The following is a 52297-nucleotide window of genomic DNA, read 5'->3' as shown; positions in this document are numbered from 1 at the left end:
GGCGGATCGTGATTTCGTCACCCGCGAGGAATTCGACGCCGTGCGCGCCATGGCCCAGAAGGCCCGCGAGGAGAACGAGGCGCTCAAGGCCCGGCTGGATGCGCTCGAAGCGCAGAAATAAACCTCGCTCCACAGCTACCGGGCCCTTGCCCGGCGCTCGCATGGGCGCCCCTCTCGGGCGCCTTTTTCTTTGGCCGAAGCGCGCCTGATCGCGCTTCGCGGCGCACCTGAATTTTGTGCGCGGATCGAATGCATCCACAACTTATTGCGGTTATCCCCAAGTTTTGGCTTTACAGACGCGCCCCTCCACCTGCACCATATCTAGTAAGGGGGAGCTGCTGACCCCGCTCTTCCTTGTAACGACACCCAGCGTCTTGTGGGCTGCCACCCACATTAGGCGAACAAAGAAGAGGCCGGGCAATGTCACTATCCGAGCATTATTCTGAAGCAGAAGATCTGCACCCGATCGACATCGTCGAGACGCTTGCAGAGCATCACGCATGGGAGTTCGATCGCGTCGCCGATGACCAGATCGCCATGGCGGTGGAGGGGCAATGGCGCACCTATTCCATCACTCTGGCGTGGTCCGATTACGACGAAACGCTGCGCATGATCTGCACCTTCGAGATGGAGCCGCCGGAGGATCGCGTCCCCGCGCTCTACGAGGCGCTCAACCACACCAACGATCAGTGCTGGGCCGGGGCCTTCACCTACTGGCACGAGCAGCGCCTCATGGTCTACCGCTACGGCCTCGTCATGGCCGGCGGGCAACTTCCGATGAGCGAACAGATCGGCACGCTCATCTCCACGGCCGTGCGCGCCTCGGAACGTTTCTACCCTGCGTTCCAGCTCGTGGCATGGGCCAACCAGACCCCCGAAGAGGCGATGCAAGTCGCCATTGCGGAGGCCTACGGACGCGCCTAACCTGCCGCCCGAACCGATACAGAGGAAACGGGTAGGGCAATGGATCTGGGCACGATAAACGCACGCGGGCTGGTGCTTCTGGGCTGCGGCAAGATGGGATCGGCGATGCTGGCCGGATGGCTGGACCGGGGCGTGGCGCCCGGCGCCGTCTGGGTGATGGATCCACGCCCGTCCGATTGGGTCCGGGGCCTTGTCGAGCGGGGGCTGAACCTCAACGCGCCGCTTCCTTCCAACCCGGCCATCGTGCTGATCGCGGTGAAACCGCAGATGATGGGCGACGCGCTGCCGAGCCTTCAGGCCATCGACTCCCCTGAAACCGTCTTTCTCTCCGTCGCCGCCGGAACCCCGATCCGCACCTTCGAGGCCGCGCTGGGCGGCACGCGGCGCATCATCCGCGCCATGCCCAACACGCCGGCCGCCGTGGGGCGCGGGATCACCGCCATCATCGGCAACGCCCACACCGAGGCCGGCGATCTGGCACTGGCCGAAGCGCTGCTTTCGGCGGTGGGGCAGGTGGTGCGGCTGGAGGATGAAGGCCAGATGGATGCCGTCACCGCCGTCTCCGGTTCCGGCCCGGCCTACGTGTTCCACCTGATCGAAGCACTGGCCGCCGCCGGCGAGGCACAGGGGCTTTCGTCCGAGCTTGCGATGGCGCTCGCCAAGGCCACCGTGGGCGGCGCCGGGCAACTGGCCGAGGCCGCGGCCGAAAGCCCCACCCAGCTGCGCATCAACGTCACCAGCCCCGCCGGCACCACCGAGGCCGCGCTGAAGGTGCTGATGGACGAGAGCCGCGGCTTCCCGGCGCTTCTGAAAGAGGCCGTCGCCGCGGCGGCGGATCGCTCGCGGGAGCTGGGCCAATGAGCGATGCGATCAGCTTCGAGGATTTCCTGAAAGTGGACGTGCGCGTCGGCACCGTGGTGCAGGCCGAACCCTACCCCGAGGCGCGCAAGCCCGCGATCAAGCTCTGGGTGGATTTCGGTGGCGATCTGGGGGTGAAGAAAAGCTCCGCGCAGATCACCCGCCACTATGAACCGGAGGAGCTGATCGGCAAGCAGGTGATGGCGGTGGTCAACTTCCCGCCGCGCCAGATCGGCAAGTTCATGAGCGAGATCCTGGTTCTCGGCGTGCCGGATGAAGACGGTGAAGTGGTGTTGCTCACGCCCGACAAGCCGGTGCCGCAGGGCGGGAGGCTGTTTTGAAGTCGAGCCTGTTCGTCACCCGCCCTCTGCCTGAACCCGTACTCGAAGCGGCCCGTGCCGCCTACAAGGTGACGGTGCGCGAGAGCAACGCACCGATGACGCCGGCGGATTGCGCCGAGGCACTGCGCGGCCATGATGCGATCCTGCCCACCCTGCGCGATCAATTCACCGCCGAAGCCTTCGCGGGTGAAGGCCTGCGCTGCCGCCTGCTGGCCAATTTCGGCGTCGGCTACAACCACATCGACGTGGAAGCGGCACGCGCGGCCGGCGTGGCCGTGACGAACACGCCCGGTGCCGTGACCGACGCCACCGCTGACATCGCCCTCACCCTGATCCTGATGACGGCCCGCCGCGCCGGCGAAGGCGAGCGGATGCTGCGCGCGGGCCGGTGGGAGGGCTGGCACCCCACCCAGCTGCTGGGCCGCCACGTGACGGGCAGCCGCCTAGGCGTGATCGGCATGGGCCGCATCGGCAAGGCCATCGCGAAACGCTGCCATTTCGGCTTCGACATGGAGGTGGTGTTCTACAACCGCTCCGAGGTCCGCGATCCGGGGATGCCCGCGCACCAGCTCGGCAGCATCGAAGAGGTCATGGGTGTGTCGGACGTGGTGGTGGTGGCGGTGCCCGCCACGCCGCAGACCCATCACCTGATCGATGCCGGGGCCTTCGCGGCGATGAAGCCCACGGGGCTGTTCATCAACATCGCGCGGGGCGACATCGTGGACGAGGCCGCGCTGATCGCCGCGCTTCAATCGGGCCGGATCGCGGGCGCGGGGCTGGATGTCTACGAGTTCGAGCCGGATGTGCCCGAGGCACTGCGTGCGATGGAGAACGTCACGCTGCTGCCGCACCTCGGCACCGCGGCGCTGAACGTGCGCACCGAGATGGGGCTGATGGCGGTGGAGAACCTTCTGGCCCATGCACGCGGGGAAGAGCTTCCGAACCGGGTGGGCTGAGACTTGGTGCGCCGTCGGGTGCCGCCGCTCGGGCATGTCCTTGCAGGCCGCCTAAGCTTGGCTCCGATCGCCCATCGCCTCGCGCCAGTGGCGGCGGCAGAGCGAGACGTAGCTTTCGTTGCCACCGATCTGCACCTGTGCACCTTCCTTCAGCACCTTGCCGTCGGGCCCCATGCGCACCACCATCGTGGCCTTCTTGCCGCAATGGCAGATGGTGCGCACCTCGCGCATTTCGTCGGCCAGTGCCAGAAGCGACGCCGAACCGGGGAACAGCTCGCCCCGGAAATCCACGCGCAGGCCGTAGCACATGACGGGCAGGCCCAGATCGTCCACCACCCGCGCCAGTTGCCAGACCTGCTCCGGCGTCAGGAACTGCGCCTCGTCCACGAAGGCGCAGGCGCAGGGGCCATCGGCGAGCCGCCTGCCGATCATGGTGAAGAGGTCGTCTTCGGTGTCGAAAGTGTCGGCGGATTTGCCGATGCCGATGCGCGAGGCGATCCGTGCCGGGCCGGCGCGATCGTCGATGCGCGCCGTCAGCAGGTAGGTCTCCATGCCGCGTTCGGTGTAGTTGTGGGCGGCTTGCAGCAGCAAGGTGGACTTGCCGGCGTTCATCGTCGAGTAGTGGAAGTAGAGCTTGGCCATGGGCGCAGTTACGCGAAAGCCCGCCGGCGGCGCAAGATGGCCGTGGCGGCGCGCGGCCCGGCCGTGGCGCAAAGAGCGCGGATGGTGCGAAAGGCAGGCTGCCGGAAAACGGGAAAACGCAAGCGTGCAGCGCGAAACCTGCCACGGGCCATCGGCGGACCGGCTTTCGCCTGGGGATGATGATCCGCATCCGGCAAGACGCAACGAGCCTCGCACTGCACAAACCGAGAGGGCTCAGGTCCCGGCCGGGCCAGGGGATCTGCACAATTCCACGTCGGCCCCTTGCAAATAGCCGACGATGGGGACGTCGGTACTCACTAAAATCCCGTAACATCGGGACAATTAGAAGAATGACAAATTGTGCTTCTGTCATTAATGGGAAATTATAGGGGGAGTTCCCCCTGCCGGGGCAGAAGGCGGCCGCAGGACGGCAGGGTGCAGAAAGGGCAAAGATGGCGGATACCGGGGCATACCTGAAGAAACACACCGAGGCGCTGGTGAAGGAGGTGGGCATCGAGGCGGCCTGCAAGATCACCGGCAAGTCCAAGGCGACGCTCGGCCGCTACTACTCGGATTCCGAGGAGCACAAGGATCGCTTCATGCCCATCGATGCGGTGGCCGCCCTCGAGAAGGAGGCCGCCTATCCGCATGTGACGACGGCGCTGGCAGAGTTGCGCGGGATCACGCTGTCCTACAACAACGAGCAGCGCAACGCGCCGGGGGGCGTGAACTCCGACGTGATCGCGCTTTCCCACCGCTTCGCGATGCTGATGGCCGAATGCAACCAGGCCATCGAAGACAACGTCATCACCATCAACGAGGCCAAGCGGCTGATCCGCGAAACCGTGGCGCTCCAGCGCGTTCTGCTGGACATGAAGCTCCACCTCGAGGAAGAAGCCACCTGAGGCGATGGCGGCCGGCACGCCGGAAAGGGCTTCATGATGGACGATCTGCCCCATATCGATCCCGCGCGCTTCACCCCGATCGAGCCTGAGCGCCTCGTGGCGCCGGGCGATCCGATGCACCCGCCGCGCATCCTGCTGCTCTACGGTTCCCTGCGCGAGGTGAGCTATTCGCGCAAGGCCGCCGAGGAGGCCGCGCGCCTGCTGCGGGCCTTCGGTTGCGAGACGCGCATGTTCGATCCGCGGGGCCTGCCGCTGCCCGATGCGGAAGGGCCTGAGAACGAGAAGGTCGCCGAACTGCGCGAGCTGGCCGTCTGGTCCGAAGGGATGGTCTGGTCCTCGCCGGAGCGCCACGGCGCGATGACCGGGATCATGAAGACGCAGATCGACTGGCTCCCGCTGAGCGCCGGCGCCGTGCGTCCGACTCAAGGAAAGACGCTGGCGCTCATGCAGGTCTCGGGCGGCTCGCAGAGTTTCAACGCCGTGAACCAGATGCGCATTCTCGGGCGCTGGATGCGGATGGTGACGATCCCCAACCAATCCTCGATCCCGCGCGCGTGGAACGAGTTCGAAGGCGACCGGATGAAATTCTCCCCGCTCTACCTGCGCGTGGTGGACGTGATGGAGGAGCTGGTGAAGTTCACCTACATGACACGCGGCCGCTCCGCCTACCTGACGGATCGCTACTCCGAGCGCATCGAGACGGCCGCCGAGGTGCAGGCGCGCGGCGGCGCTTGAAGAGACAGGCGATTGACGCAGGGCCGGAATGCTGGAAGAAGGCGGGCCGAGTTTTCCCGCCACCCATGAGCGAAAAGGCCCTCGTCATGTCCACAGCCAAACGCATCGTCCTTTCCAGCGATCACGCCGCCATCGAACTGCGCCAGGCCATCGCCCGGCATATCGAAGCGAAAGGCTTCACCGTGCAGGACATCGGCCCCACGACCCCGGAAAGCACGCATTACCCCAAACACGGCGAAGCCGCCGCGCGCGCCGTGGCTTCGGGCGAGGCCGATCTGGGCGTGATCCTCTGCGGCACGGGACAGGGCATCATGATGGCTGCGAACAAGGTGAAAGGCATCCGCTGCGGCGTGTGCAGCGATACGTTCTCGGCCAAGATGATCCGCGCCCACAACAACGCCAACATGCTGTCCATCGGCGCGCGCGTCGTGGGCGAGGGGCTGGCGCTTGAGATCGTGGACGCCTTCCTCGGCGCCGAATTCGAAGGCGGCCGTCACGGCACGCGCGTGGACATGATCACCGAGATCGAAGGCTGATCCAGAGCCAGAAGTGTCTTGTCGCCCAACAGGCACTGTTGGGCCGCGCCGTCCCGCCCCCACGGGGCGGCGCGATTGCGCCTCCCCTCGGGACGGCGCTACCGTTTGCAAGCTTTTCCAGCCGACGATGCCGGCGCTTCAGCCCTTGCGCTCCAGGATCACCGAACCCACCGAGTAGCCCGCGCCGAAGGAGCAGATCAGCCCCACGTCGCCGGGTTGCAGATCCTCGGAATACTTGGTGAAGGCGATGATGGAGCCCGCCGAGGAGGTGTTGGCGTAATCCTGCAGGATGTTGGGCTGCTCGCCCGGTTCCGGCTCGCGGCCCAGAACCTTCCTGCCGATGAAATCGTTCATCGTCTTGTTGGCCTGGTGCAGCCAGATCCGGCGCAGATCGCCCTGCGCCACGCCCTCGTCCGCCATGTGGCCCAGGATATGGGCCGACACCATCGGCAGCACTTCCTTGAACACCTTGCGGCCGTTCTGCATGAACTGCATGTCGCGACGATCCGCCATTCCGTCGGGGCGCGTGCGGCGCAGGAAGCCGTTGTTGTTGCGGATGTTGTTGGAAAACTCCGTGGCGCAGCGGGTGGAGCGGATGGTGAAATGCGGCCCCTTGGCGTCTTCCTCGCGTTCCAGCAGCACGGCGGTGCAGACGTCGCCGAAGATGAAATGGCAGTCCCGGTCGCGCCATTCGAGGTGGCCGGAGCAGATTTCCGGGTTCACCACGAGGGCGGAGCGGATCGAGCCGGCCCGGATCATGTCGGCGGCGGCCTGGATGCCGAAGGTGGCCGAGGAGCAGGCCACGTTCATGTCGAAGGCGAAGCCTTTGGTGCCCAGCAGGCTCTGGATCTCGATGGCGATGGCCGGGTAGGCGCGTTCATGGTTGGATGCGGCGCAGATCACCGCGTCCACCTCCTGGGCCTCGCGCCCCGCCTGGGCCAGCGCCTTGCGGCAGGCGTCCACGCCCATCTCGGCCATGATGCTCGGCTCGTCGTCGCTGCGCTGGCGCAGGGTCGGGTGCATGATCTCGGGGTCGAGAATGCCGGCCTTGTCCATCACGTAGCGCTGCTCGATGCCGGAGGCCTTGAAGATGAATTCCGAAGAGGAGGGTGCCTTGGGCTCCAGCGTGCCGGCGGCGATCTCCGCGGCGTGCTCCTTGTTGTAGCGCTCGGCGTAGGCGTTGAAGGTCTCCACCAGTTCGTCGTTGGTGATGACAAGCTCGGGCGTGAACAGCCCCGTGCCGGTGATCGCGGCGTGTACCATGGAAGCCTCTCTCTGCGTGGTGCAGGACAATCCACACCATGTGTCAGGCCGGGTCAAGCGCAAGGGGGCTGGGTGACCGAACGTAAATCGGCTGTTTCAAGGCTTTCGGAGGCGCTTTAGCCGCGCAGGGCTCCCTCCTGCGCGAGGAACCAGGCATAGGTCTCGCGCAGGCCCTCCTCCAGCCCGATCCGCGCGCGCCAGCCCATGGCGGCCAACCGGCTCACGTCCATCAGCTTGCGCGGGGTGCCGTCGGGCTTGGAGGTGTCGCAAGTGATCGCGCCTTCAAAGCCAACCACCTCGGCCACCATTCCCGCCAGTTCCCGGATCGAGACATCGGTGCCCGTGCCCACGTTGATGTGGGAGAGCATCGGCTCGGTGTTGGCGGCGTAGACCTCGGGCGCCAGATCCATGACGAAAAGCGAGGCTTCCGCCATGTCGTCCACGTGCAGGAACTCGCGGCGCGGGGTGCCCGTGCCCCAGATGACGACTTCCGAAAGCCCGTCCCGTTTTGCTTCGTGGAAGCGGCGGATCAGGGCGGGCATGACATGGGAATGCTCGGGGTGGAAGTTGTCGCCGGGGCCGTAGAGGTTGGTCGGCATCACCGAGCGGTAATCGGTGCCGTGCTGGCGGTTGTAGCTCTCGCACAGCTTGATGCCGGCGATCTTGGCGATGGCATAGGGCTCGTTGGTGGGCTCCAGCGGGCCGGTCAGCAGCGCGTCCTCCCGCATCGGCTGCTCCGCCATCTTCGGGTAGATGCAGGAGGAGCCGAGGAAGAGCAGCTTCTCCACCCCGGCGGCGAAGGCCCCCTGGATCACGTTGAGCTGGATCGAGAGGTTCTCGCCGATGAAATCCGCCGGGTAGCTGTTGTTGGCGAGGATGCCGCCCACCTTGGCGGCGGCCAGCACCACCGCATCGGGCTTTTCGGCTTTCAGGAAGGCATGGACGGCGGCCTGATCGCGCAGGTCGAGCCGTTCGCGCCCGGCGGTGATGACCTCGTGGGCTCCTGCCTGCTCCAATTGGCGCAGGATCGCCCCGCCCACCATGCCGCGATGGCCCGCAACGAAAATCCGCATCCCGGCCTCCTCAGTTCTCGATCGAGACGGGCAGATCCATCCCGTGCTCGCGCAGGAGCCTGTGGCGGCGCGCCGTCTTCAGATCCTCGGCCACCATCTCGGCACACATCTCCTGCGCGGTGATCTGCGGCTCCCAGCCCAGCTGGCGCTTGGCCTTGCTCGGATCGCCCAGCAGCGTTTCCACCTCGGCGGGGCGGAAATAGCGCGGATCGATGCGCAGGATCACGTCGCCCGGTTTCACCGCCGGGGCCATGTCGCCCTCGACCTGGACCACGGTCGCGATCTCGTCCACCCCGGTGCCGGAGAACTCCAGCGTGATCCCCAATGCCGCGGCCGTCCACTGCACGAACTCACGCACCGAATACTGCTTGCCGGTGGCGATCACGTAGTCTTCCGGGGTGTCCTGTTGCAGCATCATCCACTGCATCCGCACGTAATCCTTGGCGTGGCCCCAGTCGCGCAGGGCATCGATGTTGCCCATGTGCAGGCAGTCTTCCAGCCCTTGGGCGATATTGGCCATGCCGCGGGTGATCTTGCGGGTCACGAAGGTTTCGCCGCGGCGCGGGCTTTCATGATTGAAGAGGATGCCGTTGCAGGCATACATCCCGTAGGCCTCGCGGTAGTTCACGCAGATCCAGTAGGCATACATCTTGGCCACCGCGTAGGGCGAGCGCGGGTGGAAGGGGGTGGTTTCGGTCTGCGGGGTTTCCTGCACCAGCCCGTAGAGCTCCGAGGTGGAGGCCTGGTAGAAGCGGGTGGTCTTTTCAAGCCCGAGGAAGCGCACCGCCTCCAGGAGGCGCAGGGTGCCGATCGCGTCCACGTCGGCGGTGTATTCCGGGGCCTCGAAGCTCACCGCCACGTGGCTCTGGGCGCCGAGGTTGTAGATTTCGTCGGGCCGTGTTTCGCGAATGATGCGGGTGAGGTTGGAGGTGTCGGTCAGATCGCCGTAGTGCAGCCGCAGCTGCGGGTTGCTGACGTGGGGATCCTGGTAGATGTGATCGATCCGGTCGGTGTTGAACAGCGAAGCCCGGCGCTTGATGCCGTGGACTTCATAGCCCTTCTCCAGAAGGAATTCCGCCAGGTAGGATCCATCCTGCCCGGTGATGCCGGTGATCAATGCCGTTTTGCTCAATGCTCTGCCTCTGTGGTTACTCGTCAAACGCCGGTTCGGGCCGGCGGGGAAGGGGAGGGGTCATTCCGCCGCCGAGGCCACCCGGGCCGCGCGGTCGGCGTTGAACCTTGCCATGGCTTCTGAGAACTCCCGCCGCCAGGCCTCGAGCCTCGGCGCCCAGAGCGCGGCGGATTGCGCGTGCAACGCCTCGACCTCTTCGGGGCCGAGGGGGCGGGCCTCGAAGGGCGCGCGCAGTTCCTGCTGCTGCTCCGGCGTGGCCATCCAGAGCCGTTCTGGGAAGAGGTAGAACCGGTAGCGCGGATCCTTGCGGGGCATCATGTCGATGCCCGGGCGTTGCAGTGGGTGAAAAAGGCCCGAAAGCGGGTAGTGGATCGATGTCGCCTCCGACAGCCAGGCGGCCATCCATGAAAACGTGCTGATCGCGGGGATGATATGCTTGGCGCGGCGGATGGTCTCGAAATCATGCAGAACGCTGCCGCCTTCGAGCAGCAGCGCATCCGGGAAGGCGGCGCGCAGCATGTCGGAATACCAGTCGCTGCCCATCTGCCCGACGAAGACCGGGCGCTTGCCGCTGTCGCGGATCACCTGCTCGTAGAAGCCGAGCGGCAGCGGGCCGTAGTGCTGGTGGCGGCCGGGTTCCAGAATGTCCTCAAGCCGCACGTGGATCACGATGTCGTCGTCGCCGGTCTCGTAGGCCGCTACGTGGCTGGCGTCGAACAGGCTGTTGGCGAATTCCCGGCTGGGCAGCGCCGCCATGTTGCCGCAGACGCTCTTGATGAAGATTCTGTCCAGGTGGCCTGCCGCCATGGCTTCCTCGATGAAGACGGTGTCGTAGCGCTGCACGTCTATCTTCGGCACCAGATGGCGGCGGTTCATCGCTTCGGGGCCCTTGAGCCCCCATTCCGGGATGTCGAAACGGCAGACCAAGTAGTCAGGGAACTTGCGCTGCAACTCCATCGCAACGAGATATTGCAACATCCGGTTCGCCATACGCGAGCTGTGGCGAATGATGATCTCTTTCCGCACCTTCGCCATGCCTGAAACCTTCCCATTCTGAATTGCGTCTGCCGGGCACATAGTCATGGCTTTACGCGGCATGGGCAAGGTGCAAGGCGACAATCCCGCGACCTGCGCGCGGACTGTGGAAAAGACGTTACAAGCCGGGGCGCCCGCTCAGCCCCGCCCGTCGGGGCTCTGGATGTTCCAGGCGCGGAAGCTGCGGCGCAGGCTCGGGTCCGCGCTGCCGCGCAGGCCGTTTTCCATCATCCGGGTCAGGGCGCAGCGGGGCAGGAAGGTCGCCACCAGCCGGCACAGCAGCATGGCGACGAAAAGGGCGGTGGCGAAAAACAGGATCCAGTCGGGCATGGCGGCATCCGAAAGAAACGGGGTCACGATGGGTGCATCATGCGCATCCGATCTTGGCCGGAACATGGCATGAAGCGTTCGAATTTGGGTTATTCGACTGGATTCGTTGAAGGAATCGCGCCGGATTGCCGCTGCGTCACCCCGTCAGATCGAACCGCTTGATTTCATGGAAGAACCCGTCCTCCGCCTCGCCGAGCAGGGTCAGCTGCGCCACGATGAAGGGGATCGGCAGGAAGGGCGCCACGATCGGCGTGAGTGCCCTGCGGACGGCCTCCGCGACGTCTTTGGGCATCGGGGAGGTCAGGGTCAGGTGAAAACGGAACTCGTCCATCACGTAGGGATAGCCCCAGCGGGCCAGCAGCACATCCTGCGCCGGCGTGAGCCCGGCGCTGCGGCGGCGGGCCAGTTCCTCGGGCGTGGGCGGCGCGCGGAAGCCGTCGAACTCCGTGACCACGCGCGCGGCCAGATCCGAGAGCCCGGCCTTCTCGCCCTTGGGCACCAGTGCGACGAACCCGCCGATCCGCGCGAGTTCGAGCGCATCGATCCACACCGGCGCGGCGCTCTGCGCGAAGGTTTCGAGCGCCGCGATCAGGCTGTCCTCGTCCTGCCCGTCCGCCATCCGAAACGGAGGTTTCAGGGTGCCGTGAAAGCCGTATTTCCGCGGGCGCTCGGTGAGTTTTTCCACCGGCAGCGGCAGCCCCATCGCCGGCGGGTGCGCCACGCGGCGGCCGGCGGCGCTGTCCCAGCCCAGCCAGGTGGCGCCGAAACTGGCCAGCGGCCCCGTTTCGGGCGTGTAGTAGATCGCGTAGCGGCGAAATCGCATCACCGGTTCCTCCCACATTTCGTGCGCCCGTTGCGAAGCTTTCCTGCCGTCAATCCATGGCACAGCCGGCCCCGGCGTCCAAGTGCCTGCATCCCGCCCGTTTTGAAGGCAATGCGCCCACGATTCGTGCAGTTGCGGCTCTGCCGGTTGCCGCCCCGGCGCCCGTGCGAGGGCGCGCGCTTGATCCGGGGCAGTGGGAGGCACAGTTCAAGAACATCACGCCCGGGTCACGCCGGGATCACGGCGCGGGTGCAACAAGTGTTACATTCACGATGTTTGGTGAGTGGTGAAACGTGGGTGACGTGGTGATGTACATGGTGAGAATCCATCTGACGACGCTTCAGCGGCTGGCTGTCACGCTGGCCGGGTTGGCGCTTCTGACGGCGATGGCGGCGCAGACGACGCCGGGCGCGAATGCCCTGTCCTGCGGGTCTTTGACCCCAGCCGCCGAGAGTTGCCCGCCGCCCTTCGCGCGTTGAAAAGGCTGCCCGCCCGCAATCCGAAAGGGGCGGGTTTCGGCAATTGCCGGCCGGTGCGAAAAAGTTGCATCCAACCTCTTGCACCCGCCCGCTGCTTTGCGTAGAAGCCCCCCACGCGGCAAGGTTGCTCCGTTCGTCTATCGGTTAGGACGCCAGGTTTTCAACCTGGAAAGAGGGGTTCGATTCCCCTACGGAGTACCACCCGCGCTTTCCTTCCCGCCCCGATATGTTTTGTTGCGCAACCTGGCACACAGAGCGGCTTTGCGCTTCGTGCCGTGCGTCCTCAGAAGGCAATGGCCCAGAAAATCGGCAGCAGAAGCGCCGTGGCCAGTGCGTTGAGCCCCATGGCGAGGCCCGAGAAGGCGCCGGCGGCTTCGCTGTCCTGCAGCGCGCGGGCGGTGCCGATGCCGTGGCTCGCGGTGCCGAGGGCAAGCCCGCGCGCCTCGGGGGCGCGGATCTTCAGCAGATCCAGCAACAGCGGGCCGAACATCGCCCCGGTGATTCCCGTGGCCAGCACCAGGACAGCCGTGAGCGAAGGCACGCCGCCGATCTGTTCGGCGATGCCCATGGCCACCGGTGCCGTCACCGACTTCGGGGCGAGAGAGGCCAGCAGCGCTTCGTTCGCACCCAGCACATGGCCCAGCCCCACCGCCGCGACCACGGCGCTGGCGGAGCCGGCAAGCAGCGCGGCGGCGAGCGCGAGAGCCGAGCGGCGCACCAATGCGAACTGCCGGTAGAGTGGCACCGCAAGCGCCACGGTGGCGGGGCCGAGCAGGAAATGCACGAACTGCGCGCCCTCGAAATAGGTGGCGTAACTCGTGCCGGTCAGCAGCAGCACGGCGACGACGATCAGCACCCCGATCAGCACCGGGTTCAGCAGCGGCGTGCCGTTGAAACGGCGGCTCAGCACGTCTCCGGCCTGGAAGGCGATCAGGGTGAGAGTCAGGTGAAAGAGCGGCGTCGAACTGAGGTAGACCCAACTGTCCTGCAGGCCCGTCATGGCGCATCCTCCGCCCCGCCACCCCGCGCGAACAGGGCCATCAGCCCGCCGGTGGCGGCGATGGCGGCGAGGGTGGAGATGACTGTAATCAGACAGATGGATTGATCAGACCGGGATCATCTTGGATGTATCGGGACGGGGCGGGATAGATCACGGTTATCAAGGGTTTAAACGGTCTGGCCTGATGAGCGTGCGGCGCAGGACGGTTTGCACAATCGAGGCGGGTCGAGGGAGTTGAGACACATGGATTGCGCAATGGGCCGGGCGTTCAAGGGCGTTTAAAACAGCGTTTAAACCGGGGTCGAGGCGCGGTCACATGTTCACCAGTATACACCGCACCCGGCCGACGATGCGCAGCTCGTTGAGCTGGGGGCCGGTGACGAACTCGGGCGCGAAGCTGCCGCCATCGGAGATGATGACGATCGAGGTGGGCGCGCCACCTGGGCCAGGTGCCAAGGGCACGAGGCGCTTGATGTAAGCCTCGCCCTCGCGGCTGAAGGCATAGATGCCCTCGCGATCGACGCGGGCCTCGGCGGTGTTGACGAGTGCCAACGCGCCGTCCGGGACGGTGGGGGCCATGCTGTCGCCGCGCACCCGGACCAGTCCGGCCCGATCAGGATTGATGCGCTGGCGTCGCAGCCATGCCCTTGAAAAGGCGAGCCTTTCCTCAACATCCTCATGCGCGGGCACGAGGCCCGGACCGGCCGAGAGGTTGACCTCGTAGCGCGGGATCAGGGCGAAGTCCTGGTCGAACTCGGGCGTGACCGCGCCCGGTGGCGCGATGGGTTGAGGCGCGCCCGAGGGCGAGCCATGCCCGGTGGCCAGCCACTGCACGGAGACCCCGGCTGCATCAGCCAGCGACACCAATCTCTGGCGCGACGGATCAGACCCGCCCGCCACATACTTGTCGATAACCCGGCGGGACAGGCCGGACTTTTGTGCCAAGGCTGAAGCGCCCCCAACCATTTCGCACAATCGTTTTATCCGCGCCGCGAAGGCGGGATCGGCCTTATCGTTGTCGCTCATAACTGTAAGGCCCAGCTTAACAATTCCGCTCGATCCTTACGGTTCTCACAAGGCATTGTTTTTCCATTCATTTATAGATCTGCGCGTGATTCGGAACGAAAGTCCGGGACTTTTGAACCGTAAAGGGCACAAACGTGCTTGCCTCATTGGAATGTTCGTGCGAATGTATGTCCGTAAGGTCATTTTTTACACCGCGAGTTCTGCCCGCCCGGATGGCCGTCCGAAGGGGCAAGATGGAAGAGGAGCACAGGCACATGGCGAAGCCTGCACGGATTGCCCGCAAGGCGCGCGGGTGGCACCCCGAAGAGATCAAGGCCGCGATCCGTATGAAGGGATCGTCGATGGCCGAGCTCTCGCGCCAGCATGGCTACGGGGTCAGCGCAGTCCGCCAGGTGCTGCGCCGCCCGTGGCCCGCGATCGAGCGGCTGGTGGCCGATCACCTGGGCGTGGAGCCGCAGGAGATCTGGCCCGACCGCTACGGCGAAGACGGGTTGCCGAACCGTCTGCTGTTCGGGCGGGTGAAGTTTAACCCGGAACGCACACACTGTCAGCGTAAAAAAGCGGCGGGGGAATGAACATGGCCCCCGACAAGAAACAGCACCTGATCGCCGGGTCTGCCATCGCCGCGCTGAGCGCGCTTGGTGCGAGCTGGGCGGGGCTGGACGGCACCGCCGCCGTGGTGCTGGCCTTCGGGTCCGCCGCGCTGGCGGGGGCCGCCAAGGAGGGGATCGACGCGCTGGGATACGGCCGCGTCGAATGGATGGATTTCGTCTTCACCGCGATGGGCGCACTGCCGGTGGCCGCGCTCTGGCTGGCGCTGGGATGAGGTGCGACATGGGGACCCCGGATTTCAACAGCATGACGCGCACGGACCTGACCGTGTGGAAGATCGCGATCGACGCCGCCATCGCCGCCGCAAAAGCGGCGGGGGGGGGTGACGATTTCGACGTCGCGTTTCTGGCCGACGACGAGGGCGTGTCGGTCACCTTCACCATCCTCTTTCCGCCCTCTCAATCTTGAAAGGAAGACCGATGAACCGGATCAACAAGGGCCAGCTGGCCGAGACGATGGCGGAGAGCGCCGGGATCACCAAGGCCGAGGCCGGGCGCGCGATCGACGCCTTCGCCCGCGCCGTGCAGGAAGCGACGGACCAGGGCGGCAGCGTGGTGCTGCAGGGCTTTGGCACCTTCGCGCCGCGCCACCGTGCCGCGCGGATGGGGCGCAACCCCGCCACCGGCGAGGCAATCGAGATCGCGGCCAGCACCACGCTGGGCTTCAAGGCCGCCAAGCGCAAGGCGGGCGCGTGATGCTGACCGGCAAGCAGATCCCCGCAGCCGCCATCCGGCGCGTCTGGCTGGACGAGCGGCTGACCACCGCCCAGGCCGCCGCCGAGGTGGGCCTGACACGCGCCTCCAGTCCTTTGTTGCGTTCTTCCATTGTATCCCTCCATCCGGTTGTTGGCGCTTCCGATGGTAAGGGCCGCCTGGCCGAGCCCCAAGCGCAAAGCGCGCCGGGCCGGTCGGGCGGGGTTCTCCGCGCTCCGGCTGCCACCGTCGCAGCGTGTGAGCCGTCCAGCCCGCGCGCTTCCTCCTCCCTGCGCGCGGGCTGGGGCTGGCTGATCCGGGCCGCCCGGCGGCTGGACGATCACTGGATCGGGGATCTGATCGGGGCGCTTTGCCTGTTCGGCATGCTCTGGATCGGCCTTGTCGCCGCGATGGTGTTCGAATGATGGCCGCCAGCCCCTTCCTTGCGCAGATCGCGACCCCGCAGCCCGATGGGCGGCGTGGCGAAGGGGCTGGCACCCATGCGGCGCAGGGCGGGTATCCGCCCGCGTCGTGGCCGGTCGAGGAGACCGAGGTCGGCCTGCAATACGTTATCCCCGGCTGCGAGCGGCGCGAGAGCGCGCGCCCCGCCCGGCAATCTGTGGAGGGCGGTCATGGCTAAACGCCGGGCCTACCGGGGCGGCAATGATGACCGCCAGATGTCCTTTGACGATTATTTCGTGGTCCCGACCCCCGCCGATGTGCGGCCGGGATCGATCGCCGGTTTCGATCATGAACTGCGCCAGGCGCTGAGCCAGAGCCTGAAGGAGCAGCCGCTGTCGCGCTACGAGGTGGCCGCGAAGATGAGCGAGATGCTGGGCGACGACATTTCCAAGAACATGCTGGATGCCTACACGGCCGAGAGCCGCGAGACGCATCAGATTTCCGTGGTGCGGCTGGTCGCGATGATCCTGGCCACGCGCGATTATGACCTGCTGGCGCTGGTGGCCGAGAAGGTCGGCTGCCGCCTTCTGGTGGGCGAGGAGGCCGTTGCGGCCGAGGTGGGTTTCATCGACCAGGAGATCGAGGAGCTGCGCGCGCGCCGCGCCGAGCTCAAGCGCCTGCACCCGGTCCGGTTGCGGAGGCGCCGGGCATGATCGAGTGGCGCACCGCAGCTGATTGGTCATCCCAAGGGCTTCCAGACCTTCCGACATCTAAGGTCGGTTTGATTGATCGTGCTAAGCGCGAGGGCTGGAAAAGCCAAAAGCGCCAGGGGCGTGGCGGCGGCCTTGAATACCACTATTCCAGCCTGCCCGACCGGGCGCGCGCGGCCTATCTGCTGCGCCACCGCAAGCCTGCGGCAAGCGCGGCCCCGACCGAGATCCCGCAGGACGAGGCATGGGCGAGCTTCGATCAGCTGTCGCAGACCCTTAAAGACAAGGCCGCGTTCCGGCTCAAGGTTCTGACGGCGGTCGAGGCGCTGGTCGATGGCGGCGTGGGCCGGGTGTCGGCGGTCGAGATGGTCGCGGCCGATGCCGAGGTCAGCCCCGCCACCGTGCGCCGCTGGGTGCGGATGGTGAAGGGGGTCGAGCGGCGCAACTGGCTGCCCGCGCTGGCCCCGCGCCATGTCGGCAAGACCGACCGCGCCGAATGCGATCCGCGCGCCTGGGACTGGTACCTGGGCCAATACCTGACCCGGCGCGGCCCGAGCCATGCCGACACCTATCGCCGCCTCGAAGAGATCGCCGCGATCGAGGGCTGGGTGATCCCCAGTGCCAAGACCCTGGAGCGCCGCGTCGAGACTGATATCGACCCGCTGAGTGTGGTCCTGATGCGCGAAGGCATGGAGGCGCTGGCGCGCCGCCTGCCCAAGCAGCGCCGCGACGAGACGGTCTTTGCCGCAGGCGAGGCGGTCAACGGCGACGGCCTGAAGTTCGACAAGCTCTGGGTCGAGTTCCCCGATGGCGAGATCCTCAATACCGCCACCGCCTGGTTCTTCCAGGACCTGCGCACCCGCCGCATTCTTGCCTGGCGGCTGGGCAAGACCGAGAACACCGACCTGTTCCGGCTGGCCACCTATGACCTGACCGGGGTCTGCGCACCCACGGTCATGTATATCGACAACACGCGGGTCGCCGCGAACAAGCTGATGACCGCCGGGGCCGAGAACCGCCGCCGCTTCAAGAAGGGCGATCACGATGGCGTCGGCCTGCTGATCGCGCTGGGGATCGAGCCGCGCTTCACCAACCCCGACAAGGAGACCGGCAACCCCGGCGCCAAGCCGATCGAGCGCGCCTTCGGCATCGGCGGCCTGCATGACAAGGTCGCAACCCACCCGTCGCTGATCGACCGGGGCTACAGCAAGGCGACCGCGATCCCCTACGAGGAGCTGCGCGCCGTGATCGAGCACGAGGTCGCGCGCCACAACGCCCAGACCAAGCGCCGCACCACCGCCTGCCGGGGCATTCTGAGCTTCGACCAGGCATGGGAGGAGGCCACCGCCAGCATCACCTTCCGCCGCTTTTCCGAGCGCCAGCGCCGCCTTCTGCTGATGGTGCGCGAGGTGGTCAGTGTCAGCCAGACCGGCGAGATAGCGATCAATGCAGGGCGCGGGGCGCATGCCAAGAACCGCTACTGGACCGAGGCCAGCGCTGCGCTGGCGGGCCGCAAGGTGGTGGCGCATTTCGACCCGGAGAACCTGCATGCCGGGATCCATGTCTACAGCCTGGACGGGCGGTACCTGTTCGAGGCCGACCACATGACCAGCACCGCCTTCAACGACACCGAGAAGGGCCGCGAGTGGAACAAGAACCGCGCCCGCATGATCAAGGCTGCCAAGAAGCAGGCCGAGGCCACCACGCGCATGTCGAAGCTGGAGCGCGAGGAGCTTTACGGCAAGGCCGTGCGCGCCCGCGCCGAGGAGGCGGGCGATCCGCCCGCAGCCCCCGCGAGTTCCGTGGTCGCGGCGCATTTCCGGCAGATGCCGGATCCCGCCCGCGATGCCGAGCAGCCCAAGGTCGCGCCCGGCGTGATCGACTTCGCGGCCATGGCGGCGCGCCAGCGGCCGAGCGAACTGGCCGAGGATGATGATGAACAAGCCGAATTCATGAGGCGGGCGCTAGCAGGCGTCCGCGCCCGCAACGGGTTGCCGCCCGCCGAATGAAACGGCCGGTGGTGCGCCACACCGCCCGGCCGAACCCCTGAAACAGGCAAAACAGGAGAGACCTTCAGGATGACCCAGAATGCCCAAGTTGTCCAGATGACCGCCGAGCCGGACGAGGAATACGTCACCAACCGGCTGCCCCTGCGCGACCGCATGCGCGCCCAGATGAACACCGATGGCCTGTCGCAGGCCGCCGCCGCCCGCGAGATCGGCATTTCGCCCTCGGCGCTGAACCAGTGGCTGCAGGGCAAGTATGCGGGCAACAACGACGAGGTCGAGGCGCGGATCGAGAACTGGCTGACCGCGCGCCAGCGCCGCGAGGCCGCATCGAGCGCCATGCCCGAGCCGCCCGAGTTCTTCCGCTCGCCCTCGGCCGAGAAGGTGGTCAACGCGCTGAGCTACGCCCAGATGGCGGGCGACATCGTCTGCATCTACGGCAACCCCGGCGTCGGCAAGACCAAGTCCTTCCGCCATTACCGCGACACCAACCCCTCGGTCTGGATCGCCACCATGTCGCCCGACAGCGCCGGGCTGGTCCCGGCCCTGGAAGAGGTGGCCGAGGCGATCGGGCTGCGCGATGCCGGGGGCGGGGCGCGCCGCATCGCCCGCGCCATCCGCCGCAAGATCGAGGGGACGCGGGGCCTGTTGATCATCGACGAGGCGCAGCACCTGTCCACCGCCGCGCTGGAAGAGCTGCGCATCGCGATCCATGACGCGACCGGCATCGGCCTCGTGTTCGCGGGCAACCCCGAGGTCTATTCGCGGCTGACCGGCGGCAACCGCTCGATGCGGTTCGCGCAGATCTTCAGCCGCATCGGCATGCGCCTCTTCATCCCGCGCCCGACCGTGGGCGACGTGAAGTCGCTGGCCGCCGCCTGGGGCGTGAAGGGATCGCCCGAGATCGAGCTTCTGAAGGAGGTCGCGGCCGAGCCCGGCGCGCTGCGCGGGGCCAGCAAGGTGCTGGCGCTGGCGGCCATGGCGAGCGGCGGCGACATCACGCTGGCCGCCCTGCGCCAGGCACGCGCCAATCTCGGAGGGCAGGAGTGATGGCCGCGCTGTCCGAGGAAATCCGCAGCGTCGTCGCCTGCCTGTCGGGCCAGATCGACAAGGGCCGGGTGGATGCGGCGACCGCCGCGCGCGCCCGCGATATCCTGCGCGACGTGGCCGACCGGGTCGAGCTGATCGAGGACCTGATCATCCCTGCCAGCGTCACGCTGCCGGATGTGCCGCGCCCCGGCACGAACGTGGTCCGCCTGGACCCGCACCGCCCCCGCGTGGCCCGGCCTGTCGGCCAGCCGCATCAATCCCCCTCAACCCCCCGCGCAACCGGCCTTCGAGCCGCATTTCAAGGAGAGAGCCATGAACCAGCAACAGGACATCACCCCGGCCGCAGCGGCCACCCCGTCTGACGGGATCATCGAGCTGCAGGGCGAGAAGTACATGCGCGACACCGGCGGCCGTCTGGTCCCGATCGACGCGATCAAGCCCGAGGATCTGCTGATGGACGAGACCGTCCGCAAGATCTGCGCCTTTGCCGAGGACCTCTCGGCGCGCATCAGCCGCTTCCGGGGCCACACCTTCGACGACATCGCCACCACCGTGGACCTGATGAACGAGAAATACGGCCGCCGCCTGGGCGGGACCAAGGGCAATGTGACCCTCACCAGCTTCGACGGCACCTTGCAGGTCAAGGTGCAGGTGCAGGACCAGATCACCTTCGGCCCCGAGCTGCAGGCCGCCAAGGAGCTGGTCGATATCTGCATCTCGCGCTGGTCCGAGGGGTCGAACGCGCAGGTGCGCGCCCTGATCCAGCATGCCTTCCAGGTGGACAAGGAGGGGCGGATCAACCGCTCGGCCCTGTTCCAGTTGCGCCGCATGCGCGTCGAGGATGGCGACCCGGAATGGCGCGCCGCCATGGACGCCCTGTCGGATGCGATCCGCGTGATCGGGTCCAAGGAATACGTCCGCTTCTATCGCCGCGACAATCCCCGCGCCCGCTGGGAACCGATCACCATCGATCTGGCGAGCGCGTGATGGGCCGCGCGACTGATATGGCCCCCGCGCTCGCGCTGGCCGACCGGCTGGACGCGCTTCTGAAGGCGGGCGCGCCGTCCCGGCATGATGACCCCGGTGCCTATGAGAAGGCGATCGCTGCCCTTGAGGCGGCGGTCACGAGCGCCGACCCCAAGGGTCGCCTCGACCAGGACTGGCAGGGCGGCGTCCTGCGGGCCTTCGGCCTGCGCGCCAGCTCGACCACCGGCATCTACGGCGCTTGCCGGAACTGGGTCCGGCAGGTCCGGGCCAAGGCCACCCCGACCCGTCACCCCGCCACCACCATCGGAGAATGATCATGACCATCAGTGAAATCGAACTGCGCCGCGAGCTTCTGGACAAGGCGCTGGCAGGCGCGAAGCTGCCCGAGGCGATCGAGTATGCCCATGACATGTGGCGCTTTGTCAGCGGGCAGGATGCCGCCCTGACCTACGGACCCGACAGCGCGACGGGGTGGATGCGGGGCGCGACACCCGTGCCGATGGACGAGGTTGCGCGGATCGTCCGCGCCGAGGTGGTGGGCATCGCCCTTGGCCCCGAGGGCCGCTGGCGGCGGATCGATCTGGAGGGCGACACCCTGCCCATGACTGCCGAGGCATTCGACACCCACCCGATCTGGGGTGGCCTGCGCGACATCGTGACCGATGAGGGCCTGCACCTGGTGGAGATCCCGAAGTTCTGGGTGCGTTTCGAGGCGCGCGGCGACGAGCGCCTGTGGTGGGTCAGCCCCCGCGCCCGCGAGGGGTTCGACCTGCACCCGGCCTTTCTGGCCGCCGATGGGCGCGCCGTGGCGGTGCTGCGGGTGGCCAAGTATCTCGCAACCGATAAGGCGGGCAAGATCGGCGTGGCGGCAGGGCAGACGCCCTGGACCTCGATCACGATCGACGAGGCGCGGCGCAGATGCGAGGCGCTCGGCCAGGGCTGGCGCATGTGGTCGGTCTATGACCAGGCGGCGATCCAGCTGCTGGCGCTGATCGAGATGGGCACCCCGGACATGCAGGACGCCATTGCGCGCGGCAATGTCGATGGTGACGGCGTGAAGTCCACCGGCAGCACCGGGGCCGCCTGGCGCGGCATCCACGATCTGTGGGGCAATGTCTGGCAGTTCGTCGACGGGTTGCGGGTCACCTCGGGCGGCGTGATCGAGGTCTGGCACGATCTGCTTCCCGGCCCGGATGCCTGGGTCAACACCGGGGTGGCCTATGGGCCGGGCAAGGATGACGGGTTCCCGACCGATCTGCACACCGAGCAGGACCGGGGCTTCAACCTGTCGCTCCTGTTCCTGCCCTCGGAGGTCTCGGACGATCGCGAGGATGCGATCATCCCGGATTACGCCTGGGGGCGCTGGCAGGATCGCGAGACGATCGCCATCCGTGGGGGCAGCTGGACCGACGGCGGCAATGCTGGCGTCTTCGCCCTCTACCTGCTCTACGCGCGTTCGGACGCGGTCACGAGCATCGGCTTCCGGCCCGCTTTCGGGTTCTGACATCTGACCCCCTGCACTCTGGCGGCCTGCCGAAAGGCGGGCCGCACCACCGGCGAAACCGCATCGCGGTCTGCGGGCCAAGGGCACCCCCGCACTGATGAGCCAGCCCAACACGGGAGACGAGAGATGGACCAGCTGATCCACCTGACGGGCGTCGTCACGCTGGCCGCGATCGCGGCCGGTGGCGTCGTCTTCGGAACCACGATCTGGGCCGGGCGGTTCGGCCCGCCGCGCTGCTATGGCTGGATGCTGTCGGGCATGGCGGCGGCCGCCTTGGTATTCCTTGTGGTGATCCTTGTGCTGGCGGTGGCGGCATGAGCAACGCGATCAAGGCCATCCATGCCAGCCGCCGCCAGGTGCCGGGACTTGAGGACGAGGAGACCTGGCGCGACTTCCTGCATCAGGTGACCGGCGAGCGGTCGATCCGCGCCATGCCCGAGCCCGCCCGCGCCAAGGTGCTCGATGCCCTGCGCGCGCGGGGCGCGAAGAGCGGCAATGGCGCGCGCAGCTTCAAGCCCTCCGACAAGCCGCATGTCCGCAAGGTCTTTGCGATCTGGGGCGCGATGTGCCGCGCCGGGATCCCCGACAACCCGACCCGCGCCGGTCTGCGCGCCTTCGTGGCCAAGATGACCGCCTCGGCCGAACGCCCCGAGGGCGTGGGTAATCCCGAATGGCTGACCCCCGAGGATGCCCGCAAGGTGACCGAGGCGCTGAAGGCATGGGAGCGGCGCGAGCTGGCCAAGCGGAGGGCTTCGAGATGACGCGCCGCAAGTGCCGGTCCTACCGGGTCACGATCGATGCCGAGGCGTTCGACCGCATCGCGGCCGCGCTGATCGGCAATCACCGCGAGCTGCTCGACAATGGCTGGAGCATCTGCCCGACCTCGGGGCTTTGGCGCACCGGCAAGGGGACGCTGACCGCGCGTGTCGCCTACCGGATGCGGGCGCGCAAGGCATCGCTCGTACATACCGTGCGCGGGATCAACCCAGGGCTTTACGATGAGAGATGACCGCAACGATCCCTTCGACGGACTGCCCCCGACCTTGCGTCAGGTGGCCGAGGTCGCCGGGATCGAGGCGGCGGCGCGCCTTGCGCGCGATCACGGCGGCACGGAGATCTACATCCGGCGCACCCTGGACATGGAGCATGTCCTGGTCAAATCGGTCGGCATGGAGGCCGCCGCATCGATCCTGGAACGCTTCGGTCCCGGTGCGCTGGAGGTGCCGCTCTGGCTGAGCGGGCGCCGCCAGCAGATGGCGCGCCGGATCATGCAGATGCTGGAGGCGGGGCATTCGGAGGCGCAGATCGCCCGCGCCCTGCGGTGCCACATCAGGACGGTGCGCCGCTACCGGACGCGGGTGTCGGATGCCCAGATGGACCTGTTCTCCATACTGGACGGCGAAGAGAAGTCTTGCGCCGAAGACGATTTTGACGAAAGCTGAGCCATGGCGGGCGTGAGCCCGGACAGCTGTCCGGGTCGGAACTGACCACCACGCGATGACAGGGTAGCCGGGTGCGAAACAGCAGCGGTTGACCCGATCATGACCATCTTCGACATCCAGAAACATCTCAAGGCGCTGGGGCACGATCCCGGCCCGATCGATGGCGTCTGGGGGTCGCGCACCCGCGCCGCCCTGCTGTCGCTGCTTTACGTGCTGCGCGCGATCGCGGTGCCGGGCGCTGCCAGCTGGAATGTCGCGCGCCAGCGCATGGCCGCCGAGCAGGCGATCATGGCGGCCAGCGGTTTCGACACCGGCCCGATCGATGGCCTGGACGGCCCGCGCACCCAGGCGGCGCGCGCCCAGTTCCAGGCGCAGCGCAATCACAGCCTCGACGAGGTGGCCCCCTCGGCGCATTCGGAAATCCGCCAGGGCCGCGCGCGCCACCTTGTCCGCGAGATCGTGATCCATTCCTCGGCCACCCGGCCCGACTGGATGGGCAACAACAGCCTGCGCGAGCAGGTCGAGGAAATCCGCGTCTGGCACCGGGCGCGCGGCTGGCGCGACATCGGCTATCACTGGATCATCGGCCGCGACGGCTCGATGCTGCCCGGCCGCCCCGAGACCGAGGTCGGCGCGCATGTCCAGGGTCACAACAGCGGCACGATCGGCATCTGCCTGATCGGCGGCTTCGGCAGCGCCGCCACCGACCGTTTCTCGGATCACTTCACCGCCCGGCAGGGGATCACGCTGGAGCAGCAGATCCAGGCGATCTCGATGCGCACCCCGATCACCCGCGTGAGCGGGCACAACGAGTACGCCGCCAAAGCCTGCCCCGGCTTCAACGTCACCCGATGGCTCGAAGGAAATCAGTGATGAGCGCCTCGCCCCTTCCCCAACTTCCCGCCTGGCATGCGCGGTCCTTCTACGCGCAGCTGCTTCTGGTCGCGACGGTGGTCGCGCATGTCCTGCAGATCGACATGGATGCGCTGGTCGCCCGGATCGGTCTCGACGCGCCTGACCAGCTTGTCGAGCTGGCGATGATCGTCATGCCTTGGGTCTTCGGTCTCTGGGCCTGGCTGGAGCGGCGCGCGCCGAAGTACCAGCTGGTGTTCGGGAGGGCGCGCTCGTGAGCTGGCTGCCTGACATCATCACCCTGATCCTCGGGCTGATCGTGGGCATCGGGGGCACCTGGAAGCTGGCGAAGACCAGCGGACGGCGCGAGGGACAGAAGGAAGCGGAAACCAAGGCCGAAGCCGCGCGGCTGCAGAACTATGTCGAAACAAGGGAACGAATTGATGAAGCGGATCGCAAGCCACTTGACGGTGATGGTGCTCGCAGCTGGTTGCGCGACTTCTCGTCCGGCGGAGATGCCGGGTCCGAGCGGTGAGGCAATCTGCCAGGGGCTTGAGCAGCCCGCCCGCATCCATGCCGCCTCGCTGGTCAGCGATGGCGGCCCTTCGTCCGTGCAGACGGGCGTGGTGCTGATCAGGGGGCTTGCCGCCGCCTGCACCTACGATCTCGGGCGCGAGGAGTGAGGCATGGATCTGACGTACATCCTGCAATGGCTTCCGCTTCTCAACGTGGTGTTCATCCCGGCGGCGGGCTGGCTGATCCGGGCCGCGACCCGGTCGATGGCCACCAAGGAGGACATCGCGGTCCAGGCCGAACGGCTCGACACGCTCGGGCGGCGCGTCGATCTGATGGAGCGTGACATCAAGCATCTGCCGGATGCAGACGATTTAGCCGGTCTCAAGGAGCAGATCGCGGCCCTGACCGGCGCGGAAAAGGTCCAGACCCAGCAGCTGATCGGGTTGTCGCAATCCGTCGCGCGGATCGAGGACTGGCTTATGAGGGGCATCAAGTGAGCTACAGGGATTTCATCGCGGAGCACCGCAGGCTGTTCATCATGCAGCTCTTGTCCGAGATCGGCGGCAGCGCCAGCGAGGACATCGTCTACCAGGGCGTCCGGCAGGGCTTCCGCCCCGTGAAGGGCGTGACCCGCGACGTGATCCGCGCCGATCTCGAATGGCTGCATGCCCGCCACCTGCTGGCCTTCGACTGGCTTGAGGACACGCTCCTCGTGGTCGAGCTGACCGAGCGCGGCGGCTATGTCGTGAGCGGCGACATCGAGGTCGAAGGGATCAAGGTCCCGGATGCGCGGAGGTAAGCATGGCCCGACCCTCCACGATCCAGCGCCTGCCCGGTGAGCTGCGCGAGCTGATCTCCGATCTGCGCAGCCAGGGCCGCACGATCGACGAAATCCTGTCCAAGCTGCGCGAGCTCGATGTCGATGTCTCGCGCTCGGCACTTGGCCGCCACGTCAAGCAGCTCGACAAGATCGGGGACGAGATCAGGCGATCGCGCGCGGTTGCCGAGGCGCTGGTCCGCCAGTATGGCGATGCGCCCGAAAGCCGCGCGGCGAAGATGAACATCGAGCTGATGCACAGCCTGGTCACCCGGCTGATGATCTCCGAGGAGGGCGAGCGGGCCGAGTTCGAGCCGCGCGAGGCGATGCAGATGGCAACAGCCCTGCAAAAGCTCGTCCAGGCATCGAAGCAGGACGTCGATCGCGAGACGCTCGTGCGCAAGGAGTTTGCCCGCAAGCTGGACGAGGCTGTCGCCGCCGCCGAAGAGGCGGGCGAGCGGGGCCTGTCGCCCGAGCGGCTGGCCGAGCTGCGGCGCGGCTTCCTGGGCGTGGGCCGGGCAAGCTGATGGCCGAGCTTCCGAGCATCCATGACGCACCACCGCGCAGCCCGGTCGATGACCAGATCCCCGGCATGCTGCCGCCCGAGGACCTCGACCCGCTGGCCGAGGGTATCCTCATGGCGCATCAGCGCGCCTGGGTGGAGGATCAGTCGCCGCTCAAGCTGGCCGAGAAGGGACGCCGGACGGGCGTCACCTTTGCCGAGGCGCTGGACAGCACCCTGATCGCGGCCGCCTCGCGCGCGGCCGGGGGCGATCACACCTGGTATATCGGGGACACCAAGGACAAGGGCCTGGAGTTCATCTCGGTCTGCGCGCGCTTTGCCAAGTCGATCGCGCGCGAGCTGGTCGACATCGAGGAGTTCCTGTTCGAGGACAAGCAGCCGGACGGGACCAGCCGGTTCATCAATTCCTACCGCATACGCTTTGCCAGCGGCTTCCAGATCGCGGCACTGTCGTCGAACCCCGCCAACATCCGGGGTCTTCAGGGTCGGGTGGTGATCGACGAGGCGGCCTTCCACCGCAACGTGGCGGCCGTGATCGACGCCTGCAACGCGCTGCTGATCTGGGGCGGCGTCATCCGCATTATCTCGACCCATAACGGGGCTTTGAACCCCTTTAATGAGCTGATCAAGGAGACCCGCGAGGGGCGCTATGATTACCGCATCCACCGGATCACCTTCGATGACGCGGTCCAGAACGGGCTCTATGAGCGCGTCTGCCTGATCCGGGGCTGGGAGGCCACGCCCGAGGGCAAGCGCGACTGGTACGCCCGTGTGCGCCGCTCCTACGGGACGCGGGTCGAGGCCATGCGCGAAGAGCTCGATGCGATCCCGCGCGAGGGCGAGGGCGTCCTTCTGCCGCTTGCCTGGATCGAGGCCGCATCGCGCGCCGACTATGTGGTCAAGCGCTGGGAGGCCCCCTCGACGGGCTTCCTGGACCTTCCCGAGCAATACCGCCGCGCCGAGATGCTGGACTGGCTGGAGCGCGAGCTCGCGCCGGTCATCAAGACCTTCACGCCCGAGCTTGGCCCCTTCGCCCTGGGCGAGGACTTCGGCATGCGCCAGGACCGCACGTCCTTCGTGATCGGATACACGGCGCAGGACCTGTCGCGTCATGTGCCGCTGATCGTCGAGCTGCGCCAATGCCCCTACGACCAGCAGAAGCAGGCGCTCTACTGGATCGTGGATCGCCTGCCCCGGTTCCAGAAGGGCATCCTGGACGCCAACGGCAACGGCATGGCGCTGGCCCAGGAGGCGCGCCAGAAGTTCGGCCCCGACATGATCACCGAGCTGATCGCCACCGATGCCTGGCATCGCGAGTTCACGCCCGGTTTCAGGAGCGCCTTCGAGGATCGGACCATCTTCATTCCGGCCGACCGGGATGTGCGCGATGACCTGCGCCAGATCACGATGATCGGCGGCGTGGGCAAGGTTCCGCGCGACGTGCGCACCAAGGGCACCGATGGCGGCAAGCGCCATGCCGACACCGCCGTGGCGCTGATGAATTTTTACGCGGCGACCCAGGCCGAGAGCTTCGATTACGGCTACCGCGCCGCCTCGGACCTGCGCGCCGGGGACCGCGATCATGATGACCGGGCGGGCACCGCCCGCTTTGCAAGAAAGGGTGCGTGGTAATGGCCAGGCTTCTGGATCAGTATGGTCGGCCGGTGGATCTGACGCGCCTGCGGCAGGAGCAGGCCGAGCCGACGCTCTCGGGGGTGCGCTCGATCCTGTCGGGGCACCCGGCTCAGGGGCTCACGCCCGCCAAGCTCACGCGGCTCTTGCGCATGGCCGAACAGGGGGACGCCACCGCCTACCTGGAGCTGGCCGAGGAGATGGAGGAGAAGGACCTCCACTATCTGTCGGTGCTGGGCACCCGCAAGCGCGCGGTGGCGCAGCTGGAGATCACCGTCGAGAGCGCCTCGGACGAGGCGGCCGACATCGAGAACGCGGACCTGATCCGCGACTGGCTGCGGCGCGAGGAGCTGGAGGACGAGGTCTTCGACATCCTCGACGCGATCGGCAAGGGCTTCTCGGTCACCGAAATCATCTGGGACATGTCCGAGCGGCAATGGTGGCCTGCCCGCCTCAAGCGCCGCGACCAGCGCTGGTTCGAGTTCGACCGGGAAGACGGCGAGACGCTCTACCTCAAGGGCCTGTCGGGGGCCGAGGATCTGTGGCCCTTCAAGTATGTGACGCATTTCGCCGCCGCCAAGTCGGGTCTGCCGATCCGGGGCGGGCTGGCGCGCGCCGCCGCCTGGGCGTATCTCTTCAAGAACTACGACCTGAAGGACTGGATCACCTATATCGAGGTCCATGGCCAGCCGCTGCGCGTGGGCAAGTACCACAGCGGCGCGACCGAGGCCGACAAGGAGGTGTTGCTGCGCGCGGTGGCCAATATCGGGTCGGACGCGGCCGCGATCATCCCGTCGAACATGATGATCGAGTTCGTGGAAGCCGCGAAGTCCGGCGGCGGCACCGGCACCGACATCTACGAGAAGCTGGCCAACTGGCTCGACAAGCAGGTGTCGAAAGCGGTGCTGGGCCAGACGCTCACCACCGAGGTCTCGGGTGGATCGCTGGCGGCCGCGCGCGTCCATGACGATGTGCGCCGCGACATCATGCGCGCCGATGCCCGCCAGCTGGCCAGCGCGCTCAACCGCGACATCGTCCGTCCGCTGATCGACCTCAACCGGGGGCCGCAGAAGCGCTATCCCCGGATCTCGATCGGCCTGCCCGTGGCGATCGACACCAAGCAGTTTGCCGAGGCGCTCGGACTCCTGGTCGACCGGGGGCTGAAGGTGGAGCAGAGCGTGGTGCGCGACCGCATGGGCCTGCCCGATCCCGACGAGGATGGCGAGGTCTTGCGGCCGATGGGTGCCGCCGATGCCGCGCCGCCGCCCGCCGCACCGCCGCCCGCGCTGCAGGCACATGGCCATGCGCCCGGATGCAGCTGCCATGCGGCCGCCCCCGATGCGCTCGACGCCCTGGCCGACGACATGGCCGACGACTGGCGCGAAGTGGTCGATCCGATGGTCGACCCGATCCGGCGGCTGATGGACGAGGCGGGCAGCCTGGAAGAGCTCCGCGGCCGGCTGGCCACGATCATCGCGGAGATGGACACGGCCGCGCTGGAGGAGATGCTTCTGCGCGGCAGCTTCAGCGCGCGGCTGGCAGGCCAGGTGGAGGCGGACATTGGCGGGGATTGACCTCACGGCGCTGGCCCCCGAGGAAGCGGTCGAGGCGTTCCGCCGCAAGGGCTACGAGCTGACCTTCGACTGGCGTGACATGCAGCGCGACGAGCATTCGCGCGCCTTCACCGTGGCCAAGGTTGCCTGCCTCGATCTGCTCACCGATATCCGGCGCGCCGTCGATGCCGCGATCTCCGAGGGGATCACCCTGCGCGAGTTCGAGCGCCGCCTCACGCCGCTCCTCCAGGAGCGCGGGTGGTGGGGGCGGCAGGCGATGACCGACCCGCTGACCGGCGAGACCCGCGATGTGCAGCTGGGCTCGCCCCGCCGCCTGCGCATCATCTACGACACGAACCTGCGCATGGCCTATGCCGCCGGTCGCTGGGAACGCATCGAGCAGGTGGCCGAGCGGCGGCCCTGGCTGCGCTATGTCGCGGTGCTCGATGACCGGACGCGCGACCAGCACCGGCGCTGGCACGACACGGTGCTGCGCTGGGATGACCCGTGGTGGAACCAGCATGCGCCGCCCAATGGCTGGAACTGCCGCTGCACGGTCCAGCAGCTCTCGGATCGCGACATCGCCCGGCGCGGCCTGGCACCTTCCGATCCGCCCAGTGCGCCCGCCCGCACCTGGGTGAACCGGCGCACCGGCGAGGTGCGCCAGGTGCCGGGTGGCGTGGATCCGGGGTTCGATTACAACGTGGGCCGGTCCAACATGGACCACCTGCGCGCGACCACGGCCGCCAAGCTCGATGCTGCATCGCCCGATCTGGCGCGCGAGACCATCGCCAGCCTGGTCCGCAGCCCGGCCTTCGACAGCTTCCTGCGCTCGCCCGGCGCGGGGCGCGCGGGCTATCCCGTGGCGACCGGCGGGCAGCGCCTGGGCGGCAGCCTGGAGACGGTGACGCTTCCGCCCGAGACGGCGCAGCGCCTGGCGGGCACGCTCACGGCCGAGGACTGGCGGCGCGCCCAGGCGGCGATCGACGCGGGCGCGGTCACGACATCGCAGGCCGGGGCCACGATCGAGGGCGCGGGATATGTCCTTGAGGTCGAGGCCCGCGACGGCCGCGTCGAGATCCGCGACATGCGTCCGGCGCGCCCGTGAGGGGCGCAAAACCCCATATGGCCCCAGAGCGCGCTCAGAGCGCCGTGGAGCGGCCTCCTGTCCTGTCCGCACCCTCCGGGCGTCCGAAGTCCTTAAACGCGCCTTAAATGCGTTTAAGGGGGGTCTATGGCGATCCGTGATCTAAGGGGGCAGGGTCTATCCGCAACCCGCGCCGCGCCGGGTCCGGTTGCGGGGGACATCTGTCCGGGTGTGACCATCCGCCTGCATCCTTAAAGCTTGCCCAAGAGCGGTCGGCAATCAAGCCGGATCGTCACGAAAAAGGGCAAGAACCACCGATGACCTTGATGCTGGCAACCCATGCCGCCCCTTTGACGGGGAGCGCTTCGGGGCGGGCCCCGGAATGGGTGCATCTGATCCCTGCCGGGCAGTTCGCCGGGCGGGATGGTCGGGGTCCGTATGTGCTGCAGGATGCCGAGGCGGTGATCGCGGCATCGACCCGCGACGGCCTCGACTGCGTGATCGACTACGACCACCAGACCGATCTGTCGGCGGTCAAGAATGTGGGGGGCACCGCGCCCGCCGCCGGATGGATCGTCGCGCTTGAGGCGCGCGCCGATGGCATCTGGGGCAAGGTCCAGTGGACCGACAAGGGTGCGGCGGCCGTGGCCGCGCGCGAGTATCGCTACATCTCGCCGGTCTTCCTTCACACCCGCAAGGGCGAGGTCAAGGCCGTCCTGCGCGCGGGCCTCACCAACAATCCCAACCTTCATCTGACGGCGCTTGCCGCTCAGGAACCCAAGCTCCAGTCCGAAGGAGATGACATGGAAGAGCTTCTTGCAGAACTGGCGGCCGCCCTCGGCCTGCCCAAGGACAGTGATCGCGCGGCCGTGGTGTCGGGCGTGACCGCGCTGGCCACCAGCGCCGATGCCGCCGCCAACGCCATCGCGGCCATGGCCCAGGCGGCGGGTGTCGAGCCCGCCGAGGATCCCGCCGCGACCGCGACCGCCGTCCAGGCGGCCGTCACCGCCCTGGGCAAGAAGGATGCGGGCGCGCCCGATCCCAACAAGTTCGCCCCGATCGAGGTGGTCACCAGCCTGCAGGCGCAGGTCAAGACGCTGATGGACGAGCGCGCCGCTGGCGTGGTCGACCAGGCAATCAAGAGCGGCAAGGTGCCGCCCGCGAACCGCGACTGGGCCGTGGCCTATCACGCCAAGGACCCCGAGGGCTTTGCCAAGTTCCTCGAAGGCCAGCCCGCGATCCTGATGCCCGGCGCGAAGCCGGGGGCCAAGGTCGAGACCGACAACGGCACCCTCGATGCCGACGACTTGGCGGTCTGCTCCGCGATGGGCCTGACGCCTGAAGAGTTCACCGCCATGCGCAAGAAGGAGGCTGTCTGATGGCCGCGCTGACCAAGGATCGCAACACGCCCGAACGCTCGGGCAAGGACTTCCAGTTCCCGGTGGCCGCCGCGACCCGCATCTTCGCGGGCTCGCTGGTGGTGCTCGATGCCGGTGTCGCCAAGCCCGGTGCCACCGGTATCGGGCTGGTCGCGGTCGGCCGGGCCGATGCCCATGCCGACAACAGCGGCGGCAGCGCGGGCGACGTGACTGTGCCGGTGCGCACCGGCGTGTTCCGTTTCGCCAATTCCGCCGGGGCCGACGAGATCACCTTGGCCGATGTCGGCGCAGATGCCTGGATCGTGGATGACCAGACGGTTGCCAAGACCGATGGCACCGCTTCGCGCTCGAAAGCCGGGCGCATCATGGACGTCGATGCACACGGCGTCTGGGTTTCGATCGGCTAAGGAGGCTACACATGATCATCAATCAGGCCAATCTTGACCGCCTGTTCACGGGCTACAGCGCCGCCTTCCAGCGCGGCCTCGGCCAGGCGGACCCGCAGTGGAGCCGCGTTGCCACGCGCGTTCCGTCCACCACCCGCGAGGAAAAATACGCCTGGCTCGGCCAGACGCCCAACTTGCGCGAGTGGATCGGGGACCGCGTCATCAAGTCGATCGAGGCGCATGACTACTCGATCAAGAACAAGTCCTGGGAAAGCACGATCGAGGTCAGCCGCGACGACATCGAGGACGACACCTATGGCGTCTATTCGCCGCTCTTCGAGGAAATGGGCCGCTCGACGGCGGCGCATCCGAACCAGCTGGTCTTCAGCCTGCTGGGTCAGGGCTTCTCGACCGCCTGCTACGATGGCCAGTATTTCTTCGACACCGATCACCCGGTGCTCGACGAGGACGGCAAGGTCACCTCGGTGTCCAACACCGGCGGCGGCTCGGGCGATGCCTGGTTCCTGATCGACGACAGCCGCGCGCTCAAGCCGATCCTCTACCAGGTGCGCAAGGACTACAACTTCGTGCGCCAGGATCGCGAGGAGGACGAGAACGTCTTCATGCGCAAGTCCTTCCGCTACGGCGTCGACGGCCGCTCGAACGTGGGCTTCGGCTTCTGGCAGTTCGCCTATGGCAGCAAGCAGCCGCTGGACAAGACCAACTACAAGGCCGCGCGCACCGCGCTGATGGGCATGAAGGGCGACTATGGCCGCCCGCTGGGCCTGCGCCCGCGCCTCTTGGTGGTGCCGCCCGCGCTGGAAGAGGCCGGGCTGGAGCTTCTGAACGCCGAGCGCGATGCGACCGGGGCGACCAACGTCTACCGGGGCACCGCCGAGCTGCTCGTCTGCGAATGGCTGTAAGGAGAGGCACCATGGCAAAGATCCCCGCGCTGCGCATCACCGCCCGCCGCGACGGCTTCCGTCGCGCCGGGATCGAGCACGGCGCTTCGCCCGTCGATCACCCGCTGGCCAGCCTGTCCAAGGCGCAGATCGCCCAGCTCAAGGCCGAGCCCGCCCTCGTGGTGGTCGAGGTCGAGATCGACGATCCCGATGCAGCCGAGCCCGCCAAGCCCGCCGCCGCCGCGCGCGGCGGGGCCAAGACCGAGACGAAGTCCGAACCGAAGGCTTGATGACCCATGGCTTACGCCACATCCCAGGACATGATCGACCGCTTCTCCGAGCAGCAGCTCGTGGAGGTCACCGACCCCGAGATCCTCACGATCAAGGTGGCGGCGCTCGATCGTGCCCTGGAGGATGCCTCGGACGAGATCGATGGCTACCTGGAGGGGCGCTACCGGCTGCCCCTTCAGTCGCCGCCGCGCTCGCTGCGCATCCTGGCCTGCAACATCGCGATGTACCGGCTGCTGTCGCTGCGCCAGATCGACGTGATGGAAGACCAGCGCCAGCGCTACGAGGACGCGATCAAGTATCTGCGCGCCGTGGCCAATGGCGACATCAATCTCGGGCTCAACCAGGCGGGCCAGACCGTCGATCCGGCGGGCGGCCCGACCCTTGTCGCAGGACCGGAGCGGACGTTCAGCCGCGACCGGCTGAAAGGCTTCTGATGTCCGGGGGCGGTGTCAGTGTTACCGTCCGTGTCGAGGACGAGGGGTTCCGCGAGGCGCTCACCCGTCTGATCCAGCGCAGCATGACGCTGCAGCCGGTCTTCGAGGAGATCGGCTCGGCGCTGCAGGCATCGACCGAGGATCGCTTCGAGGCCGAGACCGGCCCGGACGGCCAGGCATGGGCCGCGCATTCCCCGGTCACGCTGCTCCGGCGCGGGGCCAGCGCCAAGAAACTGCGCGACCGCAACCACCTTTACCAGTCGCTGAGCTATGCCGCCGGGCGGCTGCAGGTGGCGGTTGGCACGAACCGGACCTACGCCCGCATCCACCAGCTGGGCGGACAGGCCGGGCGCGGCCGCAAGGTCACCATCCCCGCGCGCCCCTACCTGGGCGTGAGCGCCGATGACCGCCGCATGATCGGGGAAATCCTGACAGACCACCTGGCCGAAGGGATGCGCCCATGATCCGTGATATCGAAGAGGCCATCGTCGCCCGGCTGGCCGGGTCGCTCGACAAGCTGCAGGTGGCGTCCTTCCCCGACAAACCCGACGCCTTCAAGATGTCGCACCCCAACGGCGCGGTGCTGGTGGCCTATGGCCGCGAGGTCTACTCGAAGCCGCGCGACCTGTCGCTGGTGGTCCAGGAGCGCAAGATCGAGTGGGACATCTCGATCCTGACGCGCAACCTGCGCACCCATGTCGGGGCCTATGACGTGCTCGACGCGGTGCGCATGCTGCTGACCGGCTGGCGCACCGAGGGCTGCTCGAAGCTGATGCCGGTGCGCGCCGAGTTCATCGATCAGAACCAGGGCGTGTGGACCCACGTGCTGACCATGACGCACACGATCACCACGGTCGAGTGCCATGAGGAAGAAGACCTGCCTGCGCTCAAGCGGGTCAACACCGCCGACGATTACGGCACCACCGATACGGAGACCATCAATGGCTAAGTACCTTTACAGCGGGCCGATGTCCGCTGCCACGCTGGATGACGGCACCGACGTGATCCTGTTTCCCGGACGGGAGGTCACGCTTCCGGCCGAAAACGCCTGGGTGAAGACCCTCGTGGCCCAGAAGTACCTGACGCCGGTCGCAGCCCCCAAGGCCGCGCCCGCGCCCAGCCGCAGCTCGGCACCCGCCGCCACCACCAAGACGAAAACCGAAAGCCCGGCATCCGCCTCGGGCGAGAAGGAGGGAAAGTAAATGGCCGCCAACTTCCTGCATGGCGTCGAGACCATCGAGATCGACAAGGGGCCGCGCCCGATCCGGGGCGTGAAGACCGCCGTGGTCGGCCTCGTGGGCACCGCGCCGATCTTCCAGGTCGACGGGGCGCTCGCCAGCCTCAACAAGCCGGTGCTGATCCAGTCCGACCGGGATGCCGCCCGCTACTTCGGCACCCAGATCGAGGGCTACACCATCCCCCAGGCGCTCGACGCGATCTTCGACCAGGGCCGCGGCATCGTCGTGGTGGTCAACGTGTTCGACCCCGAGACCCATGTCACCGCCCAGGCGGCGAAGGACGTGACCTTCGGCGCGGACGAGACGGCCGACCTTGGCCACAAGGGCGTGTTCGGCCTGGTCCTGACCGATGCCACCGCCACGACCACCTATGTCGCGGGCACCGATTACACGCTCGACCCGGCCACCGGTATCGTCACCCGCCTGCCCGGCGGCGCGATCTCGGCCGCCGAGACGGTCAAGGCCGCCTATGACTTTGCCGATCCCGAGAAGGTGCTGCCCTCGGACATCATCGGCGCGGTCGATGTGTCGGGCAACCGCACCGGCATGCAGGCGTTCCTCGACTGCTATGCCGAGATGGGCTTCTGGCCGAAGATCCTGATCGCGCCGGTCTACGGCACGCTCACCTCGGTCACGGCCGAGCTTGACGTGATGGCGGGCAAGCTGCGCGCCATCGCCCTGGCCGACGCGCCGATCGGCACCACCATGGCCGAGGCGATCGCCGGGCGCGGGCCGAACGGGTCGATCAACTTCAACACGTCGAGCGAGCGCATGGTGCTGTGCTATCCGCACCTGAAGGTCTATGACCTGGCGACCGACACCGAGCGGCTTGAGCCCTACAGCCAGCGGCTGGCGGGCGTGATCTGCGCGGTGGACAATGACGAGGGCTACTGGGTCAGCCCGTCGAACCACGACATCAAGGGGATCGTGGGCGTCGAGCGCCGCCTGTCGGCCATGATCAACGACCCGACCACGGACGTGAACCTGCTCAACGAGAACGGGATCGTCACGGTCTTCAACTCGTTCGGCTCGGGCCTGCGGGTCTGGGGCAACCGCTCGGCCGCCTGGCCCTCGGTGACCCACCCCAAGAACTTCATCCCGATCCGCCGGGTGGCCGACATGCTGCATGAAAGTGTCGAGCTGTCGATGCTGCAGTTCATCGACCGCCCGATCAACCAGGCGCTGATCGACGACATCCGCGAAAGCGTGAACAGCTTCATCCGCACCCTGATCGGGCGCGGGGCGCTGATCGACGGCAAGTGCAGCTACGACCCGGCGAAGAACGAGGCCACCCAGATCGCGGCGGGCCACCTGGTCTTCGACATCGAGTTCATGCCGCCGACGCCTGCCGAGCGGATCACGTTCGAGAGCTTCATCAACATCGAGCTGCTCAACCAGCTCGGCGGCCAGTGAAAGGGGCCTGACCCATGAGCAACAAGATTGCGATCAACCACCTGACCAACGTCAACCTCTACATGAACGGCTCGTCGCTCCTGGGGCGCGCCGAGGAGCTGGAGCTGCCGCAGGTCAAGCACAAGATGCAGGAGCACAAGGCGCTCGGCATGGTGGGCACGGCCGAGTTCTTCTCGGGCGTCGAGAAGATGGAATGCAAGGTCAAGTGGGCCTCGTTCTATTCCGAGGTGCTGCGCGAGGCGGCCAACCCGTTCAAGACGGTGCGGCTGCAGGCGCGCTCCAGCCTGGAGACCTATACCGGCCAGGGCCGCACGGCCGAGGTGCCGGTCATGGTCTCGCTGATTGCCGCCTACAAGGACTTCCCGCTGGGCTCCTTCAAGCAGCATGATCGCGTGGTGCCCGACAGCAACCTGTCGGTCTATTACGCCAAGATGGAAATCGACAGCCAGGAGATCTTCGAGTTCGACGTGCTAGAGAACATCTACAAGGTCGCGGGCGCGGATGTGCTGGCCACCTACCGCCTGAACATCGGCGGCTGATCCCCGCGCTGATCTTCTCCTGGCCGGGCGCGATCCGGCCGGGGCTGACCCTCTGAACCCCTGAAACGCTGAAAAGGAAAGACCATGAGCGACAAGACCGACACCGCCACCAAGGCCGACGACACCCGCACGATCACGCTGCCCGCCTCGGGCAAGGTGGTGGTGCTGCGCAAGGGCAAGGGGCGCGACATGCGCATCGCCGCGCGGCACGTCAATCCGGCGACCGACCCGATCGGCTATTCGATGGCGCTGGCGGCGGCGCTGGCCACGATCGATGGCAATGCGGTGCTGCCCGAGGACCTGGACGAGATGGACATGGAGGACGTGACGGCGATCATGGGTGGCCTGCCGGGAAAATCCCTACCCCAAGGGATGCCTTCGCCCTGATCACGGTGACGAAGTGGTCGGCGGCCGAGGTGGACGGGATGGAGATCACCGACCTCAACGACTGGATCGAAGAGGCCGTCGATCACGCCAAGGCGGTCAGGGACGCTCGCGAAGCCGCGCAGCCTTAGCGGCTTCATGCCGGGCTACGCCTTCGCGCCAGCCTGATGCAAGGGCTTCCACAATGCGGGGCGCAAACCAGACCGAGCCTTTCAGGGCGAGGCGCAGGGCAAGCAGAAGCGTGAGCGCGATACCGATCAACGCTCCGATCCCGAAGAAAAAGAAGAAGGGTGCCAGAAACGATCCAACCGACATCGCGCCACCTCTTGTTTGTCACGAAGGACAATAACCCGAAATGGACAGCATCTTCAACCTTTCGGTCATCATCGCCGCCGTTGACAACCTGACAGGTCCGGTGCGCGAGATGGTGCGGTCGATGGAGGGGCTCGACCGGATGGCCGCGCGCGGCCGCGAGATGCAGGACTGGGGCACCCGCATGTCGATCGCGGGGGCGATGACGCAAGGGGCCGCCAACCAGATGATGGCGGCGATCAACGGCCCGATCGAGGCTGCCGCCCAGTTCGAGCAATCCATGGCGCTGGTGCGCGCCGTCACCACCAACATCACCGGCGACGAGTTCGAGGCGCTGAGCGCCCAGGCGCGCGAGCTGGGGGCCACCACCGCCTTCTCGGCCAGCCAGGTGGCCGAGGGCATGGGGTTCCTGGCGCGCGCAGGGTTTGACGCGCAAGAGCAGATGGCGGCGATGCCGTCAATGCTGGCACTGGCGCGCGCGGGCGCGGTCGACCTGGGCACCACCGCCGATATCGCCTCGAACATCCTGTCGGGCTTCGGGCTCGATGCGGCCGAGATGACGCGGGTCGCGGATGTGATGGTGGCGACCTTCACCACCGCCAATACCGATATCCCGATGCTGGGCGACACGATGCGCTATATCGCGCCGGTCGCCCGCGCCGCTGGCATGAGCCTGGAAGAAGCCGCCGCGATGGCGGGTCTTCTGGGCAATGCCGGTATCCAGTCGAGCCAGGCGGGCACCACCCTGCGCGCCATGTTGCAGCGGCTGGCCGCGCCCTCGCGCGAGGCGGCGGCGGCGCTTGACGCCATGGGCGTGTCAGTGGCCGACGAGCAGGGCAACATGCGCTCGATGGTCACCATCCTGGGCGAGGTGGGCGATGCGATCGGGGATCTGGGTACCCAGCAGCAGCTCGATATCATCGGCACGATCTTCGGGGTCGAGGCGGCGGCGGGCGCGGCCGAGCTGCTGGCGCAGGGCCAGTCGATCGGGGATTACGTCGACCAGCTGATGGCCAGCCAGAGCCGGGCGGCGCAGGTCGCGGCCGAGATGGGCGACAACTTCCGGGGCGCGCAGACCGAGTTCGCCTCGGCCATGGAGGGGCTCAACATCACGCTGGGCACGATGCTTCTGCCGGTACTGACCGATGTGGCGCGCGCGGCCACCGGCGTGGTGCAGTCGATCGAGGGCTGGGCCGAGGCCAATCCATGGCTAGCCGAGACCGCCATGAAGGTGGCGCTGGTGGGTGCTGGGGTGCTGGCCGTGGTCGCCCCGATCCTGTCTGCTGTGGGTGCTATGGGTATCCTCCTCGGCGTTGGCATGCAGGTGGTGGCGCGGATCGGAACCGCGTTCGTATGGCTTGCCCCCAAAATACTTGCGGCTTCATGGTCGGTGGGCGTCTTTGCTGCCCGCCTCCTCCTCGGGGCGGCGACGGCGATCCCGTCCTTCATCTCGGGGCTGGTGGCGATGGGCGCGGCGGCAGCGGGCCGGGTGGTGGCTGGCTTGCGCGCGGCGGCGGCGGCGGCGCGGGCCTTTGGCCTTGCGCTGATGGCCAACCCGATCGGGCTGGCGGTGGCCGCGATCGCGGCCGGGGCGCTGCTGGTCTGGTATTACTGGGAGCCGATCTCGGAGTTCTTCGTCGATCTCTGGGCGGACGTTCAAACGGCCTTTGAAGGGTTTTCAAGCTGGGTGACAAGCTGGTGGTCGCGGGTCACCGGCTGGCTGGCGCAAGGGCTCGACTGGGCGCGCATGATCCCCAGCCTGAGCTGGGCGGATTTCGTGGGGCTTCTGACCTGGGAGAACTTCCTGACCGCCCTCGACTGGGCGTCGTGGCTGATCCCGCTGCGCTGGCTGGACTTCATTCCTGGCTTCAGCTGGGCCGAGGTGATCGGCGCGGTGCTCGACTGGGCCGATTGGATCACCAGCCTCTCGTGGTCCGAGTTCGTGGCGCTCTTCACCTGGGACAATGCGCTTCAGGTGCTGGACTGGGCCTCGTGGATCCTGCCGATCCGCTGGCTTGACTTCATCCCCGGCTTCAGCTGGGCCGAGGTGATCGGCAGTGCGCTGGCCTGGGGCGACTGGATCACGTCGCTCGACTGGTCCAGCTACATCCCCGCCTTCAGCTGGGCCGAGGTGATCGGCGCGGTGCTCGACTGGGCCGATTGGATCACCAGCCTCTCGTGGTCCGAGTTCGTGGCGCTCTTCACCTGGGACAATGCGCTTCAGGTGCTGGACTGGGCCTCGTGGATCCTGCCGATCCGCTGGCTTGACTTCATCCCCGGCTTCAGCTGGGCCGAGGTGATCGGCAGTGCGCTGGCCTGGGGCGACTGGATCACGTCGCTCGACTGGTCCAGCTACATCCCCGCCTTCAGCTGGGCCGAGGTGATCGGCGCGGTGCTCGACTGGGCCGATTGGATCACCAGCCTCTCGTGGTCCGAGTTCGTGGCGCTCTTCACCTGGGACAATGCGCTTCAGGTGCTGGACTGGGCCTCGTGGATCCTGCCGATCCGCTGGCTTGACTTCATCCCCGGCTTCAGCTGGGCCGAGGTGATCGGCAGTGCGCTGGCCTGGGGCGACTGGATCACGTCGCTCGACTGGTCCAGCTACATCCCCGCCTTCAGCTGGTCGGAGGTTCTCGGCGCGATCGGGTGGGACGCGCTGATCGGTGTCGAGCGACTGCGCGCCGCCTGGCAGGCCGTGCGCGACTTCCTCGGCGGCATCGAATGGTCCTCCATGCTGCCGGAGTTCGACTGGGGCGACATCATCCCCGATCTTCGGCCCGCGCTCGACGCGATCCTTGGCCCCGGTGCCGACGCGCCGCTGCTCGACCAGCTTTCCTTTGTGCGGGCGGGTGACGGCTTCTTCTACGGCTGGTCGGAGGGTGTCGAGCTTGTCAATCAGTATCGCCAGGGGCTGATCGGGCTGGACGAGCTGCACGAGCGGGTCAGCGGCGAGGCGGGCACCTGGACCTCGACCGGGGCCATCGCGCAAAGGCTGCAGGACATCATCGAGGCTTCGGCCGAGTTCCAGGCCATGACGGGACAGGCCCCGCCCGCCCAGATCGTGGACCCCCAGACGCTGGCCGAGGCCGAGGCCGCCGCCTCGCGCCTGGCTGAAACCCTGCCGCAGATCGATGCGGCGGCGGCGCAGACACGGGCGGCTGTCGGTGCCGAGCTGACCGCAGTGCAATCCGCCGTCTCGTCCGCAATACAATCGGTGACCTCCTTGCTGGCTGGGGTCTCCCTTCGCTCGCATGGCATCGCCTTCATGCGCACCCTGGCCGAAGGCATCCGCGCCGGTGCGGCGCAGGCGATCGAGGCCACGCGCGAAACCGTCCAGGCCATGCGCGACCACCTGCCCCATTCGCCCGCCAAGGTCGGCCCGCTGTCCGACCTGGACCGGGTGCGGTTTTCCGAAACGGTTGCCGGGGCCGTGCGCCCTGCGCCCGCCGTGGCGGCTGTGCATCGCCTGACCGCCGGGATGGCGGCGGCGCTGGCCGGGGCCACCATGAGCCTGCCCGCCATGGCCGCCCAGGTCCCCGAGATCGGCCGGACCAACCTCCCGGTGCTGCAGGCCGCCAGCGCCCTGCCGCAGGTCGGCCTGACCGGCGAGCCGGGCAGCGCCCCCGCCATGGCCGCGACCGGCGCAGCCGGGACCGATGCCGGGACGCGGGTCGAGATCAACTTCAACCCCACCATCACCATGCAGGGCGGTGCAGGCGGCGGCGACGGCTTCCAGTCGCGCGAGCAGATGCAGGAGCTCTTGCGGTCGATGGGTCATGAGCTTGTGCAGCTGGTCCACGATGAGCTGGCCCGCCAGTCCCGCCGCGATTACTGAGGAGAGACCCCATGTTCGCAATGCTCGGCCCGATCAGCTTCCGCCTCATCACCTATTTCGAGGGCGTCACCAACAAGCGGTCCTGGGATTACGCCAAGCATGACGTGATCGAAGGAAAGCCGCGCCTGCAATACATGGGCGAGGCGCTGGAGGAGGTCACGATCGACCTCGTGTTCCATGTCAGCTACTGCAACCCCGAGGCCGAGCTCGCCAAGCTGCGTATCGCGGGCACCATGCGCACCGCGCTGCCCTTCATCTACGGCTCGGGCCAGTATGTCGGCATGTTCGTCATCAAGCAGATCCAGTCCACCACGCGCCAGACCGACCGGCGCGGCGGGCTGGTGGCGGTGGTGGCCAAGGTGACCCTGATGGAGCATGGGGGCCTGGGTGGCCTGCTGGGTGCGATCATCAGCGTGGTCAACAATGCTGCCCGCTCCTCGGGGGCTGGGTCGAATGTCCAGACCGCACCGGCGGCCGCACCGCCCTCCGGCTCGCCCTCTTCGGTGCCGCCGTCCAGCATCGTGAGGTCCTGAGATGGACTATGTCGAGCACCTGACCTCGGACAACGACCGCTGGGACCTTCTGGCCTGGACCTACTACGGCGACCCGCATCTTTATGAACCGATCATCCTGGCCAACCCGACCGTGCCGATCCGGCCCTTCATCGAGGCCGGGCTGCGCCTGCGGATCCCGGTGATCGCGGATGAGGTGGTACTCGATCGCGATCTGCCGCCCTGGAAGCGGGGCCGCCAGGCATGATCGTCCCCGAGGCCAAATGGGTTCTGTCCTATTCCGGGGTGGACATCACCGGCGACATCGCGGGCGATGCGCTGATGATCGTCTATACCGATGCCGATCACGGCAAGTCCGACGAGATCGAGGTCCGGCTTGAGGACCGCATGCACCGCTGGAAGGGCAGCTGGTATCCCGAGAAGGGCGACGTGATGGACCTCATGATCGGCTGGATCGGCCGGGGCCTGCTCCCTTGCGGCAAGTTCGAGGTGGACGAGATCAGCTTCGACGGCCCGCCCGACACCGTCACGGTGCGCGGCCTGGCCGCCCCGGTGACCGCGAGCCTGCGCACCACCAAGACCCGCGCTTTCGAGAACAAGACCCTGCGCCAGATTGCCGAGCAGGTCGCGGGCGAGCACGGTCTGACCGTCGAGGGCGAGATCGAGGGCATCACCATCAAGCGGGTCACCCAGAACGACGAGCGCGACCTTGAGTTCCTGCGCCGTGTTGCCGATGAATACGCCCATGTCTTCGCGGTGCGCGACACGGTCCTGTTCTTCTCGACCATCGCCAGCCTTGAGGCGCAAGACCCGGTGGCCCTGATCCCGCGCACCGAGATGAAGCGGTTCTCGTTCACCGACAAGACCCACGAGGTCTACAAGGAATGCACCCTGTCCTACCACGATCCCGAGACCGCGCAGCTGATCTCGGTCACGGTCCAGGCCGAGGACATCACCACCGGCGACACGCTGAAGGTCCGCGCGCGGGTCGAGAGCGAAGCCCAGGCCCGCACCCGCGCCGAGGCCGAGCTGAAGCGCGCCAATGCCAAGCGCCTGCGCGGGCGCATAGAGATCGTGGGCGATCACCGCATGATCGCGGGCAACGTGATCGAGGTGGCGCTGATGGGCAAGCTGTCGGGGCGCTACTATGTCGAAACCTCCCGCCACCGCATCGAGCGCGGCGCGGGCTACACAACCGAGATCGAGGTGCGCCGTGTCGCTTAGAATTGGCATCGTGACAGAGATCGACCCGGCGACCGCCAAGGGCCGGGTCCAGTTCCCCGACCATGACAACGTGCAATCCTACTGGCTGCAGGTGCTGCAGGGCCGTACCCGCACCGACCGAACCTACTGGATGCCCGCCGTGGGCGAGCATGTCGTCGTGATCATGGACCAGGGCGAAGAGGCGGGCGTCATCGCGGGCGCGATCTACTCGGCCGCCGATGCCCCGCCCTCGTCCGACCCAAATGTTCACACCATCGTCTATGGCGACGGCGCATCGCTGACCTATGACAAGGGCGGGCAGACCTTCACCCTTTCGGTCGGTGGCACCACGGTCGAGATATCGCCTGCCGGGGTGGCGATCACCTCCCCCAGCCTGACCCATAACGGCACCAATGTGGGCGACACCCATATTCACCCCGAAAGCATCGGGGTTGTCACCGGGCCTCCCCAGTGAGCCTTTGGGTGCTTGGCGTGATCGCAAAAGGCGGTTACGGTTAGCCATCTCCTGACATTGCGGCACCCGACCCGGACACCTGTCCGGGTATGATCTCGCGCGGGCGCGGGCCATGGTCCGGCCATGGTTCAGGATATCCGCAACATAACCGCCGCAGACTGGCAGCCGCGTCTCGATGCGCATGGCGAGGTCGTCGCAGGCATCGACGACATCAATCAGTGCATCCGCACGATCCTGATGACGCCCAAGGGCTCGGTCCCGCACCGGCCCGAGTTCGGCTCGGACCTGTGGCGCTACATCGACCTGCCGACCAGCGAGGCCGCCCCCCATGTGATCCGCGAGGGGATCGATGCGCTGCGCCAATGGGAGCCGCGCATCGAGGTGGTGCGGATGGTTCCGATCGAGCTGTCGGCACATCTGCACATCACGGTCGAATGGCGGCTGGATGGTCGGGGCGAGATGATCGCCACGGAGGTGCGCGATGTCGCTGCCTGAGCCGAACTTCGTCGATCGCGATCCGGCCGCGCTCACCGCCGAGATGGTGGCCGATTACCAGGCGTATACCGGCCGCAAGCTGCAGCCCGCCCAGGTCGAGCGCCTGATCATCGACCTGATCGCCTACCGCGAAAGCCTGATCCGGGTGGCCATCCAGGAGGCGGCCAAGCAGAACCTGCTCGCCTTCGCCGCCTTCCCGATGCTGGACTACCTGGGCGAGCTTCTGGGGGTGGAGCGCCTGGCCGAAGCCCCGGCGATCGTCACGCTTTCCTTCACCCTGACCGAGCCGCGCGCCTCGGCCACCGTCATTCCGGCCAAGACGCGGGTGCGGACCGGCGATGGCCGCGTGGTCTTCGCCACCGACGCCGCCGCAGAGATCCCCGCAGGGGCGCTGTCGATCGAGATCGGGGCCAAGGCGGAAACCGCCGGGCCTGCGGGCAACGGCTACATTCCGGGGCAGGTGTCCTCGCTCCTCGATCCGCTGCCTGGCGTCACCGCGACCAACGTCTCGGTGACCTATGGCGGGCGCGCCGGTGAAACCGATGACCGTCTGCGCGCGCGCATCCAGCAGGCCCCCGAGAGCTTCTCGGTGGCGGGTCCGGTCGGGGCCTACCGCTGGCATGCGGTCAGCGCGCATCAATCCATCATCGACGCCGCCGTGCTGAGCCCGCGCCCCGGCCTCGTGCGCATCCACATCCTGACCGACACCGGCCTGCCGGGATCCGAGATGCTCGATCTGGTGGCCGAGGTGGTCTCGGATGACAAGGTCCGCCCGCTGACCGACAAGGTCGAGGTCGCGGCCCCTGCCCGCGTGGGCTACCAGATCGCCGCGCAGGTCACGCTCTATCGCAACGCCGATCCGACCAGCACCATGGCTGCCGTCCAGAAGGCGGCCGAAGCCTATGCGGCCGAGCGGCGCGCCGGGCTTGGTCGCGACCTTGTGCCCAGCCAGTTCATCTCGGCACTGTCGGTCGCGGGCGTCTATCGCGTCGAGCTGAACACGCCCGCCTGGCGCGAGCTGGGCGCGGAGGAATGGGCCGATTGCGAAGGCATCGCGATCACCCTCGCGGGGTCCGCAGATGGCTGACGATCTGCGCCTTCTGCCTGCCGGGATCGATGACGAGCGCAGCCGCGCGCTGCTGAAGCTGATCGGGCGGCTCGACAATCTCGACCTGACCACGCTGCTGGTCTACCGCATCGACGATCTGCCCGAGGATGCCTTGTCGCTGCTCGCTTGGCAGTTCAACATCCTGGGCGACGATGGCTGGGATCTGGCGACCACCCCCGAGGAGCGCCGCGCCCTGATCCGCCGCGCGCTCGATCTGCACCGCCATCGCGGCACACCCTGGGCGATCCGTGAGGCGGTCAAGGCGCTCGGCTATGCCGATGCCGAGATCGTCGAGGGCCTGCCGATCGCGCTTTATGACGGCGACAAGACCTACTCGGCCGTCGAGACCTATGGCGGCGGCACCCGCTGGGCGCTGTTCCGCGTCCTGCTGGACCTGGGCGAGAACAAGGGGGTGGATGCCGCGCAGATCACCCGCCTCGTGGCGCTGATCGAGCGCTGGAAGAATGCCCGCTCGCACCTGGTGGATATCGGGTTCCGGGCGGGGGTCGAGGACAGCCTTGAGCCGGACGAGGAAGCTGACACCACCGTTCGGCATTTCGCGGAAGACGTGCTGCCCTGGGGGCGGCGCTATGACGGCGCGATCCGCCATGATCACGGCACCCGGCACCTGCATGATGCGGCTCTGGCCCATGACGCCTCGGCCGATTACTCGGGCTGGGGCGAGGCGGGCGAGCGCCATGACAGTCAGCGCGTCCTGCTGGCAATGGGGATCGACCTTGCGGCCGAGGACCGGATCGAGGTCTCGCCCTCTTACAATGGCCACTACCTGCACTCGGCCATCAACTATGGCGCGGACCAGCCGCCGATGGCCGATCTTGCCATGCCGATCCGGCTGACGCGCCACATCCGGCATGATGGCCGGTATCGCCACGCGGGCGACCTTTACGATGGATCGATCGGGCACTCGGGCGCGCGCCCGTTCTACACCGGCGTGTTCCATTCAGGCCCCGTTACCACCGATTTAACCGCTTATTGAGGGTGCCATGAACGCCACCGAAACCATCGCCCTGAGAGGCTCGCTCCTGATCAACATCCGCCGCAGCGGGGTCCTGATCGACTGCTGGCGCGACGACAACATGATCATGGTGGGCGCGCGCACCGCGCTGGCCCAGCTGATCGCGGGCGACGGCGCGGGCAAGACCATCAACCGCATCGGGGTCGGCACCAATGGCAGCGGGCCAACGCCCGACGACACCGCCCTCACCGCGCCCTTCATCAAGAACCTGCAAGGCCACAGCTACCCCGGCCCTGGCCGGGTGCAGTTCGACTGGAGACTGGAGACCGCCGAGGCGAACGGCAAGGTCATCCGTGAGTTCGGCCTGATCACGGTCGACAGCACCCTCTTCGCCCGCAAGACCCGCGCCCCGATCGAGAAGGCCGACGACATCAGCCTCGACGGGACCTGGACCATCATCTTCTAAGAACAGGAGCCGCACTCATGGCGAACTTGCCCGAAACCACAACCTACCCCTCCGGGATCTACCAGATCGAGCTGACCGACCCGGTGGTCGGCGGCCCGGACGGTATCTCGAACGTCCAGGCCAAGCAGCTGGCCAACCGCACCGCCTGGCTGAAGGAAAAGGCCGACGAGCTGGTCGCCGCGCGCGGCGGCTTTGCCAACCTGGGCGACCGGCTGGCAGGCTATGACGCCTTCTCGCCCGAACAGCAGGTCGCGATCCTCGCGGGCATGCAGGAGGCGCTCGGCCTCGGCGGCGTCCTGGCGCGCGAGATGCAGGTGCTGCGCAAGCGGGTGCTGGCGCAGGGGTCCGTGGTCATCAAGAACAAGCACGTCATCACCGGGATGGTGTTGAGCAAATCCGACATCCGCGCCCTGCATCTGTCGCAATCCGGCACGGTCGGGACCGGCGTCAGCCGCGCCAAGATCGACGGGATGATCGTGTCGCTGGCCGATGACGACTATCACGTCTCGGTGCCCTTGAACGAGACCAGCGAGGCGCTGGACTACTATGCCTTCCTGATCGGCTCGGGCAGCAGCTACGAGGTACAGATCGCGCAGGAGGTGCCCGACAACGGCCTGCCGCTCTACCGGGTGACCGTGCCCGCCAACAACACCGGCAACAGCCTGTCGGCGGTCACGCTAACCGATCTGCGCGTGATCCAGGCCGCGAACGCCTGGCTGACCACCTTCGATCCCTGGGCATCGGTGTCCTTCCCCGAGGCGCTTCCGGCGGCCGACTATGCCGTGGAGCTGGAGGTCGAGAGCGCCACCGATCCGGCGGCGGTCGGAACGCTCGTGGTCTACGACAAGGCCCGCAACGGCTTCAAGCTTCGCCAGACGGGCAGCGCGGACAATGTCCATGTCCGCTGGACCCTTCTCAATCCGCGCTACCAGTGAGGACGCACCATGAACATCATCCACATGAACGAGGGCCACAAGATCACCGCATCGCTCGATGAGTGCATCCTGACCCTGGGCGGCAGCCTGACGATCGACATCGACGAGGAGCAGCGCGACGTCGAGCGCGTGATCACCGTCTTTGCCGATGCCAGCGGCGCGCTGTCTTTCGAGGGCGACACCTTCGCCGCCGTCATCACCATTCCGCCGCGCCGCTATGCGGAGGAGGTGACCGAGACCATCGACGGGGAAGAAGTGACCCAGACCGTCTCGGTGCCGCAGCCCTGTCAGGTTTCGGCCGTGACATTGCAGCTTTGGGCGGTGCCCGAAGCGAACGAACCCACTGAAACAGAGGAGTGACCTTCATGGGGATCACCATTTCCACGCCTGACGCCCTGCGCCAGTCTGTCGAGGTCGCATCGGGCGGCGTCAACACCGTGCTCTATGACGCGAAGGGCTATCCTTCGGTCATGTGCGTGGTGCCGCGCTTCAACATCGAGGACATCGACCCGGCGCTCGGCTCGGGCACCCACCCGGCCTTCATCGTCGGCGGTGTCCAGAAGTCCGAGATCTTCGTCGGCAAGTTCCTGGCGCGCGTTCACGACAACCACGCCCTGTCGATGCCGGGGCAGGACCCTTCGGCCTGGATCAATTTCGACACCGCCGATGCGCTGTGCTCGGTCAAGGGGCCGGGCTGGCACATGATGACGAATGCCGAGTGGTCGGCCGTCGCGCTTTGGTGCTGGAAGAACGGCTTCATGCCGCGCGGCAACACCAACTGGGGCCGCGATCACGCCCAGACCTACGAGACCGGGCGGCGGCAGGATGGCGGCGCGCCGGGCGATGCGACCGGCACCGCCCGCACCCTGACCGGCTCCGGCCCGGCCAGCTGGTTCCACGACAACAGCCCGGCGGGCATCGCGGACCTGACCGGCAATGTCTGGGAATGGCAGCGCGGCCTTCGCCTGGTCGATGGCGAGATCCAGATCATCCCCGACAACAACGCGGCGGCCACGGATGCCGATCATTCGAACGCCAGCACGCTCTGGCGCGCGATCATGCCGGACGGCACCCTGGTGACGCCCGGCACCTCGGGCACCCTGAAATGGGACGCGACCGGGGCAACCGGCACGGGCAGCCCGCAGCTGGCTACCTCGGTGACCAGCCAGTCGGACGGGACCACCTCGGCCTCTCAGCAATACAAGGACCTCACGGCCGCCGCGGGCGTGACCGTGCCGAACCTGCTGAAGCTTCTGGGCATGTTCCCGCATGACGCCACGATCGAGCGTGGGCGCTTCTACATGCGCAACGAGGGCGAGTGTCTGCCGCTCCGTGGGGGCGGCTGGGCCCGCGGCGGCAATGCTGGCGTCTTCGCCCTCCTCCTGAACAGCGCGCGTTCGCACGTGAGCACGTACATCGGCTTCCGGCCCGCTTTCGTGATCTGACATCTGATCACCTGATTTCTGCCGGGGCGGGCGATAGCCCGCCCCTTGCCCTTGAACCAACGAAGGAGGGTGCGGTGGAGGACCTTAAAATCCGCCGTAAATGCGAGGATATGATCGCATATGGCTATGTCGTGTTGCGGCAATTTCCCAAGGCTGAGCGCCACGTGCTCAGCCAGGAAATCCGCAACACGATGTGGAACCTGCTTCGTCTGATCATCATCTGCAACAAGCGGTACTTCAAGAAGACCACGATGCAAGACCTGGACGCGGAGCTCGACTTGCTGCGCAGCCAGGTCAGGATGGCCCAGAAGCTCGGATACCTCTCATTCAAAAGCTACGAAGTCTGGGGTCGTCATCTTGATGAGATCGGCCGCATGATCGGCAGCTGGTTCAAGAGCTTGCAGGAAAGGGGGCGCGGGTAATGTGGCTTGAGCGTCTGCCGATCCGTGGGGGCAACTGGAACAACGGCGGCAATGCTGGCGTCTTCGCCCTCAACCTGAACAACGCGCGTTCGAACGCGAACACGAACATCGGCTTCCGGCCCGCTCTCGGGGAACGCCAGAAGTCGCAGCCTCAAGGGGCTGCTTCCAGTGCACCTTCGAAAGGACCTGTGCTCCTCGGCCAAGTGCCGAAAGAAGTGAACAGGCCGGAGCGGGACAGTAGCCATCGGCTGGTGGTGACCCCTCGCTCCGGCCGAGCCCCGCGAAAGGCGGCTTGATGGCCAAGACCTACAAGAACCTGTTCGAGCATCTGACAACCTTCGAGGCCCTGCATCGCGCCTATGGCCGCGTCGTGAAGGGGCGGCGGCATCAGATGGACGTGATCCGCTTCGAGACCAACCTCGAAAGCAACCTGATCGAGATCCAGAACAGCCTTCTCTGAAAAACCTACCAGACCGGGCCTTACCGCAACTTCAAGGTCTTCGAGCCCAAGGAGCGCGACATCGCCGCGCTGCCGATCAAGGACCGCATCGTGCAGCATGCGCTGGTCGAGACGATTGACCCGATCTGGGCCTCGCGCTTCATCTTCGACACCTATGCCTGTCGGCCTGGCAAGGGCACCCATGCGGGTGCCGATCGCGCCCAGGCATTCCTGCGCGCCACCCTGCGCGAGCACGGGCAGGTGTTCGTTCTCAAGGCCGACATCGCCAAGTACTTCCCCTCGATCTGCCATGACGTGCTCAAGCGGCTGATCCGCCGCCGCGTGGCCTGCAGCGACACCCTCTGGCTGATCGACAACATCATCGACAGCACGGCCGAGGCGGGCGATCCGCTGCCGCGCGGGATCCCGATCGGCAATCTGACCTCGCAGCTCTTCGCCAACATCTACCTGCACGAGCTGGACGAGTTCGTGAAGTTCGACCTCCGCGAAAAGCAGTACCTGCGCTACATGGACGACTTTGCTGTCGTCGGGCATGACAAGGCCCACCTCCACCAGGTGCGCCGCGACATCGAGGACTTCCTGCATGCCCGCCTGGGGCTGCGCTGCAACCACAAGACCCAGATCTTCCCGGTCGCGCCCAGCAACGGCCGCGCGCTCGATTTCCTTGGCTACCGCATCTGGCCCACCCACCGGAAGATCAGGAAGGACAGCGCAGGCCGGATGCGGCGCAAGATGAAGCGCATGGCGCGGCTCTATCGCGAGGGCAAGACGACCTGGGATCAGGTTCATCAGGTCATCATGAGCTGGATCGGCCATGCCGGTCACGCCAACACCTACAAGCTGCGCACCCGCGTCCTGTGCGATGTGCCGTTCATTCCGCCACCGCTTGAAGTCCAAAGGAGGGCCAAATGACCAAGCTGACGGCCGTCGAGCCCCTGACCCCACTCGCGCCCTACCTGGGCGGCAAGCGCAACCTTGCGCGCCATATCATCCAGCGGATCGATGCCATTCCGCATGACTGTTATGCCGAGGTGTTCGTCGGCATGGCGGGCGTGTTCCTGCGCCGACATCAGGCCCCGAAGTCGGAGGTGATCAACGATTACAGCCGGGACGTGGCGACGTTCTTCCGCATCCTGCAGCGGCACTATGTGGCCTTCATGGACATGATGCGGTTCCAGCTGACCACCCGCGTGGAGTTCGAGCGCCTGGTCGCCACCGACCCCGAAACACTCACCGATCTGGAGCGCGCAGCCCGGTTCCTCTACCTGCAGAACACGGCCTTCGGCGGCAAGGTTTCGGGGCGGAATTTTGGGGTCGCGCCCGACCGCCCGGCGCGGTTCGACATCACCAAACTGGGCACCATGCTGGAGGAGGTTCACAGCCGCCTGGCGCGCGTGGTGATCGAGTGCCTGTCCTATGAGAAGTTCATCACCCGGTACGATCGGCCGGGCACCCTGTTCTATCTGGACCCGCCCTACTGGGGCAACGAGGGCGACTATGGAAAGGGCATGTTCGGTCGCCCGGACTTCATGAAGCTGGTCATCCTGCTCCACCAGATCGAGGGGCGGTTCCTGTTCTCGATCAACGATCGACCCGAGGTTCGGGACCTGTTTGCCGGGTTCAATATCGAGCCCGTGGAGACCACCTACACCGTCGCCAAGGGCGGCGCGAAGCGGGTCGGAGAGCTCATTATCAGCAACGTTTGAGGGGCGTTTAAACCCCGCTCAAATCGGCGCTCCGGGAGTGTGCAAACCTTGTGTCTGGATTGCGCAAACCTTGTGTCGCGCTATAGAGATGACGAGCGAGACGGTCACCGGCACCAGCCCCTCCCCCAGCAGCCGCAGGTGCAGCACGACGCCCGCGCCCGCCGGCACGAAGAGGAGCGAGAGGTTCTGAAGCAGCCCGCGTGCGGCCACGTCCAGCCCCTCCGGCACGGCGCCCCGCCACATCAGGAAGGCAAAGAGCATGACCATTCCGGCCACCGGTCCGGGCACGGGCAGCCCGAGGCTGCGCATGAGCAGTTCGCCGAGGAACTGACAGGTGAAGATGAGGGTGAGATAGGCCAGCATGGTGTCTCCGGTCGCTTTCGGCGGGCTGGGCTGCCCGCCGGCCGAGCCTAGGTCGTGAACTCATAAACGGGATTCCGTTTTTGGCGGTGTGATGATTCACTTTCGGAAACGGAGGTGAGCATGACGGGCAGACACGATGTGAGCGATGCGGAATGGGCGGTGATCTCGCCGCTGT

The 52297-nt window shown here is 67.0% G+C and carries 73 protein-coding genes and 1 tRNA gene (1 of these 74 cut by a window edge); 64 read left to right on the top strand and 10 right to left on the bottom strand.

Annotation, left to right across the window (positions count from 1 at the left end; all coding sequences use genetic code 11):
* The 5 genes from PSA7680_RS12445 to PSA7680_RS12425 all read left to right on the top strand — a co-directional run.
* Positions 1–121 carry the end of an accessory factor UbiK family protein gene (locus PSA7680_RS12445; protein WP_085869043.1) on the top strand. 122 nt of this gene lie to the left of the window's left edge, so 121 of the gene's 243 nt are visible here — the last part of the coding sequence; its start codon lies off the left edge, out of view; its stop codon occupies positions 119–121.
* 299 nt (positions 122–420) lie between these two features.
* Positions 421–924, top strand: coding sequence for a type III secretion system chaperone family protein (locus PSA7680_RS12440; RefSeq protein ID WP_085869042.1), 504 nt, complete (start codon positions 421–423; stop codon positions 922–924).
* Between the two features lie 39 nt (positions 925–963).
* The gene (proC, locus tag PSA7680_RS12435) at positions 964–1785 is read left to right on the top strand and encodes a pyrroline-5-carboxylate reductase (protein WP_085869041.1); all 822 of its coding nucleotides are present in this window, start codon (positions 964–966) and stop codon (positions 1783–1785) included.
* Positions 1782–2123: a tRNA-binding protein gene (locus PSA7680_RS12430; RefSeq protein WP_085869040.1), complete on the top strand. Its 342-nt coding sequence runs from the start codon at positions 1782–1784 to the stop codon at positions 2121–2123. The genes proC and PSA7680_RS12430 overlap by 4 nt, the downstream gene beginning before the upstream one ends.
* Complete coding sequence (locus PSA7680_RS12425) at positions 2120–3079, top strand: 2-hydroxyacid dehydrogenase (protein ID WP_245824611.1); 960 nt, start codon at positions 2120–2122, stop codon at positions 3077–3079. The genes PSA7680_RS12430 and PSA7680_RS12425 overlap by 4 nt, the downstream gene beginning before the upstream one ends.
* A gap of 51 nt (positions 3080–3130) precedes the next feature.
* On the opposite strand, the gene PSA7680_RS12420 is transcribed toward PSA7680_RS12425, so the two are convergent.
* Positions 3131–3721, bottom strand: a complete 591-nt coding sequence (locus tag PSA7680_RS12420; RefSeq protein WP_085869039.1) for a thymidine kinase — start codon at positions 3719–3721, stop codon at positions 3131–3133.
* A gap of 452 nt (positions 3722–4173) precedes the next feature.
* On the opposite strand from PSA7680_RS12420, the gene PSA7680_RS12415 reads away from it, so the two are divergent.
* The 3 genes from PSA7680_RS12415 (at position 4174) to rpiB (ending at position 5897) form a co-directional block, all read left to right on the top strand.
* Positions 4174–4626 carry a hypothetical protein gene (locus PSA7680_RS12415; RefSeq protein WP_085869038.1) on the top strand — a complete coding sequence of 151 codons (453 nt, stop codon included), beginning with the start codon at positions 4174–4176 and terminating at the stop codon, positions 4624–4626.
* Between the two features lie 33 nt (positions 4627–4659).
* Positions 4660–5361, top strand: coding sequence for an arsenical resistance protein ArsH (gene arsH, locus PSA7680_RS12410; protein WP_085869037.1), 702 nt, complete (start codon positions 4660–4662; stop codon positions 5359–5361).
* 86 nt (positions 5362–5447) lie between these two features.
* The gene (rpiB, locus tag PSA7680_RS12405) at positions 5448–5897 is read left to right on the top strand and encodes a ribose 5-phosphate isomerase B (RefSeq protein ID WP_085869083.1); all 450 of its coding nucleotides are present in this window, start codon (positions 5448–5450) and stop codon (positions 5895–5897) included.
* Positions 5898–6035: 138 nt separating this feature from the next.
* Here the strand turns inward: rpiB and PSA7680_RS12400 are convergent, their stop codons facing one another.
* From PSA7680_RS12400 to PSA7680_RS12375, 6 genes are all read right to left on the bottom strand, one after another.
* Positions 6036–7160: a beta-ketoacyl-ACP synthase III gene (locus PSA7680_RS12400; RefSeq protein WP_085869036.1), complete on the bottom strand. Its 1125-nt coding sequence runs from the start codon at positions 7158–7160 to the stop codon at positions 6036–6038.
* Positions 7161–7276: 116 nt separating this feature from the next.
* Positions 7277–8233 (bottom strand): GDP-L-fucose synthase, encoded by a 957-nt coding sequence (gene fcl / locus PSA7680_RS12395; protein ID WP_085869035.1) that lies wholly within the window; start codon positions 8231–8233, stop codon positions 7277–7279.
* 10 nt (positions 8234–8243) lie between these two features.
* Positions 8244–9365 (bottom strand): GDP-mannose 4,6-dehydratase, encoded by a 1122-nt coding sequence (gene gmd / locus PSA7680_RS12390; protein WP_085869034.1) that lies wholly within the window; start codon positions 9363–9365, stop codon positions 8244–8246.
* 60 nt (positions 9366–9425) lie between these two features.
* Positions 9426–10400 carry an O-fucosyltransferase family protein gene (locus PSA7680_RS12385; RefSeq protein ID WP_085869033.1) on the bottom strand — a complete coding sequence of 325 codons (975 nt, stop codon included), beginning with the start codon at positions 10398–10400 and terminating at the stop codon, positions 9426–9428.
* A 138-nt stretch (positions 10401–10538) separates the two neighbouring features.
* A complete protein-coding gene (locus tag PSA7680_RS12380) occupies positions 10539–10757 on the bottom strand; it encodes a hypothetical protein (protein ID WP_176244134.1) in 219 nt (72 codons plus the stop codon).
* 109 nt (positions 10758–10866) lie between these two features.
* The gene (locus tag PSA7680_RS12375; protein ID WP_085869082.1) at positions 10867–11553 is read right to left on the bottom strand and encodes a DUF1045 domain-containing protein; all 687 of its coding nucleotides are present in this window, start codon (positions 11551–11553) and stop codon (positions 10867–10869) included.
* 308 nt (positions 11554–11861) lie between these two features.
* Between PSA7680_RS12375 and PSA7680_RS18720 the strand changes: the two genes are divergently transcribed.
* Both PSA7680_RS18720 and PSA7680_RS12370 read left to right on the top strand, forming a co-directional pair.
* A complete protein-coding gene (locus tag PSA7680_RS18720) occupies positions 11862–12032 on the top strand; it encodes a hypothetical protein (protein WP_176244133.1) in 171 nt (56 codons plus the stop codon).
* Positions 12033–12158: 126 nt separating this feature from the next.
* Positions 12159–12233 (top strand) — tRNA-Glu (locus tag PSA7680_RS12370).
* An 82-nt stretch (positions 12234–12315) separates the two neighbouring features.
* Here PSA7680_RS12370 and PSA7680_RS12365 read toward each other — a convergent pair.
* Together PSA7680_RS12365 and PSA7680_RS12360 are read right to left on the bottom strand one after the other, a co-directional pair.
* Positions 12316–13032, bottom strand: a complete 717-nt coding sequence (locus PSA7680_RS12365; protein ID WP_085869031.1) for an LrgB family protein — start codon at positions 13030–13032, stop codon at positions 12316–12318.
* Positions 13033–13344: 312 nt separating this feature from the next.
* Positions 13345–14058, bottom strand: a complete 714-nt coding sequence (locus PSA7680_RS12360) for an XRE family transcriptional regulator (protein ID WP_085869030.1) — start codon at positions 14056–14058, stop codon at positions 13345–13347.
* A gap of 254 nt (positions 14059–14312) precedes the next feature.
* Between PSA7680_RS12360 and PSA7680_RS12355 the strand changes: the two genes are divergently transcribed.
* The 54 genes from PSA7680_RS12355 to PSA7680_RS12100 all read left to right on the top strand — a co-directional run bounded on the left by PSA7680_RS12355 (position 14313) and on the right by PSA7680_RS12100 (position 51759).
* Positions 14313–14633: a helix-turn-helix domain-containing protein gene (locus tag PSA7680_RS12355; RefSeq protein ID WP_085869081.1), complete on the top strand. Its 321-nt coding sequence runs from the start codon at positions 14313–14315 to the stop codon at positions 14631–14633.
* Positions 14630–14884 (top strand): hypothetical protein, encoded by a 255-nt coding sequence (locus PSA7680_RS12350; protein WP_085869029.1) that lies wholly within the window; start codon positions 14630–14632, stop codon positions 14882–14884. The genes PSA7680_RS12355 and PSA7680_RS12350 overlap by 4 nt, the downstream gene beginning before the upstream one ends.
* 8 nt (positions 14885–14892) lie before the next feature.
* Positions 14893–15078, top strand: a complete 186-nt coding sequence (locus PSA7680_RS12345; protein WP_085869028.1) for a hypothetical protein — start codon at positions 14893–14895, stop codon at positions 15076–15078.
* A gap of 11 nt (positions 15079–15089) precedes the next feature.
* Positions 15090–15365 carry an HU family DNA-binding protein gene (locus tag PSA7680_RS12340; RefSeq protein WP_139838634.1) on the top strand — a complete coding sequence of 92 codons (276 nt, stop codon included), beginning with the start codon at positions 15090–15092 and terminating at the stop codon, positions 15363–15365.
* The gene (locus PSA7680_RS12335; protein ID WP_085869027.1) at positions 15365–15787 is read left to right on the top strand and encodes a hypothetical protein; all 423 of its coding nucleotides are present in this window, start codon (positions 15365–15367) and stop codon (positions 15785–15787) included. Before PSA7680_RS12340 ends, PSA7680_RS12335 begins: the two co-directional genes overlap by 1 nt.
* Before the next feature lie 207 nt (positions 15788–15994).
* Positions 15995–16477 (top strand): hypothetical protein, encoded by a 483-nt coding sequence (locus PSA7680_RS12325; protein WP_139838633.1) that lies wholly within the window; start codon positions 15995–15997, stop codon positions 16475–16477.
* The gene (locus PSA7680_RS12320) at positions 16474–18483 is read left to right on the top strand and encodes a transposase domain-containing protein (RefSeq protein ID WP_085869024.1); all 2010 of its coding nucleotides are present in this window, start codon (positions 16474–16476) and stop codon (positions 18481–18483) included. The genes PSA7680_RS12325 and PSA7680_RS12320 overlap by 4 nt, the downstream gene beginning before the upstream one ends.
* 69 nt (positions 18484–18552) lie before the next feature.
* Positions 18553–19530, top strand: coding sequence for an AAA family ATPase (locus PSA7680_RS12315; protein WP_085869023.1), 978 nt, complete (start codon positions 18553–18555; stop codon positions 19528–19530).
* Positions 19530–19892, top strand: a complete 363-nt coding sequence (locus PSA7680_RS12310) for a hypothetical protein (RefSeq protein WP_085869022.1) — start codon at positions 19530–19532, stop codon at positions 19890–19892. Before PSA7680_RS12315 ends, PSA7680_RS12310 begins: the two co-directional genes overlap by 1 nt.
* Positions 19843–20517: a DUF3164 family protein gene (locus tag PSA7680_RS12305; protein WP_085869021.1), complete on the top strand. Its 675-nt coding sequence runs from the start codon at positions 19843–19845 to the stop codon at positions 20515–20517. Before PSA7680_RS12310 ends, PSA7680_RS12305 begins: the two co-directional genes overlap by 50 nt.
* The gene (locus PSA7680_RS12300; protein WP_085869020.1) at positions 20517–20831 is read left to right on the top strand and encodes a hypothetical protein; all 315 of its coding nucleotides are present in this window, start codon (positions 20517–20519) and stop codon (positions 20829–20831) included. Before PSA7680_RS12305 ends, PSA7680_RS12300 begins: the two co-directional genes overlap by 1 nt.
* Before the next feature lie 2 nt (positions 20832–20833).
* Entirely contained in the window at positions 20834–22021 is a 1188-nt protein-coding gene (locus PSA7680_RS12295) for a hypothetical protein (RefSeq protein ID WP_085869019.1), read from the top strand.
* A 126-nt stretch (positions 22022–22147) separates the two neighbouring features.
* Positions 22148–22339: a hypothetical protein gene (locus tag PSA7680_RS12290; RefSeq protein WP_085869018.1), complete on the top strand. Its 192-nt coding sequence runs from the start codon at positions 22148–22150 to the stop codon at positions 22337–22339.
* A complete protein-coding gene (locus tag PSA7680_RS12285) occupies positions 22336–22782 on the top strand; it encodes a regulatory protein GemA (RefSeq protein WP_085869017.1) in 447 nt (148 codons plus the stop codon). The genes PSA7680_RS12290 and PSA7680_RS12285 overlap by 4 nt, the downstream gene beginning before the upstream one ends.
* Positions 22779–23030: a hypothetical protein gene (locus PSA7680_RS12280; protein WP_085869016.1), complete on the top strand. Its 252-nt coding sequence runs from the start codon at positions 22779–22781 to the stop codon at positions 23028–23030. The genes PSA7680_RS12285 and PSA7680_RS12280 overlap by 4 nt, the downstream gene beginning before the upstream one ends.
* Complete coding sequence (locus PSA7680_RS12275; protein ID WP_085869015.1) at positions 23020–23463, top strand: helix-turn-helix domain-containing protein; 444 nt, start codon at positions 23020–23022, stop codon at positions 23461–23463. Before PSA7680_RS12280 ends, PSA7680_RS12275 begins: the two co-directional genes overlap by 11 nt.
* A gap of 99 nt (positions 23464–23562) precedes the next feature.
* Complete coding sequence (locus PSA7680_RS12270) at positions 23563–24336, top strand: peptidoglycan recognition protein family protein (RefSeq protein WP_085869014.1); 774 nt, start codon at positions 23563–23565, stop codon at positions 24334–24336.
* A complete protein-coding gene (locus PSA7680_RS12265) occupies positions 24336–24593 on the top strand; it encodes a hypothetical protein (RefSeq protein ID WP_085869013.1) in 258 nt (85 codons plus the stop codon). The genes PSA7680_RS12270 and PSA7680_RS12265 overlap by 1 nt, the downstream gene beginning before the upstream one ends.
* The gene (locus PSA7680_RS12260) at positions 24590–24850 is read left to right on the top strand and encodes a Z-ring associated ZapG family protein (RefSeq protein ID WP_085869012.1); all 261 of its coding nucleotides are present in this window, start codon (positions 24590–24592) and stop codon (positions 24848–24850) included. The genes PSA7680_RS12265 and PSA7680_RS12260 overlap by 4 nt, the downstream gene beginning before the upstream one ends.
* Positions 24831–24998 (top strand): hypothetical protein, encoded by a 168-nt coding sequence (locus PSA7680_RS18715; RefSeq protein ID WP_176244132.1) that lies wholly within the window; start codon positions 24831–24833, stop codon positions 24996–24998. Before PSA7680_RS12260 ends, PSA7680_RS18715 begins: the two co-directional genes overlap by 20 nt.
* Positions 24999–25001: 3 nt before the next feature.
* Positions 25002–25328: a DUF2730 family protein gene (locus PSA7680_RS12255; protein ID WP_085869011.1), complete on the top strand. Its 327-nt coding sequence runs from the start codon at positions 25002–25004 to the stop codon at positions 25326–25328.
* Positions 25325–25630 carry a VpaChn25_0724 family phage protein gene (locus PSA7680_RS12250; RefSeq protein ID WP_085869010.1) on the top strand — a complete coding sequence of 102 codons (306 nt, stop codon included), beginning with the start codon at positions 25325–25327 and terminating at the stop codon, positions 25628–25630. Before PSA7680_RS12255 ends, PSA7680_RS12250 begins: the two co-directional genes overlap by 4 nt.
* Before the next feature lie 2 nt (positions 25631–25632).
* Entirely contained in the window at positions 25633–26175 is a 543-nt protein-coding gene (locus PSA7680_RS12245) for a DUF3486 family protein (RefSeq protein ID WP_085869009.1), read from the top strand.
* Positions 26175–27803, top strand: a complete 1629-nt coding sequence (locus PSA7680_RS12240) for a hypothetical protein (RefSeq protein WP_085869008.1) — start codon at positions 26175–26177, stop codon at positions 27801–27803. Before PSA7680_RS12245 ends, PSA7680_RS12240 begins: the two co-directional genes overlap by 1 nt.
* Positions 27803–29377 (top strand): DUF935 domain-containing protein, encoded by a 1575-nt coding sequence (locus PSA7680_RS12235; protein WP_085869007.1) that lies wholly within the window; start codon positions 27803–27805, stop codon positions 29375–29377. Before PSA7680_RS12240 ends, PSA7680_RS12235 begins: the two co-directional genes overlap by 1 nt.
* A complete protein-coding gene (locus tag PSA7680_RS12230) occupies positions 29364–30464 on the top strand; it encodes a phage head morphogenesis protein (protein ID WP_085869006.1) in 1101 nt (366 codons plus the stop codon). Before PSA7680_RS12235 ends, PSA7680_RS12230 begins: the two co-directional genes overlap by 14 nt.
* A 296-nt stretch (positions 30465–30760) precedes the next feature.
* Complete coding sequence (locus PSA7680_RS12225) at positions 30761–31822, top strand: phage protease (RefSeq protein WP_085869005.1); 1062 nt, start codon at positions 30761–30763, stop codon at positions 31820–31822.
* Complete coding sequence (locus PSA7680_RS12220) at positions 31822–32229, top strand: hypothetical protein (protein ID WP_085869004.1); 408 nt, start codon at positions 31822–31824, stop codon at positions 32227–32229. Before PSA7680_RS12225 ends, PSA7680_RS12220 begins: the two co-directional genes overlap by 1 nt.
* A gap of 11 nt (positions 32230–32240) precedes the next feature.
* Positions 32241–33131 (top strand): Mu-like prophage major head subunit gpT family protein, encoded by an 891-nt coding sequence (locus PSA7680_RS12215; RefSeq protein WP_085869003.1) that lies wholly within the window; start codon positions 32241–32243, stop codon positions 33129–33131.
* Positions 33132–33142: 11 nt separating this feature from the next.
* Positions 33143–33400 (top strand): HI1506-related protein, encoded by a 258-nt coding sequence (locus PSA7680_RS12210; RefSeq protein WP_085869002.1) that lies wholly within the window; start codon positions 33143–33145, stop codon positions 33398–33400.
* 6 nt (positions 33401–33406) lie between these two features.
* Positions 33407–33835, top strand: a complete 429-nt coding sequence (locus PSA7680_RS12205; RefSeq protein ID WP_085869001.1) for a gp436 family protein — start codon at positions 33407–33409, stop codon at positions 33833–33835.
* A complete protein-coding gene (locus PSA7680_RS12200) occupies positions 33835–34299 on the top strand; it encodes a phage virion morphogenesis protein (RefSeq protein ID WP_085869000.1) in 465 nt (154 codons plus the stop codon). The genes PSA7680_RS12205 and PSA7680_RS12200 overlap by 1 nt, the downstream gene beginning before the upstream one ends.
* Positions 34296–34784: a Gp37 family protein gene (locus tag PSA7680_RS12195; RefSeq protein WP_085868999.1), complete on the top strand. Its 489-nt coding sequence runs from the start codon at positions 34296–34298 to the stop codon at positions 34782–34784. The genes PSA7680_RS12200 and PSA7680_RS12195 overlap by 4 nt, the downstream gene beginning before the upstream one ends.
* Entirely contained in the window at positions 34777–35037 is a 261-nt protein-coding gene (locus tag PSA7680_RS12190; protein ID WP_085868998.1) for a hypothetical protein, read from the top strand. Before PSA7680_RS12195 ends, PSA7680_RS12190 begins: the two co-directional genes overlap by 8 nt.
* Positions 35038–36486: a phage tail sheath subtilisin-like domain-containing protein gene (locus tag PSA7680_RS12185; protein ID WP_085868997.1), complete on the top strand. Its 1449-nt coding sequence runs from the start codon at positions 35038–35040 to the stop codon at positions 36484–36486.
* 14 nt (positions 36487–36500) lie between these two features.
* Positions 36501–37025: a phage major tail tube protein gene (locus PSA7680_RS12180; protein ID WP_085868996.1), complete on the top strand. Its 525-nt coding sequence runs from the start codon at positions 36501–36503 to the stop codon at positions 37023–37025.
* An 84-nt stretch (positions 37026–37109) separates the two neighbouring features.
* A complete protein-coding gene (locus PSA7680_RS12175) occupies positions 37110–37412 on the top strand; it encodes a phage tail assembly protein (RefSeq protein WP_085868995.1) in 303 nt (100 codons plus the stop codon).
* 5 nt (positions 37413–37417) lie between these two features.
* Entirely contained in the window at positions 37418–37540 is a 123-nt protein-coding gene (locus PSA7680_RS18955; RefSeq protein WP_245824609.1) for a GpE family phage tail protein, read from the top strand.
* 224 nt (positions 37541–37764) lie between these two features.
* On the top strand, positions 37765–41556 hold the full coding sequence (locus tag PSA7680_RS12170) for a phage tail tape measure protein (protein ID WP_085868994.1): 3792 nt from the start codon (positions 37765–37767) through the stop codon (positions 41554–41556).
* An 11-nt stretch (positions 41557–41567) separates the two neighbouring features.
* Entirely contained in the window at positions 41568–42089 is a 522-nt protein-coding gene (locus PSA7680_RS12165) for a phage tail protein (RefSeq protein ID WP_085868993.1), read from the top strand.
* A gap of 1 nt (position 42090) precedes the next feature.
* The gene (locus tag PSA7680_RS12160; protein WP_085868992.1) at positions 42091–42315 is read left to right on the top strand and encodes a tail protein X; all 225 of its coding nucleotides are present in this window, start codon (positions 42091–42093) and stop codon (positions 42313–42315) included.
* Positions 42312–43292: a phage late control D family protein gene (locus PSA7680_RS12155; RefSeq protein WP_085868991.1), complete on the top strand. Its 981-nt coding sequence runs from the start codon at positions 42312–42314 to the stop codon at positions 43290–43292. Before PSA7680_RS12160 ends, PSA7680_RS12155 begins: the two co-directional genes overlap by 4 nt.
* A 10-nt stretch (positions 43293–43302) precedes the next feature.
* The gene (locus PSA7680_RS12150; RefSeq protein WP_176244131.1) at positions 43303–43746 is read left to right on the top strand and encodes a phage baseplate assembly protein V; all 444 of its coding nucleotides are present in this window, start codon (positions 43303–43305) and stop codon (positions 43744–43746) included.
* Positions 43747–43869: 123 nt separating this feature from the next.
* Positions 43870–44241 (top strand): GPW/gp25 family protein, encoded by a 372-nt coding sequence (locus PSA7680_RS12145; RefSeq protein ID WP_085868989.1) that lies wholly within the window; start codon positions 43870–43872, stop codon positions 44239–44241.
* A complete protein-coding gene (locus PSA7680_RS12140; RefSeq protein WP_085868988.1) occupies positions 44228–45328 on the top strand; it encodes a baseplate assembly protein in 1101 nt (366 codons plus the stop codon). The genes PSA7680_RS12145 and PSA7680_RS12140 overlap by 14 nt, the downstream gene beginning before the upstream one ends.
* Complete coding sequence (locus tag PSA7680_RS12135) at positions 45321–46346, top strand: phage tail protein I (protein WP_085868987.1); 1026 nt, start codon at positions 45321–45323, stop codon at positions 46344–46346. The genes PSA7680_RS12140 and PSA7680_RS12135 overlap by 8 nt, the downstream gene beginning before the upstream one ends.
* A gap of 7 nt (positions 46347–46353) precedes the next feature.
* Positions 46354–46791 carry a hypothetical protein gene (locus PSA7680_RS12130; RefSeq protein WP_085868986.1) on the top strand — a complete coding sequence of 146 codons (438 nt, stop codon included), beginning with the start codon at positions 46354–46356 and terminating at the stop codon, positions 46789–46791.
* A gap of 17 nt (positions 46792–46808) precedes the next feature.
* A complete protein-coding gene (locus PSA7680_RS18850) occupies positions 46809–47726 on the top strand; it encodes a hypothetical protein (protein ID WP_217808342.1) in 918 nt (305 codons plus the stop codon).
* 9 nt (positions 47727–47735) lie between these two features.
* Positions 47736–48086, top strand: a complete 351-nt coding sequence (locus PSA7680_RS12120) for a hypothetical protein (RefSeq protein WP_085868985.1) — start codon at positions 47736–47738, stop codon at positions 48084–48086.
* A 5-nt stretch (positions 48087–48091) separates the two neighbouring features.
* On the top strand, positions 48092–49171 hold the full coding sequence (locus tag PSA7680_RS12115) for an SUMF1/EgtB/PvdO family nonheme iron enzyme (RefSeq protein WP_085869079.1): 1080 nt from the start codon (positions 48092–48094) through the stop codon (positions 49169–49171).
* 74 nt (positions 49172–49245) lie between these two features.
* Positions 49246–49593: a diversity-generating retroelement protein Avd gene (gene avd / locus PSA7680_RS12110; RefSeq protein ID WP_085868984.1), complete on the top strand. Its 348-nt coding sequence runs from the start codon at positions 49246–49248 to the stop codon at positions 49591–49593.
* Positions 49594–49888: 295 nt separating this feature from the next.
* Positions 49889–50053: a hypothetical protein gene (locus PSA7680_RS18845; protein ID WP_217808341.1), complete on the top strand. Its 165-nt coding sequence runs from the start codon at positions 49889–49891 to the stop codon at positions 50051–50053.
* A gap of 60 nt (positions 50054–50113) precedes the next feature.
* Positions 50114–50965, top strand: a complete 852-nt coding sequence (locus PSA7680_RS12105) for an RNA-directed DNA polymerase (protein ID WP_275936534.1) — start codon at positions 50114–50116, stop codon at positions 50963–50965.
* Positions 50962–51759, top strand: coding sequence for a DNA adenine methylase (locus PSA7680_RS12100; protein ID WP_085868983.1), 798 nt, complete (start codon positions 50962–50964; stop codon positions 51757–51759). The genes PSA7680_RS12105 and PSA7680_RS12100 overlap by 4 nt, the downstream gene beginning before the upstream one ends.
* A gap of 18 nt (positions 51760–51777) precedes the next feature.
* Here PSA7680_RS12100 and PSA7680_RS12095 read toward each other — a convergent pair whose 3' ends face one another.
* Positions 51778–52122, bottom strand: a complete 345-nt coding sequence (locus PSA7680_RS12095) for a CidA/LrgA family protein (RefSeq protein ID WP_085868982.1) — start codon at positions 52120–52122, stop codon at positions 51778–51780.
* Positions 52123–52297 lie beyond the last annotated feature (175 nt).

The organism is Pseudoruegeria aquimaris, from assembly GCF_900172235.1.
Taxonomy (GTDB): domain Bacteria; phylum Pseudomonadota; class Alphaproteobacteria; order Rhodobacterales; family Rhodobacteraceae; genus Pseudoruegeria; species Pseudoruegeria aquimaris.
This window is presented reverse-complemented; position numbering and strand designations above follow the sequence as displayed.

Coding starts and splice junctions, on each gene's coding strand:
- PSA7680_RS12225 (WP_085869005.1), top strand. CDS start 30,761: ATGACCTTGATGCTGGCAACCCATGCCGCCCCTTTGACGGGGAGCGCT.
- PSA7680_RS12420 (WP_085869039.1), bottom strand. CDS start 3,721: ATGGCCAAGCTCTACTTCCACTACTCGACGATGAACGCCGGCAAGTCC.
- proC (WP_085869041.1), top strand. CDS start 964: ATGGATCTGGGCACGATAAACGCACGCGGGCTGGTGCTTCTGGGCTGC.
- PSA7680_RS12375 (WP_085869082.1), bottom strand. CDS start 11,553: ATGCGATTTCGCCGCTACGCGATCTACTACACGCCCGAAACGGGGCCG.
- PSA7680_RS12295 (WP_085869019.1), top strand. CDS start 20,834: ATGACCATCAGTGAAATCGAACTGCGCCGCGAGCTTCTGGACAAGGCG.
- PSA7680_RS12195 (WP_085868999.1), top strand. CDS start 34,296: ATGATCCGTGATATCGAAGAGGCCATCGTCGCCCGGCTGGCCGGGTCG.
- PSA7680_RS12270 (WP_085869014.1), top strand. CDS start 23,563: ATGACCATCTTCGACATCCAGAAACATCTCAAGGCGCTGGGGCACGAT.
- PSA7680_RS12340 (WP_139838634.1), top strand. CDS start 15,090: ATGAACCGGATCAACAAGGGCCAGCTGGCCGAGACGATGGCGGAGAGC.
- PSA7680_RS12400 (WP_085869036.1), bottom strand. CDS start 7,160: ATGGTACACGCCGCGATCACCGGCACGGGGCTGTTCACGCCCGAGCTT.
- PSA7680_RS12310 (WP_085869022.1), top strand. CDS start 19,530: ATGGCCGCGCTGTCCGAGGAAATCCGCAGCGTCGTCGCCTGCCTGTCG.
- PSA7680_RS12095 (WP_085868982.1), bottom strand. CDS start 52,122: ATGCTGGCCTATCTCACCCTCATCTTCACCTGTCAGTTCCTCGGCGAA.
- PSA7680_RS12385 (WP_085869033.1), bottom strand. CDS start 10,400: ATGGCGAAGGTGCGGAAAGAGATCATCATTCGCCACAGCTCGCGTATG.
- arsH (WP_085869037.1), top strand. CDS start 4,660: ATGATGGACGATCTGCCCCATATCGATCCCGCGCGCTTCACCCCGATC.
- PSA7680_RS12130 (WP_085868986.1), top strand. CDS start 46,354: ATGAACGCCACCGAAACCATCGCCCTGAGAGGCTCGCTCCTGATCAAC.
- PSA7680_RS12100 (WP_085868983.1), top strand. CDS start 50,962: ATGACCAAGCTGACGGCCGTCGAGCCCCTGACCCCACTCGCGCCCTAC.
- PSA7680_RS18715 (WP_176244132.1), top strand. CDS start 24,831: ATGCCGGGTCCGAGCGGTGAGGCAATCTGCCAGGGGCTTGAGCAGCCC.
- PSA7680_RS12430 (WP_085869040.1), top strand. CDS start 1,782: ATGAGCGATGCGATCAGCTTCGAGGATTTCCTGAAAGTGGACGTGCGC.
- PSA7680_RS12115 (WP_085869079.1), top strand. CDS start 48,092: ATGGGGATCACCATTTCCACGCCTGACGCCCTGCGCCAGTCTGTCGAG.
- PSA7680_RS12220 (WP_085869004.1), top strand. CDS start 31,822: ATGGCCGCGCTGACCAAGGATCGCAACACGCCCGAACGCTCGGGCAAG.
- PSA7680_RS12290 (WP_085869018.1), top strand. CDS start 22,148: ATGGACCAGCTGATCCACCTGACGGGCGTCGTCACGCTGGCCGCGATC.
- PSA7680_RS12235 (WP_085869007.1), top strand. CDS start 27,803: ATGGCCAGGCTTCTGGATCAGTATGGTCGGCCGGTGGATCTGACGCGC.
- PSA7680_RS12145 (WP_085868989.1), top strand. CDS start 43,870: ATGGTTCAGGATATCCGCAACATAACCGCCGCAGACTGGCAGCCGCGT.
- PSA7680_RS12285 (WP_085869017.1), top strand. CDS start 22,336: ATGAGCAACGCGATCAAGGCCATCCATGCCAGCCGCCGCCAGGTGCCG.
- PSA7680_RS12190 (WP_085868998.1), top strand. CDS start 34,777: ATGGCTAAGTACCTTTACAGCGGGCCGATGTCCGCTGCCACGCTGGAT.
- PSA7680_RS12180 (WP_085868996.1), top strand. CDS start 36,501: ATGAGCAACAAGATTGCGATCAACCACCTGACCAACGTCAACCTCTAC.
- PSA7680_RS12120 (WP_085868985.1), top strand. CDS start 47,736: ATGAACATCATCCACATGAACGAGGGCCACAAGATCACCGCATCGCTC.
- PSA7680_RS12140 (WP_085868988.1), top strand. CDS start 44,228: ATGTCGCTGCCTGAGCCGAACTTCGTCGATCGCGATCCGGCCGCGCTC.
- PSA7680_RS12355 (WP_085869081.1), top strand. CDS start 14,313: ATGGCGAAGCCTGCACGGATTGCCCGCAAGGCGCGCGGGTGGCACCCC.
- PSA7680_RS12170 (WP_085868994.1), top strand. CDS start 37,765: ATGGACAGCATCTTCAACCTTTCGGTCATCATCGCCGCCGTTGACAAC.
- PSA7680_RS12210 (WP_085869002.1), top strand. CDS start 33,143: ATGGCAAAGATCCCCGCGCTGCGCATCACCGCCCGCCGCGACGGCTTC.
- PSA7680_RS12165 (WP_085868993.1), top strand. CDS start 41,568: ATGTTCGCAATGCTCGGCCCGATCAGCTTCCGCCTCATCACCTATTTC.
- PSA7680_RS12415 (WP_085869038.1), top strand. CDS start 4,174: ATGGCGGATACCGGGGCATACCTGAAGAAACACACCGAGGCGCTGGTG.
- PSA7680_RS18850 (WP_217808342.1), top strand. CDS start 46,809: ATGGCGAACTTGCCCGAAACCACAACCTACCCCTCCGGGATCTACCAG.
- fcl (WP_085869035.1), bottom strand. CDS start 8,233: ATGCGGATTTTCGTTGCGGGCCATCGCGGCATGGTGGGCGGGGCGATC.
- PSA7680_RS12200 (WP_085869000.1), top strand. CDS start 33,835: ATGTCCGGGGGCGGTGTCAGTGTTACCGTCCGTGTCGAGGACGAGGGG.
- PSA7680_RS12315 (WP_085869023.1), top strand. CDS start 18,553: ATGACCCAGAATGCCCAAGTTGTCCAGATGACCGCCGAGCCGGACGAG.
- PSA7680_RS12160 (WP_085868992.1), top strand. CDS start 42,091: ATGGACTATGTCGAGCACCTGACCTCGGACAACGACCGCTGGGACCTT.
- PSA7680_RS12345 (WP_085869028.1), top strand. CDS start 14,893: ATGGGGACCCCGGATTTCAACAGCATGACGCGCACGGACCTGACCGTG.
- PSA7680_RS12275 (WP_085869015.1), top strand. CDS start 23,020: ATGAGAGATGACCGCAACGATCCCTTCGACGGACTGCCCCCGACCTTG.
- PSA7680_RS12360 (WP_085869030.1), bottom strand. CDS start 14,058: ATGAGCGACAACGATAAGGCCGATCCCGCCTTCGCGGCGCGGATAAAA.
- PSA7680_RS12365 (WP_085869031.1), bottom strand. CDS start 13,032: ATGACGGGCCTGCAGGACAGTTGGGTCTACCTCAGTTCGACGCCGCTC.
- PSA7680_RS18720 (WP_176244133.1), top strand. CDS start 11,862: ATGTACATGGTGAGAATCCATCTGACGACGCTTCAGCGGCTGGCTGTC.
- PSA7680_RS12350 (WP_085869029.1), top strand. CDS start 14,630: ATGAACATGGCCCCCGACAAGAAACAGCACCTGATCGCCGGGTCTGCC.
- PSA7680_RS12440 (WP_085869042.1), top strand. CDS start 421: ATGTCACTATCCGAGCATTATTCTGAAGCAGAAGATCTGCACCCGATC.
- PSA7680_RS12255 (WP_085869011.1), top strand. CDS start 25,002: ATGGATCTGACGTACATCCTGCAATGGCTTCCGCTTCTCAACGTGGTG.
- PSA7680_RS12280 (WP_085869016.1), top strand. CDS start 22,779: ATGACGCGCCGCAAGTGCCGGTCCTACCGGGTCACGATCGATGCCGAG.
- PSA7680_RS12185 (WP_085868997.1), top strand. CDS start 35,038: ATGGCCGCCAACTTCCTGCATGGCGTCGAGACCATCGAGATCGACAAG.
- PSA7680_RS12245 (WP_085869009.1), top strand. CDS start 25,633: ATGGCCCGACCCTCCACGATCCAGCGCCTGCCCGGTGAGCTGCGCGAG.
- PSA7680_RS12215 (WP_085869003.1), top strand. CDS start 32,241: ATGATCATCAATCAGGCCAATCTTGACCGCCTGTTCACGGGCTACAGC.
- PSA7680_RS12305 (WP_085869021.1), top strand. CDS start 19,843: ATGAACCAGCAACAGGACATCACCCCGGCCGCAGCGGCCACCCCGTCT.
- PSA7680_RS12155 (WP_085868991.1), top strand. CDS start 42,312: ATGATCGTCCCCGAGGCCAAATGGGTTCTGTCCTATTCCGGGGTGGAC.
- PSA7680_RS12325 (WP_139838633.1), top strand. CDS start 15,995: ATGGCTAAACGCCGGGCCTACCGGGGCGGCAATGATGACCGCCAGATG.
- PSA7680_RS12300 (WP_085869020.1), top strand. CDS start 20,517: ATGGGCCGCGCGACTGATATGGCCCCCGCGCTCGCGCTGGCCGACCGG.
- PSA7680_RS12265 (WP_085869013.1), top strand. CDS start 24,336: ATGAGCGCCTCGCCCCTTCCCCAACTTCCCGCCTGGCATGCGCGGTCC.
- PSA7680_RS12175 (WP_085868995.1), top strand. CDS start 37,110: ATGAGCGACAAGACCGACACCGCCACCAAGGCCGACGACACCCGCACG.
- PSA7680_RS18845 (WP_217808341.1), top strand. CDS start 49,889: ATGGCCAAGACCTACAAGAACCTGTTCGAGCATCTGACAACCTTCGAG.
- PSA7680_RS12240 (WP_085869008.1), top strand. CDS start 26,175: ATGGCCGAGCTTCCGAGCATCCATGACGCACCACCGCGCAGCCCGGTC.
- PSA7680_RS12135 (WP_085868987.1), top strand. CDS start 45,321: ATGGCTGACGATCTGCGCCTTCTGCCTGCCGGGATCGATGACGAGCGC.
- PSA7680_RS12320 (WP_085869024.1), top strand. CDS start 16,474: ATGATCGAGTGGCGCACCGCAGCTGATTGGTCATCCCAAGGGCTTCCA.
- PSA7680_RS12205 (WP_085869001.1), top strand. CDS start 33,407: ATGGCTTACGCCACATCCCAGGACATGATCGACCGCTTCTCCGAGCAG.
- PSA7680_RS12335 (WP_085869027.1), top strand. CDS start 15,365: ATGCTGACCGGCAAGCAGATCCCCGCAGCCGCCATCCGGCGCGTCTGG.
- rpiB (WP_085869083.1), top strand. CDS start 5,448: ATGTCCACAGCCAAACGCATCGTCCTTTCCAGCGATCACGCCGCCATC.